This is a genomic window from uncultured Duncaniella sp. (genome assembly GCF_910578445.1).
Classification (GTDB): domain Bacteria; phylum Bacteroidota; class Bacteroidia; order Bacteroidales; family Muribaculaceae; genus Duncaniella.
In genome coordinates this window covers 115,344-173,014 of sequence record NZ_CAJTQC010000003.1, presented here as the reverse complement: position 1 = coordinate 173,014, position 57,671 = coordinate 115,344, and the positions used below count along the sequence as shown (strand labels likewise).

The following is a 57,671-nucleotide window of genomic DNA, read 5'->3' as shown; positions in this document are numbered from 1 at the left end:
CAGCAACTATCACCACTTCTTCGCAGGCATCAACGAGGAAAACTCTGCCTACAACCTCAAAAAAGGTGAAAGCTTCGTGACACCACCGCTTGCCCTGACATATTCCGAAGAGGGATTGTCGGGTGTCAGCCGCAATTTCCACCGCTGGGGACGAAACCACCGTCTACATAACGGCAACAAAGAACGGCGCATCCTCCTCAACTCTTGGGAAGGTGTCTACTTTGACATCGACGAGGCAGGAATGGCAGGTATGATGAAAGACATTGCCGACATGGGCGGCGAACTCTTCGTCATGGACGACGGATGGTTTGGCGACAAATATCCACGCGACAACGACAGCACTTCGCTTGGCGACTGGGTTGTCGACACCGACAAACTTCCAAACGGAATCCAAGGACTCATAGAAACAGCGAAATCCAATGGCATTAAATTCGGCATCTGGATCGAGCCGGAAATGACCAACACGGTCAGCGAACTCTACGAAAAGCATCCGGAATACATCATCAAAGCCGCAAAGCGCCCGGCGACACAAGGACGCGGAGGCACACAGCTCGTGCTCGACCTCGCCAACCCCAAAGTGCAGGACATAGTGTTTACGGTCGTCGACACACTCATGCGCAAATATCCCGAAATCGACTATATCAAATGGGATGCCAACGCTCCGATAATGGACCACGGCTCGCAATATCTCACCGCCGACAATCAGAGCCATCTCTACATCGACTACCATCAGGGATTCGAGACTGTGCTCAACCGCATCCGTAAGGCTCATCCCGATGTGACAATTCAGGCATGTGCCAGCGGTGGCGGACGCGCCAACTGGGGTGTCCTTCCGTGGTTTGACGAATTCTGGACGAGTGACAACAACGATGCTCTCCAGCGCATCTACATGCAATGGGGCACAAGCTATTTCTTCCCCGCAATTGCCATGGGTTCACACATCTCTGCGTCGCCTAACCATCAGACATTCCGCCGCATCCCCGTCAAGTTCCGCGCCGATGTGGCAATGAGCGGACGACTCGGCCTTGAACTCCAGCCTAAAAATATGACCGACGAGGAGAAAGCCATTGTCAAAAACGCCATCGCCGACTACAAGAAAATCCGCCCGATTGTGCAGTTCGGCGACATCTACCGCCTCGTCTCACCCTACGACGGCAAAGGCGTAGCCTCGATGATGTATATCACCCCCGAAAAGGATGATGCAGTGTTCTATTGGTGGAAGACCGAGACATTCATGAACCAGCAGCTTCCGCGCGTGGTCATGGCCGGACTCGACCCCGACAAGACCTACACAGTGACCGAACTCAACCGCATCGACAACGAGCCACTGAGTTTCGAAGGCAAAAGCTTCACCGGCCGCTACCTTATGTCAAACGGACTCGAAATCCCCCTCACCCACAAAGTCGACTACCACAAAAACACCGACTACGCCTCCCGCATCCTCCGCCTGACAGCGAAGTAATCAGTAACTATACCGTATAACGTAGATTAAACCAGATGTCAATTGGAATCTATTTATCCAAATGGCATCTGGTTTAATTTTCTTAACTGCCTATATATCCGTGGCTATTACCTTTCGGATGGTTCTAATCTCAATGCAATCGGGTTCATATAGGTGTTGCCAGTGTGGGATTTACCTTTTAGAGCGCATTCCACATGGCCTTTATCAAGGCTTAAAGTGCCAACCGAAATGGTATTAGTACCCATTTTTTCAGTGTGACCGCCGTAGTCCACCTCAAATGTGCGGCCTGCGATTTCGACCAGCACTGTCCCCCTATCGGATGCCTCAACCGTATTGTAGTCAAGATATATATTATAGGTGGCAGGAGCATTTAGGCGCAGATCCCAGCTTAGCCACTGAGACTCGTCTTTCCAGTTTTTCACGTGATTGCGGTTCGGCTTGCCGTCGCCATATCCCAGCCCTTTGCCATTGAGACGTGCATCAAAAGCAGCCAGTGTCTCAGTCTTTGTGCCGTGTAACAGCCTGACAGGACATGCAGGGATTTTCTTATTGACAACTATAGCAACCACCGAATTCACCTCATCAGGCGCAACCGTAGGCAGGAGCAACTCACAGTCGTTTTCATTTATGCGACGCACCTGAAGCTTGCGAGCCTTATCGGCCAGAATCCCGGCCGACACAATCTCAGAACGCAGACCGCCGACGACAAGCCGGCCATCTTCAGGCCAATCAAACACATGGGCATAGAGCGTGTCGCCTTTCCATGTGGTCACACCCCACGGCTGCGCCGGCAAATCGGTGCGCTGCGTCCCATAGATGCTCTCGCCATTCTTTTCAAGCCAGCGACCAACGCCACGAAACACTTCCACATCCCTGTCATCCCACTTGCCATTACCCATCGGCCCGACGTTCATCAGGATGTTTCCACCTTTCGACGCGGCGCTCGCAAGAAGGCGGATAAAGAACGACGCCGGCTTGCGGACACTGTCGACAAGGCTGTAGCCATACGACTCGTTGGTGGTCGGTATCGACTCCCACGGGCCTTCAGTCGGAAAGAAATATGCCGCGCGGTCGCCTGTGTTGCGATAATCGCCAAGATTGTTGCCGCCGTATCTGACAAGCCGTCCGTTGACCACAATCTTATTTCGGACATCGGCTTCGCGGATTGCCTTGAGAATCCGTATGTTGAGATAGAGCGGCAACTTGGCAGGAGTATCAAACCAAAGTATATCAGGGTCATATTTCCTGATAAGTTCCTGAATCTGAGGAATCGACTTCCGGTCGACATATCTCTCGGCCTGAAGCAGAAAGCCTTTTCGGTCGCCCATCCACCAGTCAGCACCGCCCAGCAGCCTGTCGCCACCGGGATTATCGTATTCCCAGTCATTTCCGGGGGCATCGGGGTGTTCCCAGTCAAAGGCATGGGAATAATAGAAGCCGAATTTTATGCCATATCTGCGGGCGGCGTCACGCAGTTGCGCCATTGGGTCGCCATCAAATTTTGTCATACGAATGTCAAACGGATAGACATCTGACGGATACATCGCAAAGCCGTCGTGGTGCTTGGCCGTAATGACAAAATATCTCATACCGGCCATGCTTGCATTACGCATCCATTCGTCGGCATCGAATTCAGAAGGGTCAAATGGCTCTATGACCTCTTTCCTATATGCACTTACAGGAATCTTTGCTTTGCGCATGAGATGTTCCGTATAGCCACCGATGTGTTTGCCATGCCATAGCCCACCGATTTCTGAATAGACACCCCAGTGGATAAAACAGCCGAACTTCGCATCATTGTACCACGACATTCTTTCGGCATGGTTCGCGGAAGCAGCCGTCCACCATCCGTCGCGAGCATCGACCAGAGCCTCGCTGTCGGCAGGCAACTGCATCCCCGCGGGAATCGAGAAACCCTGTTCGTCACCCGATGTCCTGACATCATTGGCAGGAGAGCCATACATTAACAATCCGGCCACCAACATAGAGAAAAACGACAACGTCCGGCTCACTGAATCATTCATTGATATAGATTTCATTATCATGTTAAATTACATTTGTCAATCATGAGGTCAGATGCGACACCATAATCACACCGTGACTCCACCGGCAAAATTAAACCTCCCCGACATCCGGCACTATAAATATAAGACCAATATCTTTAAATATCATTCATTGCCAAATATTGAATTACGAATTAAAAATTTTCTGAACGTTTTACTTAGAATATTTCACATTTTATAGTAATTTTGCAGTAAAACATACAAAATACGTCACATGATGAACAACGATTTGGACTGGGGTAACCTCTCATTCGGTTACATCCCAACAGATTACAATGTGCGCTGCTACTTCCGCGACGGGAAGTGGGGCGAGATAGAGGTGTCGCAAAGCGAGGAAGTGAACCTGCACATCGCAGCCACCTGCCTTCACTACGGTCAGGAAATCTTCGAAGGTCTGAAGGCTTTCCGAGGCAAGGACGGTAAAATCCGTGTGTTCCGTCTCGAAGAAAACGCACGCCGTCTGCGTGAATCGGCCAAAGGTATCCTCATGGAACCGCTGCCCGAAGATAAATTCAAGGAAATGGTGCTTAAGGTCGTGAAACTAAACGAACGTTTCGTTCCTCCCTACGGCTCAGGCGCATCACTCTACATCCGTCCGCTCGAAATCGGCATCTCGGCACAGGTCGGTGTCAAACCCGCCAACGAATATCTCTTCATGATACTCGTGACACCTGTCGGCCCGTATTTCAAAACCGGGTTCAAGCCCACGAATATCTGCATAATGCGCCAGTATGACCGCGTAGCTCCTAACGGCACAGGCTTGTGGAAGGTCGGAGGCAACTATGCGGCATCGCTTACAGCCGGCGAACACGCCCATGAGCTCGGATACTCCGCAGTGCTCTATCTTGACCCGAAAGAAAAGAAATATCTTGACGAGTGCGGTCCGGCCAACTTCATGGCAATCAAAGACGGAGTCTACATCACACCGGCCTCCAACTCAATCCTCCCCTCGATTACCAACAAAAGCCTCATGCAGCTTGCAGAGGATATGGGCATAAAGGTTGAACGCCGCCACATCACCGTCGACGAACTCGGCGAAATCGACGAAGCAGCCGCAGTCGGAACAGCAGCCGTCGCATCGCCTGTCGGTGAAATCCATGACCTCGACACCGGCGAAAAATATATCATCTCCAAGAACGGAGAGCCCGGCCCCATAACCACCAAGCTCTACGAAACGCTCAATGCAATCCGCCTCGGAGAAACCGAGGACACACACGGATGGAACACAATAGTTGAATAACCACTGCTTCCACGCATGAATTATCAAGAAATTATTGACAAATACTATCCCGCAGGCTCACCCCTGCGGGATATTTATATGCGCCATTGCCGGTCGGTGGCCAATCTCGCTATCGAAATCGCTGACCGCAAGGCTCTGGATATTGACAGAAATGAAATCGAAGCGGCTGCAATGCTCCACGATATAGGGATTTTCATGACCGATGCTCCGGGCATCGAATGTCATGGTTCAGAGCCATATATCCTCCACGGAGTCATCGGCGCACAGCTATTGCGCGAGAACGGAATGCCGGAAATAGATGCGCGTGTGGCCGAACGCCACACAGGTGCAGGCATTGACAGAGACGACATCATCGCCCAAAACCTTCCGCTCCCACTCGACGGAGACTTCATGCCGGCCACTCAGCTGGAACGACTCATCTGCTATGCAGATAAATTCTATTCGAAAAGCGGCGATATGAAACGTAAGCCGATGGAAAAAGTGGTCGCCTCAATGAAACGGATTTCGCAGGGAAGTCTTGAGCGATTCTTAAAGCTTAAGGACGAATTCGAGTAGTGGCCATGCCGACAGATATAGCAGCCCCCCTCAAAACTGCCCCTATCTTGCCTGACGTTTAACAGATTTTCTGAAATCAGAGTAATACTCGCTGTTTTTCATCGGGGAGTCGGGATGATTGAGATATTTTTCTCCAAAAGAAACAATCATGGCTCTTGCAGACGGATTGACGGCCGAACGGCTCATCAACACATCAAACGCGGCCTGACGGTCGGCAGCCATGACCGCGGGGAAAATGGACAGGTAGTCCACAAAATTCTGTTCCATAAACTCTGCGTCCGACACCTTCTCCTCATCACAGAAATCAAGGCCATCCCAGAAATGGATAGCTATGAATCCGGCCTTGTCCTCAGGCTCTGATATAGTCGACGGTATTGAGGGGAGCACCAGAGTCATAATCTCCTCGATGCTGTCCTCAACAATGGATGACTGCACGTTGCCTTTCCCGGAATTACCGCATCCGGCCAATCCCAAAAAGCCCGGAGCTAATGCAAGCAGAAAAATACGATGTCTCATATCACTAATAGTTGATGCGTCTCATACAGTTAAAACGGCTATAACAATCTATTTGTTTATTAAAAAGGTCGTTTAAGATTACATGAATTAAACAATCACGCAATATACTGTCAATAAAATAACTCCGCCGTTGTGACAACACATCCGGCGGAGTTATCTTATTGAAAGAATCTATCTTCTCAGAAAGGATATTTTCCAGAATTAGCGCCCTCAATCAGCGCATCGATGACATAGGCGTTCTTTGCCGCACCATTGTTGCGGTTTATATCACCGCCGGTTTCCCAATAGAACGGAACGCATCCATGATTCTTGGCCGACTCAGTGATATATTTTGTCCATGACGCACGGCTCGCTTTCCATTTGTCGGTATCAAGACTCGGGAAGTCGGTGGTCGAGCGGATTTCAACCGCATATTCACCGACAATCACCGGAATGCCTTTTGACACAAAAGCATCCTGCATTTTCTTGAACTGAGAATCGACATAGGATTCCTCGCCCCATGTGCAATTCCTGTCAGACCCTGCAATATGATTTGCAGAACCCCAGTAAAATTTCACCTTAGAGCCTGCCCCCCATTCTCCGTCCTTACCCATCAGAGTAAAGTCAGAGGGATCATAGAAATGGACTTCGACGAGCGAACGACCTTCAACGACATCTGTCGGAAGCGAATATTCCGAAGACACACCTCTATCTATATTTGTATAGGGAGTCTGATGAATCAGACAACGCTTAGCATTGTTGCCTCCGGTCGCACGGACTGCATCGACAAATGTCTGCTGGTAGGCCTTTATCGCAGCAATCGAAGAAGCGTTAACCGCACCCTGATTCTGCTGTCCCGGTTCGTTCATACCGGCAAACAGCAGGTGTTCGTCATAGATGTTGAGCTTGTTGGCTATCTGAGTCCAATAGTCACGCTGCTTCTTATCGACTGCCTCATCGTAGCCATTGATACATGAAGTTTCCAGCCAGCCGCCGTCCCAATGGATATTAACGATAGCATACATGTCCTCGGCGACGATATAGCCCACGACTTCGCTCACACGGTCGAGCCATGCGGGATCAATCGTATTAGTGGCAGCATCGCTAACATGGCTGTCCCATGCACACGGAATACGGACAGCATTGAATCCAAGAGCCTTCAGACCGCGGATGTATTCCTCGTTGACAACAGGTGTTCCCCATGAGCCTTCGCCGGATGGCGGCTCCATTGTGTTGCCGATATTTATGCCTGCAAACATTTTAGCGGCAAGCTCAACGGCAGAACTGCTCATATCGTTGGAAATTTCAGCCTTTTCCTGCGAAACAGTGACTATCTGAGAAATCGAGGGGTCTGACACAAGCGAAATCACGATATCGCCTGAACGGCCGGCCTCAGTGTTGTTGGCCGAATATCTGAATTCAACCGTATTTTCGCTCAGCGCACGCGAAGTGACTTGTGTCAGCCATTCAGGAGCTTCAATATTCACGTCGCCGGTGGCTGCATAATTGACGGTAAAAACACCGCCGTTAGGAGCAAGCACGCCACCTTCGGAACTAACCGAAACTATTTCAACCGTCTCAGCGCCATATTGAGTAACGGTCACCGTCTTGCTTTCGCTTCCGGCTGTAACTGTCAATGAACCTGTGCGAACATCGTAGGCAGAGTTCTCTTCGCATGATATAACACAAGTGTAGATTGACGGCGAAACAGAGCGTTCAACCTCTCCGACATTAATCCAAACGGCATCTGAGCTGACCGAAGGGCGCACAAGCGACTTGATTGTCAGTGTCTGTGGCTGAGTTCCGGCAAGCGACATAGCCGACTTGCTGACCACAAACTCTCCCGACAAAAATTCAACCTTATTCGGATATCCGTCATCATCGCTGCAAGAGGATGCAAAACCACCCGAAAGGAGCAGCGCAGCCACAAGCACAAGATTTTTTATTCTATTCATTCTAACTTAATTTAGATAATGGAGTTATTTACCACGGATTGGAATACAAACTTCTTACGGTCATAGTCTCTTCGATAGACGATGTGAAGCCGAGCGAGGCCATGATGTCGTTGCCATCGCCTGTAGGAGTTCCAAAGGCACATCCGGCATTAGTCGCACCCCAGCAGTTCCAGAGTTCAAGACGGTAATGCACCTTTTCTCCGTCAGCATCCTGATCAAGCACTTTCGAAGCATCCCAGCCGGTAAGCTCATTGCCGTCAATCTTAATCTTGTCAAGGGTGGCATGAGTTCCGGGGAAGAAGGAATAAAGATTGTCGACCTGAATGAAATTCATTATGACTCCTGCTCCATAGCCTTCGCCTTCATACTTGATTGTACATGTGGCAGGTTCTGACAACTTGTATTGGAAATTATCATATTTCACTTCAAAAGTCTCACCGTTATTGGCATCCCAGACAGAACTAGCCCAACCTCCGGCTACGGTTGCAAGTTTGGGAGTGTAGACGCCTGCACCATTCGCATCAAGCGAGACTATGGTAAATGTCACTTCAAATGTTGAGTTAAACGCGAGGTTTGTCTCCTCGGTCACCTCACCGCCACCCTGACGGAATGGAGAGTCACCAAGGCCATTCCAGCTGTCGTTGTGACCACAGCCCCAGATATTGGCCATTTCGACACGATAAGTGCCCTTTCCTTCAATGTCGCCATAGTAGAATTTCGACGCATCAAATTTCACCTCGTTGCCATCGGCCTTAATCTCATCGACACGGACGAAGGCATTGGGATAGGCAGCTGCAAATCCTTCGATATCCAGAACATAGACCTGACCGAAGGCTCGCGGAGTATTTGTAGTAAGGGTTACGGTATGCTGGCCAATAGCCTTGTCACCACCGGGGATTGTGACGACTCCCGCATCATTCCATGTGGCATCATCCCAGCCGCCATAGCATGAAAGCTTTGCCGTATAGCCATACTTTTCGAGCTGTGGAATCATGTTGACAGAAAGCGTGGCAGGTTCTGAATCACGATAGTAGCCAAGCTGGAGCTTGTTGTCAGCAAGCGAAAGAATCTTGATTGATGTCTTACGGTTTTCAACCACCGGTGACACGAAATTATCGGGAGCGAGGAGATCGACATCAGCAGTAATGGTCTTGTTTACTTCATCAATCGTATAAGAACCAGTCATTTCCTCACCATTCTGATTCTTCACAGTCACTTTTCCATCGGCAGTGAAAGTCATGTAACCTGTGCAATCACCGAATGCCCAAGTGTTTGACGCATCAGCATCCCACAACCATGAATCACCGACTATAGGCTCACTATTTGACACCGTGCGCCATGAATCGTCAGTGCCATAGAACCATACCGGACCGTTGAAAACAGAACTTTTGCCATCGTTATAGTCGATTTCCCATGTCTTGCAAAGAAGCTCCTTGTTGAAAACAGCATTGCGGGCCGTCGAAACCGGACGCACGGAAAGTGCTTCATAGACAGGAGTGGAAGTACGGCCTGAACCGGCTGCATCAAAACGGAATGAGACTGCAAATCGGCTGTCGGACGGATTGATTGAACCTGTGGCATAAACGCCGCTCACGCCATCATTCTCAATAGTGTTGATTGTGCGTGAACCTGCAGCCGGGAGGAAAATTGAATTTCCGTTAGGTCCGGTCAGTTTGTAACCGCCAACACCGTCAACCTCAGCCCATTCCTTGGAGCAACGGGCAAAAAGCTCCTCAAAATCGGCAGCTGTAGGGAGAGTCACAGCTCCGTTCCAAGCACGGTTGGCAATGTCGGAGGCTGTCTTATAAATATCCTCTGAAGCATAATCGGACGGATTGATAGAGTTGCTCACTCCTGAAACATCACCGTAACCGAAACGTCCGCCGAATTCATTTTCGGCAGTAGCGCCGACGTTGAACTTGGCCCATTTCACCGACAGACCCAAATCCACCAAATCATTGTCGATATCGACGGTATAAGAAGTTGTAGTGAACGGCTGAACATCGCCATAAACGACACCGCTGCCGAGATCGGCATATGCAGCATAATAATAGGTGGTAGATGGAACAAGACCGGCATACGTAACCGTAAAATCAGAAGCATTGACATCGGCAGGGATAATGAGACCAGCACGGACGGCTTCAGGTTCAGAACTTGAAGAGATCACCAGACCATAAGTCGCATTGGCAGGAGCGCCGCTGGCACTACCGCCAAACGTAACCTTAGAGTGAGTAAGCGCCGAAGCAGCGACGGTTGTCACTTTTGTGTCGGTAGTGATCATGCTTTTGACCTCACCATAGAACGTCACTTTGCGCTGGAGAGTCACAAAGGCCTGATAATAAACAGTCGTGTTATCGGTAAGACCGGTTATTTCAGCAGTGATGACACCGTCGGCAAGAGAACCGCTCACAGACTCGGTCAGAGCATCGACCGAATAACCGTAGTTGAAGCCGACGGTATAGGCAGAGGCCGACATGTTCTGAAGGCCTTCGACCGTTCCGTGTAGCGTGAGGGTTGTAGCTGTCGGGTCGGCAGAACCAGTGACCACGGAATCCTCTGTGATAACCGGGGTCTCATTGATGAAATATTCATCATCGTCGTTACATGAGGAAAAAGTCAACCCCATGAACAGCGACATCATTAAAAATATCTTAGTCTTCATTACTGTTTTTTATTGTGTTTTTTGAATCGTGAACCGGGCATTCCGCCGGTGTGAGACCTGTGGCTCACACCGACAGTATTTTCAGCCCTTAGAACACAGATTACTCAATGGTAAGAGAAGTGACGTTAACGACAACGTTTGTGATATCGGTCGACGAAGCGAAACCGTCAAGCTGAACTGATACCTGAAGCGAACCGTTGCCATAGAAATTGCAAGTAGAACCGGTTTCGTTGGTAAGTGTCATGACATTTTCACCTGAAGTATTGAAATCACAGCCTTGGAAATTGGTGTAGCAATCAGGCTCCCATGCAAAACCATCGATATTGCAACAGAATGCCGCACGCGGTGAACCAGTCCAGTCAATGCCGCTGACACTGAATTTCAATGTCATCTTCTGATTTTTCTTAAGTTTAAGCAGCGTCGGGTCAATAGGCCATTCGCTGTCGTCCTTACCGGCCCATGAATTATAGAACTGGATACGGAGATATTTGTCAGCCTCCACATAAACGTCGATCTTTGAACTGTCAACCTTTATTTCAAGCGGACCTGTCTGACCTCCGGATATGGGCTTGATGGTCATCCTCGCACAAAGGTATTTATTGACATCACCCTTGGCATCAGTCTCGACCGGCACACCGAAGACAACCTCATTGTCGTCGGCAGAGCATTTCATTACAGTAAACTCTTTACCCTTTATGCTCACGTCGCCAGATGTCAGAAGCGTAATCTCATCATTGAACACAATCTTATTGTCCTGAATTGTGAATGTCGTGGCAGCTCCGCCCTCGGCGTTCTCCAGTTCGACCTTGCCGGACTTGTTGAGAGTAAGAGCGAAATCGCCTGCCGCATCATAGACCGGAGCCCATGACGAACCGTAACCGTCAATCCATTCCCAAGCTCCAACGGCCGGATTCCACCACATGAGATCATACGGTTTCTCTTCGTCGAGAAGGAAAGTGGTCTTTGTGGCAATGTATGAGGCATCGTCGCCGGCAATAGTAAACAGTTCGGAAGCAAGGTCGGTGTATGACGGAGCTTCAACCGGGAAAGTCTCTACAAGCTCAGGACCGTCACTCGGAATCTGCACGAGGCCATCGCGGACATCCTTGGCTACGAAATTCCAGATAATCCACCACGGACCTTCGGAATTTGTACGCATTGTGGCAAACTGAAGCACATAAGGAGTACATTCAATAATCTTGATGTCTCTGAAGTAATTGTCGCAGACACCGTCGCCCCATGCAGCATGGAGCATCTCACAGCCTGTGAATGAAAGTGTCGGCTGATTGCGGTTGGAAACGTTCAGATTGAACGAACCGGTCTTCTCTGTGACACCGTTGCCGTCTACACGCTTGATTTCGGCGATACAACCCTTCTGGGCATCAAGACTGAGTGTCATTTCAGAATCCATGTAAGGATCATCGGCCGGGATAAGCCATGACTGGAAGCCGGGATCCCAGTTGGGTGTCCAGTTAGCAGAACCAATGAGAAGTTCAGTCTTTCCCGAACCGTCGTTCATCACATCGTCAGGGCTCATATAAGCCACAGGCGCGGTACACTGATATGGAGGATAGGCCCTGTCCATAGGAACCCAGACTTTAGGATTTCCCTTACCGTTCTCGTCGACACCGCCAGCGAGATTGGTCCAGATTTCATCGGAAAGCATCTCGAAATTGTTCTGCGTAACTTCGAATGTGTAGGGTTCACCCCATACGAGACCTGCTCCGGTTGTGACACCGAATTTGATGGTATATTCACCGGAGAAAGGAAGTTCGAGCGTCACTTCAGGACTTTGCGAAAGCCCGCTTGGGGTTTCCCAACATGCCTGCACACCCTTCATGAGCGAAGTGAGATGTATGGTATTAGGATCTTTTGCGTCGGGAGTCACCGAAAAGGCGATACCCTCGACAAGCTCGGCCGGTGTGACAGTGACAGCCGGCATATCATGATTTTCAGGCGTACAAGCCGTGAAAAATGCAGTCAGTCCCCCTGCAACCGCAAGTGAAAGAAAGTAGTTAAATTGCTTTTTCATTTGTAAATTTCGATAAAAGAAATTTTCGTTTATTGGTTTATGTATATGGAATGTCCTTTGTGTGTCTGATGTCGCGTCTAAAACGATGACTCAAGGTTAATTAACTATCAGTATCCGTCCGTCTAAAAGAAACGGTACATGATTGTTTAAATTATCAATAAGTTGCTGATTTAACGTTTTATAAGATAACTTCAGTCAAAAAACCATTCCATTGTCTCCGTAATAGAGACAGCAGGGTTTTATTTCCAGCCTGTGTTCTGCTTCAACACACCGTTGGAGAGTGTGATCTGATCTTCAGGAATCTGGCTGAGACCTTTACATTCGATAATCTTGTTTCGGTTATAGGTAACATTGACTTTACGGCCACCGTCGAAAGCTGTTCCGGCTGACGCACAGATAGCATCGGCGGCAACCTCTATGCCCTGACGGAGAAGATCCCAGTAGCGGATACCTTCAAAAGCGAGTTCGCGCGCACGCTCAGCCATAATGTTATCCTTGTTGACCGCAATATCTCCGAGGCCGGCACGGCTGCGGACAAGGTGCATATAGTTGGCAGCGTTTGCCGAACCGAGTTCAGCCGCCATGAGCAGGACGTCGGCATAGCGCATGATTGTCCACTGCTGGATGTTGGCTTCCTGAAAACCGGCCGTACCGTCAGCATTCGTTCCGGGATTGCCGTTGCCATAGGCAAGAGGGGTGTATTTTTTCACCGTATAACCTGTGTATTCACGCCAGTCGTTATACGAACCTTGGAATTCAGGCAGAGAACTGATGCCCTCACCTGCAATATCAATCACAGAAGGAGTCAGACGGCTATCGCCGTTCTCAAAACGCTGAAGGAAGGATGGAACCACCGTGCAGGCCCCCCATCCATAATGATAAGGAGCTTTTGTGAGCGATGACCGCATACCCATCATCACAATCCAGCGGTTTGAATACTGCGGACCGGGATTCTCTGTAGTTCCATATTCATAGACAGGCACAAACTTCTGAGCAAGGATAACTTCCTTGTTTGCATCACCGGCATAGGTCGACGCTTCCGTATCCCAACCGTTCTCACCGGGTTTAGGGACAAGCGAGGCGGCAGGCCATAGATTCTTGAAATCAGAGACAAGCTCAAAATAGCCCGACGAAATCACATCTTCAACCGCAGCGAGAGCCTCAGCCTTTGTCACAGCACCGATAGTTTCCCCTCCTTCGGGAGTGAATCCGGGTTCTTTGCCATAGTAGCCAGTGTAGTAGAGATAGGCACGTGCAAGGATGGCTTCTGCCGCATAGCGGGTAATGCGTCCGTTGTCGCTCTCCGACATGTTTGCGTCGGCCGGAATATTGTCAATTGCAAAACGAAGGTCGTCAAAGATATGGGCATAAACCTCAGCAGGGTCTGTCTGCTCACGGTTTTCGCTCGATGGCTCAAGGAAAAGAGGAATATTGCCCCAGAGGCGCACCATGTCAAAATAGAGAAGAGCGCGGAGGGCGCGGACTTCGCCCATGTAGAGGCGATGCTTATCCTCATTGCGCCATTCAATCTGCCCCTCACGTGTGATCAGTTCGTTACAACGATAGACACCGGCATAATAGATTTTCCAGTCCTGCGAATAGACATTCAGGTCACTCGGCGATTCGTTGAGGTCGAAACGGTCAATCAGCTGATGGTTACGGGCGTCACCGACACCTGTACCGCCATAGGCCTCATCGCCCATGACTGTGGAAGCAATGTAAAAATCGATGCCGGGTTTGGTGGATATGTTACGCCATCCGTCATAGCAGCCGAGAAGCGCACGCCAAGCGTCGTTTTCAGTCTTATAGAAATTATCGGTGTTTGATTCGGTTTTCGACGAGACATCGAGGAAGCTGTCGGCACATGAAGTCATGCCGAGCATAGCCGCCACACCGAAAGTCAAAACGCTATATGTCAATTTATTCATTGTTTTTACTGAACTTTAGAGATTAAGATTTAAAAAGACAGGTTCACACCGAAAAGGAAGGTGCGTGGACGCGGATAGAAACCGAGGTCGACACCTGACACCCAATCAGACGTACCATAACCGATTTCCGGGTCCATACCGTCATATTTGGTAAAGGTGAAAAGATTCTGAGCCTGGAAATAGAGACGGCATTGGCTGCACCACGACTGGTTGATGAGCGGAGCGAAGTTATAGCCGAATGTCACGTTTGAGATACGCAGATAATCACCGTCCTGTAAATAAAGGTCAGAGAACTGCCAGTTGATGTTCTGGTTGGTCACGCGCGGAATCTTGTTTGAAGTGCCCTCACCGGTCCAGCGGTCAAGGATACGTGTGGTATAGTTAGACTGCATTGCATCCCACGAACGATAGCTCTGTACGATGTCAAACCCGGCAGCGCCATTGGCCACGACTCCGAAATCAAAATTCTTATAGTAGAGATTAAGGTTGATACCGAATGTGAATTTAGGCATACCGTTGCCAAGATTAACCTTGTCGTTGGCATCGATGACTCCGTTATGGTCAACATCGACATAAATCACGTCGCCGGGCTGAACGTCGGTCTGAAGAATACCGTTGCCGGCTTTGATCCAGTCTTCAATCTGCTGCCAGTTCTGGAAAATTCCGGCTGTCTTATAGCCCCAGAAATAACCGATAGGCTTACCGTTTTCTGCGCGATAGAATTCAGGTGAGTTGTTGAAGAGCATGCCAGTCTCGCCATGTATGATACCATCCTCATTGGGAATCTCGCCCACTTTATTCTTATTATATGCACCGTTGACACCGATGCTGTAGGAGAAATCCTTGCCGATGACATCGTTCCAAGTCACTGCAAGTTCAACACCCGTGTTCTTAACGCTACCGCCATTGATAAATGGCGCGTCAGTACCGGCGGTCGCAAGCACAGGCGCTTTCACAAGCCAGTCTTTATTGGTTTTGATATAGTAGTCAAAATTCACGGCAAGACGGCTGTTGAACAGACGTGCGTCAAAACCGAGGTCAGTCTGTTCGGATGTCTCCCATGTCAGGTCGAGATTGCCGAGACGCGATGGATATGCACCCCAGTTTTCAGCTACGATTGGCGCATAGTTGGTGAGCTGGCCGTTCGGTCCTATATACTGGCCGAAATAGTAGCCGGTGCTTGAGGTCCTGATCGGTGCGAGATATTGATAATTGTCGACATTCTGGTTACCTACACGACCCCAGCTCGCACGGATTTTAAGGAAATCGAGCCATGTGCGGGTCGACTCCATGAAATTCTCGTTCGAGATGTTCCAACCGGCGGAAACCGAGGGGAAAGTGCCGAAGCGGTGTCCGCTGGCAAAGCGGGAAGAACCGTCGCGACGAACTGTCGCGTTAATCATATATTTCTCCTTCCAGTTCCATCCGATACGGCCGAAGTAGCTGACTGAGCGGGCTTCATCGTGAGGCTTGCCACTGATGCTGACACCATTCTCACCGATTGTCGAACCTGTGCCGTTTGAAATCCATGCATGTTCCCAGTCATCAAATCCTTCCTTGAGTTTGCCCTGTCCGGCCGAAAGTTCATTGCCGCTGTAGCGGTAGCTTTCCATACCGATAAGCAGGTCGAAAGCATGGTCTGCGATATCAAAATTATAGGACGCGGTGTTTGTCCATGTCATGCCGAGTGAATGGTTGGTATTCTGGCTTACGCGAGTCTCGGGAGCACTGCTCTGTGAAGTCCAGTGTACTAACGGAGTAAAGCTGCGCCATTCGCTTGAACCGTAAACCGCGCCGAACACAGTGCGTATGCGGAGATTCTTGATCGGTTCGAGCTGTGCATAGACATTGCCGTTGAATGTCGCGTTGACACTGCGGCGGTGGAGGGTCATCATTGCTCCATAGGGGTTACCGTCGTTCTGATTCCAGTCGCTGCCGGTAGTGTCATTGTATTTACCATCGTTGATTTCAACACCATTATACATTGGAATCCCGTCGCTATAGATAGGAGCAAGGGGGCTTGTCCCGAATGCACCGCGCAGAGTGTTGCTATAGGGATTTCCGACCTCGATTCCATTGCTTTTGCTGTAGATGAACGAAACCTGCTCACCGACAGTCAGCAGATTGCCGAGCAGCTTATGGTCGGAATTGATGCGGAAGTTGTAACGGCTGTAGTTCGACACTTTCGGACCGCCGACAATACCTTCCTGATTTATATAGCCGAGTGAAAGAGCATAGGTCGAAGTAGCCGAACCTCCTGTCACACCTACGGTGTAGCTCTGGGTAGTAGCATTGTCATGGAACATCGAATCAATCCAGTCAGTATCATAAGTCCCGAGCCGCTCGCCATCCGCGTTTGTGCGCCAGATAGATTTGAGCGAATTCCAGTCATAGGGTGCAAGACCGCTGTTGATGTTCTGCTCATCCATGATCATCATATATTCCTGAGCATTGAGCATCTTCATTTTGCGCGGAGCGCTCTGCCATCCATAGTAGCCGTCGAAAGTGATGCGTGCTTTCCCTTCCTTACCCTGCTTGGTGGTGATGAGCACTACACCGTTGGCAGCCTGAGCGCCATAGATTGCAGCCGAGGCCGCATCCTTCAGCACGTCAATGCTCTCAATGTCCGCAGGATTAAGAGTGGAAATGTCACCGCCGACACCATCAATAAGGTAAAGCGGAGAGGCATTGCCGATTGTACCGAGACCGCGGATGGTCACCTTCATTCCCTCGCCGGGCTGGCCTGAAGTTGATGAAATGTTCACACCGGGAAGTTGTCCCTGCATAGCCTGAAGAGGGGACGTAGTGTTGAGCTTGGCAATTTCCTCACCCTTTATCTGGGCGGTAGCTCCGGTCACAAGTTTCTTTTTCTGGACACCGTAGCCGACGACAACAACTTCGTCAAGCACCTCTGCGTTTTCGATAAGGGCAACATCCAGACGGTCTGACGTCACCTTAATCTCGCGGGTGGTATAACCGACATACGAAAAGACAAGCGTCGCACCCTCATCGGCTTTCAGGGTATAATTGCCGTCGATGTCGGTCATAGTGCCCTGCGACGTACCCTTGATAAGAACACTTACGCCTATCAGCGGCTCTCCGTCGGAGGCTTGTGTGACTGTACCCGATACAGTCAGTGGGGCAGCGGAAACAGTCGCCATCCCCGCGAGGAGGAGAAAGGCAAACAACGCCGTGCGGAATAGACGCAGACGTGTGCATCGTTCCATTAGATTCTTTCCCATTGATAGATAGATTTAGTTTTTAGGTTTTAGTATTTGTTTGATAGATTTTCCAATAAGGCTTTGATGTGTGAATGCTTTTTTTCACGGAAGGTAAGAAGGCCGGAATAACGACCGGAGCAGTTCGCAGCTTAGATTTTAATTCCGAATAACCACAATCGAAATAAAAGTGAGCAAATGTAAATATTTGTTTCGAATCAATCTCTAACTTCTCGCATAATATATGTGTCGGAAAAATAGCCGACAAGGGGTGGTTTTGTTTCATTTAGAAGGCTTAATTGTTTTTAGTAAAATCCCTAATTATTAATAACCAGCGATTTATACTGATATTTGATTTGTTAATCACAGGATAAAAAAGACAAATTGTTGCACAATCAAGCAACATTGCTTTACTTTGCACAATACAAACCACCTTAAATGTTAACGCCATGCGCTTCTTATCTTTTATCATGATGGTCGCCATGTCGCTTCTTCTGGCAGCAGAAGGACTTCACCTCAACCATCTGAATACAATCAACCACTTATCAAATAACAAAATAAGCTCCATATTCAGAGATTCCGACGAATTTCTATGGATCGGGACATCTTCAGGACTGTACAGGTATGACGGTTATACATTTAAAAACTACGAGCCACAGTCACCGGAAGACAAAGACTGCTTCGACAACAGTATCGAAGGGATTCAGGAAGATGCCAAAGGCAGGCTATGGATATTCTCAGGTTCAAAGTATTCGGTCTACGACCCTTCGTCTGACCTGCTGACCACTGATATCGCCGAGTTTCTTAACCCAAGCGGAGTAAATGGCACTCCGTCACTCCTGCACATCGACTCGACAAAGTCGATGTGGCTATACATCCAAGGCCAAGGCCTGTATCGCATAAGCCCTGATTTTGCAAATGCCGACGTTGTTAACGACGACAGCTTTAAGACAGCACAGCTCACCGACATTGAAAGCACTCCTGACGGGATAGTGACACTCGACAACAACGGTGTGTTGAAAATCATTGACCCGGTAGAACTTAAGGTTGTTCGTTCAGACTCTTTTATCGCAAACGAACTTGGAAATGAAAACACCTATGTTTTCACATTCGTCTATGACCGCGACAGACTCGGATGGATTTTCTGTAATGAAAAGCTGTGGCTCTACGACATAACCAATGGAAAATGGCTCAACGATATGCTTCCGCCAATGGACCACAGACGTTTTGTCAAGATTCTTGAGCAGGACAGAGCCGGACATCTGTGGATAGGACGCGACCATCAGGGGCTCGAACAGATAATCAAGACCCCTGATGGAATCAGATTCCAAAAAGTCACCTCCGAACCTTCACGTGAAGACATAAACACCGTAACATCAATCTATGAGGATAACAGTGGTATCACATGGATAGGGACTTACAAAAAAGGCCTTTACTACAATCACCAAAGCACACGCAAATTCACGCTATATCCTTTCAACGATGTCAACTGCATCCTGCCATCGACCGACAGCCGGCATGTCTGGGTCGGCACAGACGCAGGAGACCTCATCAGATGGAATCCTGCTACAGACCAGTGCACGACCATCAAAGTCGGCAACGGGCAGTTGCAAGAGGCGGCGGTGACATCTCTCCTTGAACTTCCTGACGGAACTCTTTATATCGGGTCATTCAACCGTGGGCTCAAACGCTACCGAAACGGAAAAATCGAGACTATAACCACTGATTCCGCACTCGACAACTCATATTGCTGGGCACTCGCAAAGGGCGATGGCGACAAAATCATTGTCGGGACACTCGGTTCCGGTGTTTTCGTCTTTGACACATCGACCCTTAAGGCGACTGCTTATACGACTAAGAATTCCGGACTGTGTTCGGACTATGTGGTCTCAATCGAAAAGGACAATAAAGACACCTGTTATATAGGAACATCTCTCGGTGTGACTGTATTCAACACATCGACAGGTAAATTCGCGTCAATCGAACCTCTCGACGGAGTGAACATATGCGACATGACCATTGACTCACGAGGACTCGTATGGATTGCGACCGCACGCGGACTGAAAGTCTATGACCCACAGCGCGATAAACTTGTCACACTGACCCTTGACCGACGAAACTCCAACTCGACTCTGATTCTCGGCCTACATGAAGATAAAAACGGGAATATATGGGTGGCGGAAGGAGGAAACCTGATTAACGTTTCTGTGAAATTCGACGATAAAAACGGTGATTTCAGCTATACGTCACACCGCTATGATGCCAGCGACGGACTTCCGGAAAGCGATTTCAACCAACGCTCGTTTGCCATGCTACCGTCAGGCGAAATGCTCGTAGGAGGCCTGTATGGCATAAATAGCTATTTCCCTGATAAAATACCGCATAACCGCACACTTCCCAATGTAATGTTTTCAGACATATATGCCGGAACCAACGAAGTGAATATCGGAGAGAAAATCAAAGGACACATACTGCTGGAGTCATCGCCCAACCACGGAGGCCGACTGGAACTATGGCCGGAACATTCGTCATTTACAGTCTATTTTGCGACTGACAGCTATGTTCACCCTGAAAAGACAACTTTCTACTATATGCTCGAAGGTCTTGACAAAGAATGGCTTGCGACACCTCCGGGCTCTAACCACGCCGGATTCACCAACCTTGCACCGGGAAACTATCGTCTTCTGGTCAAAGCCGTCAACAGCGACGGTTATGAAAGCGCCAAGACTGCCGAGATGACAATAGTAGTCCATCCGCCGTTTTGGCTGACAGGCTGGGCAAAAGCGATATATATAGTTCTTGGCATATTGGGCATCTACCTCATCTATCGTGTCATCCGTCAGCGTGAACTGCGTCGCTTCAACGAGAAACGCAAACAGGATGCCCTGTTGAAGCAGGAAGAAATCAATCAGTTGAAATTTAAGTTCTACACAAACGTGAGCCATGAACTGCGCACGCCTTTGACCCTGATTGTCTCCCCGCTTGAAAACATGATAAAAGAGACCACAGACGAAACACAACGTCGCAGACTTAACCTCATGCGCAATAATGCCATGCGGCTGCTTCATCTTGTCAACCAGCTTCTCGACTTCCGAAAGAACGAGGTAGCCGGCCTGACACTCCACCTCTCGGAAGGAGAAATGGTCGGTTTTGTCCGGAACGTCTGCCATGCCTTTGCCGGAATGTCAGAACGAAAAAACATAAGACTCAAATTCAATTCCGACCGTCAGGAACTCAACATGATGTTTGACGAGGACAAACTCAACAAAGCCATCATCAATCTCCTCGCCAATGCGTTTAAATTCACACCCGAGGGAGGGACAGTGACAGTGAGCCTGACATCTAAGTCCTCGGCCCTCACCATAAGCGTAGCCGACACAGGCATAGGTATCAGCGACGAAGATAAGGGACATATATTCGAACGCTTCTTCCAGGCAGATAAGGCCCCGGCCGACGGCTCAATGACCGGCAACGGCATCGGACTGAGCATGGTCAGCGAATATGTCAAGCTACATGATGGCTCCATCTCTGTCAGCGACAACCCCGGCGGCGGCAGCATCTTCACTATCGAACTTCCGATACTCAAACCTCAGACAACCACAAAAACGACTCCGGCAATCACAGAGACCCTAAGTTCGCCGGATGAAATATCTGACATTGAGCCAATTGACGAAGAAGCGCCCGCAGAAACCCAGCTACCAGACACAGACAACACTGAAAAACCGACAGTCCTTATTGTCGATGACAGCCACGATATGATTGATTTTCTACGTGACAGCCTGAGTGCTGAATTCCACGTCATCACGTCAAACGACGGCGAATCGGCTCTTAAACTCCTTTCATCAATCAGACCAGCAATCATTCTAACTGACCTGATGATGCCGGGAATCGACGGAATCGAACTTTGCCGCCGTGTCAAGGCCGACCCATCATTGAATTCAATACCCGTAATAATCCTTACGGCCAAACATGACATGGACACCAAGTTCGAAGGCCTCAACATCGGTGCTGACGACTACATAACAAAACCTTTCAACATCGACCTGCTGCTAATCAAAATGAAGAAGCTGGTCGATCTGACACGCAAAAACGGGCAGTCTCTTATAAATCCTGAACCTGACACAATCAAGATTACCCCGCTTGATGAAAAGATGGTTGAAAAAGCGATAAAATACGTTGTCACAAACATCAAGCGCCCAGATCTTTCTGTCGAAGAACTCAGCGCACATCTGGGCATGAGCCGTGTGCACCTCTACAAAAAGTTAAAAGCCACCACCGGGAAAACCCCGATTGAATTCATCAGGCTCATACGCCTCAAACGCGGCGCACAGATGCTGCGTGAAAGTCAGCTGAACGTATCGGAAATCGCATTCCAGCTGGGCTATAACAACCCGAAATATTTCAGCAAATACTTTAAGGAAGAATTCGGCGTTTTGCCATCGGTTTACCAAAATCAGGAAAGCAAAGCAACAAATTATTCCGTATAAATTAACATTACGACCATCCGTAAATCATTTACAACCTGCGGTGTCAACATAATTTCAGCTTTTAAAGACGAGTTATTCATACCTTTGCATCATTCGAAAACACCCTCATCACCTTAAAACATCTACCTACTCCCAGCCTATGAAACTAAGAGTTTTATCCGCCTCGATTCTCGCCGGAATTATGTCCATGGCCTGTAGTCCGGGAAAATATGAGAAATCGGATCACGGAATAACCGTCAACGTAACACCGACCGGTGAAAATTCAGTCAGAAAAGTACGTCTGCAGGTAATGGATGATAAAATCATTCGTGTCTCGGCCACTCCTGACAAAAAATTCGCACCTGACAACAGTCTTGTGACTGTCCCGCAAAAAGGAAATATAGAATACACCATCTCGGAAACAGACTCAACTGTCTCAGTTGTCACTTCGGCCGTCACAGCCACTGTGTCTCTGTCCACCGGCGATGTCAAATTCTACGACCGTAACGGTAAACTTATTGTCTCTGAAGCCGAAGGTGGCCGCACATTCTCTCCGATTGAAGTCGAGGGGACAAAAGGCTACTCGGTCCGTCAGGTGTTTGAATCGCTCAACGAAGAAGAAGGCATCTATGGCCTCGGCCAGCATCAGAGCGATGAATTCAACTACAAAGGATTAAACGAAGAGCTTTTCCAATACAACACGAAAGTATCCGTACCGTTTGTAGTCTCCACCGACAACTATGGCATCCTTTGGGACAGCTACTCTCTCTGCCGCTTTGGCAATCCTGCTCCTTACAAACAGCTTGGACAGGTGTTCAAACTCTATGATAAAGATGGAAAAGAAGGCGCTCTCACCGGAACTTACGTACCTGCAAAGCCCGAGGAGCAGACCATCATACAGCGCGAGGATTCGATTTATTTCGAACACCTCATCCGCAAAGAACTCAAGCATGTGGTGAATCTGCCACAGGATTTCAACTACTATGGATCGCATGTGACCTACGAAGGTGAAATCGAACCGTCGGAAAGCGGCGAATTCAAATTCATCCTCTATTATTCAGGTTACATATCGGTCTTCATTGACGGTAAGGAAGTTGTTCCCGAACGCTGGCGCACGGCATGGAATCCCAATTCCTATAAATTTTCCGTCAATCTTGAAAAAGGTAAGCGTGTACCTCTGAAAATCGAATGGAAACCCAACGGAGCTGTGGCCTATTGCGGTCTGCGTGTCTACTCGCCGGTCGATGACAAGGAACAGCTCGACATGAGCTGGTGGGGCGAAATGCAGGACCAGATTGACTACTACTTCATATATGGCGAAGATATGGACGACGTCATCAGCGGCTACCGCACCCTCACAGGCAAAGCACCCATCATGGCCAAATGGGTCATGGGCTACTGGCAGAGCCGTGAAAAGTATAACACTCAGGAAGAAGTGCTATCCACTCTCGCCGAATTCCGCAAACGCAACATTCCGATTGATAATATCGTCATCGACTGGCTTCACTGGAAGCAGGACTCATGGGGCAGCCACGAGTTTGACCTCGACCGTTTCCCCGACCCCAAAGGCATGGTCGACTCTATCCACGACATGCACGGACGAGTGATGATTTCGGTATGGCCGAAATTCTACGTGACAACCGAGCACTACAAGGAATTCGACAAAAACGGCTGGATGTATAAACTTCCGGTTCAGGACAGCATCAAGGACTGGGTAGGCCCCGGCTATCTCGGTTCATTCTATGATGCCTACGATCCCGGCGCACGTAAACTGTTCTGGAATCAGATGAAAGACCATTATGTGCCCTTAGGCATCGACGCTTGGTGGATGGACGCTTCAGAACCCAACATCCGCGACTGCACCGACCTCCAGTATCGCAAAGACCTCATCACCCCGACGGCTCTCGGCCCGTCAACCAAATATTTCAACGCCTACGGACTCATGAACGCTGAAGCCATCTACAACGGACAGCGTGAGACGAACGAAGACCGCGTATTCCTTCTGACCCGTTCCGGATTCGCCGGACAGCAGCGCTACTCGACCGCGACATGGAGCGGCGACATCGCAACACGATGGGAAGATATGAAAGCGCAGATTTCTGCCGGTCTCAACTTTGCGACATCAGGAATTCCTTGGTGGAGCATGGACATAGGAGGATTCTGTGTCGAGGACCGTTATGTGGCCGCAGCCAAGGAATACCTCAAGACAGGCAAGGAAACTCCCGACATGAAAGAATGGCGTGAGCTCAACACACGCTGGTATCAGTTCGGAGCGTTTGCACCGATGTTCCGCGCACACGGACAGTGGCCTTATCGTGAGATTTTCAACATCGCCCCCGAAAATCATCCTGCCTATAAATCCGTGGTCTACTACACCAACCTGCGCTACGACATGATGCCATATCTCTACTCGCTCGCAGGCATGACCCATTTCAATGACTACACTATCATGCGACCGATGGTGATGGACTTCACTTCCGACAAGGCCACACGTTCTATCGGCGACCAGTACATGTTCGGCCCGGCCTTCCTCGTAGCGCCTGTCTACACCTACGGTGCGACTTCACGCGAAGTCTACTTCCCCGAAGGTTCTGACTGGTATGACTTCTACACCGGCAAGGAAATCAACGGAGGCCAGCGCCTGAATGTCGTAGCGCCCTACGAACGCATACCGCTCTACGTACGCTCCGGCTCAATAATTCCATTCGGCCCGGCCATCCAGTGGAGCGACGAAAAACCGGCCGACATAATCAATCTGTATGTCTATGCCGGAGAAGACGGTGAATTCGTCCTGTATGAAGACGAAAATGTCAACTATAACTATGAAAAGGGTAATTATGCTGTCATTCCTTTCAAGTGGAATGACGAAAAGCAGACACTGACAATCGGAGAACGCGCAGGCCAGTATCCCGGCATGCTCCGCAACCGTCGCTTCAACATCATAAAGGTCTCCAAGGACCATCCCGTCGGCTATGGACGTGAAAACAAAGGTGTGGAAGTCGCCTACAACGGCACTGCAAAAACGGTCAAACTCTGATTTCACATTTTTTCAAACCTATATCTAACCTCATACCATTTTTAGTCACTGACTCACAATAGGTCATGTTATCTAAGGTAAATTTGATTGTAATGGCCTGCCTCGTCTGGATTGGCGGGGCGGCCATTTTTTCCGCTTCCGCCGCCGACTCGCGCGCGCTCAGCTTCAATGACGGATGGCGCTTCATGCTCGCTGACACACCTGAAATGGCGAAACCTGAATTTGACGATTCCTCTTGGCGAAGCCTTTCACTCCCCCACGACTGGGCAATCGAAGGCGACTTCAGCAAAGACAATCCGTCAGGCACAGGCGGTGGCGCTCTCCCCGGCGGAATCGGGTGGTATCGCAAGACTTTCACACTCTCGCCCGAACAACGCGGAAAAAATATCTTTATAGATTTTGACGGCGCATATATGAACTCGACCGTTTTCGTCAACGGCCACGAACTCGGCACACGTCCATACGGCTACGCCTCGTTCAGCTACGACATCACTCCGTGGCTCAATCAGGATGGCGAAAATGTGATTGCCGTCCGTGTCGACAATGCCGAACAGCCAAATTCACGTTGGTATAGCGGCTGCGGCATCTATCGCAACGTGTGGATGCGCACACTCGCCGACATCCATATCCCGCTTTGGGGACAGCATGTCACCACTCCCGTCGTGACCGGCACGGAAGCAAAAATCGACATCTCCACCGAAATTGTAAGCAAGTCAAAAAAATCGACAGAAGTGAGCGTCTACACCTCACTCATCGACGCGACAGGCAAAATGATTGCCAAAAGCCCGGCACAGACAGTCAGACTCGACAAAAAACATCGCGATGCTGAGGTAAAGTCGGCCATCAACATAAACTCGCCTCATCTCTGGAGCACGGAAGACCCCTATCTCTACACACTGACGACATTTGTCAGCGATGCACGGACCGGTGAGCTGCTCGACACCTATCAGACCACCACAGGGCTAAGATATTTCAATTTTGACCCGAAGAAAGGATTCTCACTCAACGGAAAACCGATGAAAATCAACGGTGTCTGCATGCACCACGATCTCGGGGCACTTGGAGCTGCTGTCAATACGCGCGGCATCGAACGCCAACTCGAAATACTTAAGGAAATGGGGGCTAACGCCTATCGCGCGTCGCACAATCCTCCCGCACCCGAGGTGCTTGACCTTTGCGACCGTATGGGCATACTCGTCATGGACGAGACTTTCGACATGTGGCGCAAGAAAAAGACTTCACATGACTATTCACGCTATTTCCCCGAATGGCACGAAAAGGATCTCAGCGACCTTGTGCGCCGCGACCGCAACCATCCATCGGTCATCATGTGGAGCATCGGAAACGAGGTGCTCGAACAATGGAGCGATGCCAAGGCCGACACTCTGTCTCTCGAACAGGCCAATCTGATACTGAATTTCGGCCACGGCAAGGAAATGCTCGCAGCCGAAAACGACAGCATGAGTGTCAATTCACTCCTGACAAAAAAGCTTGCCGACATGGTGCGCGGCCTTGACCCTTCGCGCCCGGTAACAGCCGGATGCAACGAGCCTGACCCCGGAAACCACCTCTTCCGCTCAGGTGCGCTCGACATCATAGGCTATAATTATCACGACGACTGGTTTGACTCCGTCCCCGGATGGTTTCCGAATAAACCGTTCATAATCACCGAAAGCGTTTCAGGGCTGATGACCCGCGGTTACTACCGCATGCCCTCCGACAGCATGTTCATCTGGCCAAAGCGATGGGACATTCCATTTGAAGACCCCTCATTCTCCTGCACCTCCTACGATAATTGTCATGTCCCTTGGGGAAATTCACATGAAGGAACGCTGCGCCATGTCAACGGGAAAGATTTTATTTCAGGCCAATTCATCTGGACCGGTTTCGACTATCTCGGCGAACCGACTCCTTTCGGCTGGCCTGCACGCAGCTCATATTTCGGAATAGTCGACCTCGCCGGAATCCCGAAAGACATATATTATATGTATCAGTCACAGTGGAGGCCCGACAAAAATGTGCTCCACCTGTTCCCCCACTGGAACTGGGAAGATGGTCAGGAAATCGACATGTGGGCATACTACAACAATGCCGATGAAATCGAACTGTTTGTCAACGGGGAGTCACAGGGCGTGCGTACGCCTCAACCGGGCAAGTATCACGCTTCATGGCGTGTGACTTTCACTCCCGGAACTGTGAAAGCCGTAAGCAGAAAGGACGGGCGGATTGTCGCGACCGACGAAATCAAAACCGCCGGTGAACCTTACCGCATACGTCTGACACCTGACCGCAGTTCCATCAAGGCCGACGGCAACGACCTCAGCTATGTGCTCGTCGAAATTCTTGACAAAGATGGACGCCTGTGTCCGTGGGCCGATAATCTTGTCACATTTGAAGTCTCTGGCTCGGGACGCAACGAAGGTGTCGATAACGGCTCGCCAATATCACTCGAACGATTCAAGGACGACAAGCGCAAAGCTTTCTACGGAAAAGCGATGCTGATTGTCCGCAACGATGGCTCTCAAGGGCCGGCTACAGTCCGCGCGACATCTACCGGTCTCCTGCCCTACACCACCGTCATCAACGCCTTTTAAACATACTGATTAACAATCATAGCAACAAACATATTAAAGATATGAAACCTATCCGCTACATTTTCTCAATCCCCCTGATGCTTTCGGGGCTGAGCCTCTTTGCGGCCAAGGAATTGCCCGCATATATGGACGAAAGTCTGCTGATGGAGCAGCGAATTGAAGACGCTCTCGCTCGCATGACCACACAGGAAAAGATTAATATGATACACGCACAGGGAAAGTTCTCCTCTCCCGGTGTCCCGCGTCTCGGCATTCCCGACTTGTGGATGAGCGACGGTCCTCACGGAGTGCGTGCGGAAATCAACTGGAATGACTGGGGATATTCAGGACGGACCAACGACTCGATTACAGCATTCCCTGCTCTCACAGCTCTGGCTGCGACATGGAATCCGACTCTTTCGTTCGAATATGGCAACGCTCTGGGCGAAGAGGCTCTGTATCGCGAGAAAGATGTGATGCTCGGACCGGGTGTCAACATCTACCGTACACCACTCAACGGACGTAATTTCGAATACATGGGCGAAGACCCCTATCTTGCATCCGTCCTCGTCGTGCCATACATCAAGGGTATGCAACAGAACGGTGTCGGTGCGAGTGTGAAGCATTTCGCGCTCAACAATCAGGAAATATGGCGCGGCCATATCAATGTCAACCTTAGCGACCGTGCGCTCCATGAAATCTATCTGCCTGCATTCAAGAGTGCCGTAATAGACGGTGACAGCTGGACCATCATGGGTGCTTATAACAAAATCCGTGGACAGCACGCGTGTCACAATGAAATGCTACTCAACAAAATCCTCAAAGAAGACTGGGGCTACAAAGGTGTTGTGATGACTGACTGGGGTGGCGCGCACGATACAAAGGAAGCCGCGCTCTACGGACTTGACCTCGAAATGGGATCGTACACCAACGGCCTGACATCTGAATCGGAATTTACGACCGATGACTATTACATGGCACGCCCTTATCTCGAAATGCTTGAAAAAGGCGAAGTCCCGATGTCGACACTCGACGACAAGGCGCGCCGCATGCTGCGCCTCAACTTCCTCACGGCCATGAAGCGCAACAAGCCGCTCGGCTCTATAGCTTCACCCGAGCATTATGCCGTGGCTGAGCAGATTGGCAACGAGGCCATAGTCCTTCTCAAGAACTCGCCTGTCGTCAAAGGCGGAAATCCCCTCCTCCCACTCTCCCCTGATGTAAAGTCGATACTCGTTGTCGGAGACAATGCCACACGCGACCTCATGAAAGGCGGTGGCTCGTCGGAACTGAAGGTCAAGGACAACTTCACTCCCCTCGCAGGGCTGCGCGCACTCTATGGCGACAAGGTGAAATATGCTCAGGGCTACCGTGCCGGCAAGCCGATGTACTCCCATGTCGAGCAGATTCCGGCCTCTGTTCAGGATTCACTGCGCGCCGAAGCCGTGGCCATGGCCAAAGATGCCGACGTGGTTATAATGGTCGGCGGACTCAACAAAAACCATCTTCAGGACTGTGAGGCAGGAGACCGCGAGAGCTATGCCCTCCCCTTCGGACAGCCTGAGCTTATCGAGGCGCTCCGCGCTGCCAACCCCAACCTCGTCGTACTGCTCCTGAGCGGCAACGCCGTCGAAATGCCTTGGGCATCGGAAGTCCCGGCCATCGCGCAGGCATGGTATCTCGGTTCAATGGCCGGAAAGTCAATCGCCAATGTTATCAGCGGCAAGGTAAATCCGTCGGGCAAGCTCCCATTCTCCTTCCCCGTCCGACTCGAGGACAACGGTGCTCATAGTTTCGGCGCAATCGCCTATCCCGGCGACTCAATCAATCAGGAATATCTCGAAGACATCCTCGTCGGCTACCGCTGGCACGACACCAAGAAGATTCCGGCGCGCTATCCGTTCGGCCACGGTCTAAGCTACACGTCATTTGACTACGGCAAACCCGTCGCATCAGCCAAGGCCATCAACGAGGGAGAATCGCTCACCATCACAATCCCTGTCAGAAACACCGGTGACCGTGAGGGCAAAGAGACTGTCCAGCTCTATATCGGTGACGACAAAGCCTCTGTCCTCCGACCGTTGAAAGAGTTGAAAGGCTTCGAAAAAATTGACCTCGCACCCGGCGAAGAAAAAACCGTCAATTTCACAATCACCCCCGATGCTCTGAAATTCTACGACGACAAAACCGCATCATGGGTTGCCGAGCCCGGCAAATTCCGCGCCTACATCGGCTCATCATCAACCGATATCCGCGCCACAGTCCCCTTCGAACTGAAATAACAATCTATAGATTCCACTACTGAGAATCCCGATATTGATTTACAATATCCCCCCACAACAAAGCCGGAACGCTAATTTTTGAGCGTTCCGGCTTTTTATTTTTTGAAAATTTGGAGAAATGTATCATATAAACAGTTACTATGGAGCATATATCCGTCTTACGTAAAACTGTCTACGAGCCTCACTGCATCGGTTTGAGGGTGCGGATGCCGGGGCGGTTGTGGAGAGTGGTGGCAGCGAAGAGTCCGGCATCCTCGGCTGTGTAGCTTATGAAATAGCGCTCCGCTCCCATGAAGTCGAAGATGAATGTTGCGGTGTCGACCACCTCGATGTCGCCGGGACGACCGGCGACAGTGCGCTCCCTGACGGTCACGTCAAACCCGCGCACCTCCACAGCAAGGCTCACCGCTCCGCTGCGTGTCATTCCCGCAATGCCGTGGCGACGGAGCACGACCGTACCGTCGTCGCAACAGATAAATTCTATGGCAGGAACATCGGGCGTGTCGGAAAGCGTAAGCATCCCGGGAAGAAGATATTGACGCGCAGGACCGCGCTCCCCTCCCTTTGCAGAAAAAGCGACAATGGCAGCGGCAACAACGGCTGCTATCACATAAAATTCAACGCTGTCAAACACAGCAAGCATAATGAAAAGTGTATCTAACGAATCCATGACCCACAAAATTAACAAGCTTTCGCCAAACGAGCAAACAGCCTCGGTGAATTAAGTGTTAATGAAATATACACCCACGTTCAACCACCCACATAAAGTCGTCAATTATGTTGTTAAGCGCACTAATCCCTTCCAACCGGGTCGCCCAATGGCTGCTTGTCCATATCCACCGTCTGCTTGACGCCGTAGGGCTTGAAAAAGACCAGACTGCCGAGGAAATCATCTATGCGGCCATAATAGTCTGCCTCGCACTATTCATCGGATGGGCCACCAGAAACTTAGTCCTCTACGGAGTAAGAAAATTCATGCTTCTGCGCCACAGCACTGTCGGCAAGGAACTTATCGAACACAAAGTGCTCAGCCGGTGCAGCCACATCATCCCTCCGCTCGTGTTGCTGGCACTTCTGCCATTCGCATTCACGTCCGAGACAGCACTGCGCGTTGTAGTGTTGCGCGGACTTCTGATATATACAGTAGCCGTGGTCTGCCGTGCCATCTGCACGGTGACGAAATTCATCTGGCTGCGCTTTGACGAGACACGCAACAGCAAGAACCTGCCACTCGGAGGCATCCTCGACACGGTCGTAGGCATAATATGGTTTATAGCAATCATAGTCTGCGTATCAATCGTGGTCAATAAATCGCCTGTCAACCTCCTCACCGGACTTGGCGCGTTTGCAGCAGTGCTGATGCTCGTTTTCAAGGACAGCATACTCGGTCTCGTGGCAGGGCTTCAGCTTTCGCAAAACGACATGCTCCGCGTCGGCGACTGGATTGTCGTACCCTCCACAATCGCCAACGGCATTGTGGTCGACGTGAGTCTTACAGCCGTAAAGGTCCAGAACTGGGACAACACTATAGTGACGCTGCCACCCTACACCCTCGTCTCGACATCTTTCCAGAACTGGCGCGGGATGACCGAAAGCGGATGCCGCCAGATAGCCCGCTCCGTAATCATTGACTCCGACACCATTGTCCCCGCAACTCAGGATATGATTTCAGAGATAGTGACGAAATACCCTATCATCAAGGCATATATCAATAAGATTGACTCCCTCGGCCACCCAGACTATAACCCCGGCCTTGCGGTTGTCAACGGCACAAACCAGACAAATCTCGGTCTGTTCAGAGCCTACATGTGCCAATGGCTGCTCAACAATCCGGCAATACGCAGCGACGAGCAGATACTCGTCAGACTTATGCCTCCGACCGGCGAGGGAATCCCGCTGCAAATATGGTGTTTCACGGCAACGACCAATTTCACGGCCTACGAAGCCATCCAGAGTGCGGTGTTCGAGCATGTAGCCGTCACTGCAATTGATTTCGGCCTGCGTCTGTTCAATGACCCGTCAGGTACAGACGTGACAACCGTGACACTCACACAACCGTCATCGCCTCAGACCGAGACTCCATCGTCAACCTCCGGACCGGCCACAGGACAATCCCAAACGCAGAAATAGCCTCAGCGCTAATCAAGTCCAAATGTGGCACGGATTGCCGAACGGATGGTCGAAGCCGGACCACGGTCATCTTTGAGAATCGTAAGAATCGCCCGTATGTATGAATCCTTGTCGTCGCGACGCAAGCCGCAAGCCCGGGCCACATGGCTCTCCGACAGCATTGTCTTACGATTATAGACCCTAAGCACCGAGTCGTAGTCACCCTCGCTGACATAGCGGCGGAAATCACGGCAATACTGCTCGTAGATTCCGCGCGGATTGATCGACTGACACAGGTCGTTGATGTGTTCCTCAAGCTTGTTGATGTTTGCAAACCGTCCGTCGATACGATGTTCGACCGTCTTTTTTACAATATGACGCGTATGCATCAGAGCCTGCTGGCGCAAGTCAGTCTCAAACAGCCGCATTATCGATTTTTTCACCTTAGCGAAAACCTCGTTCTCATCACGGCGGTAGTGACGTGCCACCGCTCTGATGACCGCTTCGATCATAAAGATATTTTCAATCTCAGCGACATTGGGCACAAATATACGCTTCTTGCGCAGATAGCTCACCTCGCCCTCATCCCTGCGGTCGCGGTCGACAATTCCACACGCATCGAGATTATGAAAGGCGCGCAGACTGTTGAACGTGCGCGTCGACTCAATCACACGGTCACATCCTCCAAGCGATTTGACCGTGTATTCACGAAATATCAGCGGATAAAGCTTCGCATCTATCGAGTTGACACCGTCGCCCTCGATAAACAACACCGGCTTGCGCGCACCGACGATGGCAAGATATACCTCATCGTTGATACCGTCGGCCGAGGTCATGAAATCGTAATCCCACTCGCCGCGTCCCGGGTCACAGCTCTTGACCCAGACCGTAGTCCCGTCGCCACGCGTCGATGCAAACGACAGGTCATGAGTGATATAGATAAACGTGCAGTCGGGACGGAGCTGCTCGATGCTGTCCCACAGCGAACGTGTGGACGACGGATGAAGCAGCAAATCGGGCGACTCGACAAAGACAACCCCACCTTCAGGAGCAAACATCGATGCCCCGATATAATAGAGCACCGCACGCTCGCCGGCCGAGAGCTTCGACGACGAATAAGTGTCGTCGGAACGGTCGCTGGCGAATATCATACGGCCGCTTTCAATCAGAATCTTATTGTCAGGAAAAACTTTCTGCCAAAGCCCTATCAAGCGGTCAAGCCTCGTTGACGGAAGGACATCGCGCTTTGCATGGCGCGCCTTTCCACGGCCCGGCCTGTTGTCATCACCCCCATCGGCCACCGGACGATACTTGAACTCAATAAGGTTTTCCATCTCTTCGTGGAGCATCAGGGCGAGCATGCGGTCAAATTCGCCCTTGATATCGGCCCTTATTATACCTGAACCGCCATCAGTGACCGAGCGGTAGAGCATATCTATCGATCCCGGCATCAGCGACTCGTCATCACGCCCGTAGAGAGCCTTTATAGCCGACATTTTAAACGCCTTGTCGCCAAGATCCTGCATCATGCGGTTAGCAAAACGGGTCTTACCCGAACCGTTTGCCCCGATAATGATAATCTGACGGTTTTCAGAAGTGTCCACCTCAAGAGGTGAAGCCCCGATGCGGGGAGGAAGGATTAGTTTCATGACGGCTTTACTGGGGGATATGGTTAGTTTGAGCGCTGGTATTCAGAAGGCGACATCCCGACGAGATGCTTGAAATACTTGCCGAACGACGACTGGTTCGGAAAATTAAGTTCATAGCTCACCTGCTGGATGTTCTTCCCTGAAAACCTCAACATGTTTTTAGCTTCAAGAATCACATAATCGTCAATCACCTCAGCCGCCGAACGTCCGAGCGATTCCTTGATGATTAGTGACAGATATTTTGGTGAGATAAACAGTTTGTCGGCATAAAACGCCACAGACCGCTCACGCAAATGGTGCTCATGGACAAGTTCGACAAAATCGTGGACGTAGGCCGAACGGCGCGAACGCGGACGCTCGGAGCTCTCGGCCGGAATCCGTCGCGATATAATCTGAATCAGCTGATAGGTCAGAGCGGCAATCACACACCGGGCAATCGACTTGGAATAATTCCTGTCGGAATTGCGGGTATTGTGATGCAGGATATTGTAATATTCCTTAAGCAGTTCGGCTTCCTCAATACTTATTTCCTGAACAGGGCTCACGTTGACTCCCGATGTCGGGACAGGAAGCGACCCAAGAATATTCAAGTCAAAATTGATGTCGCGTATGAAGTTCTTTGAAATGAACAGCACATAGCAGTCAAGTCCGCTCCAGTCTATATCCTTGACCTCAAAAAAAGAATCCGGACGAGTCACGGCTATATGGTTGGCCTTAAGGGTGGAAGGCACAAGATTCACCTCAATGTCAAGACGGCCGCCGAAACACAGCAGCCACGACATGCCGTCAAACCTCACAGGACCAACTGAAAAGTTATCGGGTCTTCGGTCTGACTCGGTGATGCGCGTGAACACGTAATCGTCGCCAAGCGTCGAAAATTCGGTAGAAAAATTCTGGAGAAAGGCGAGTTGAGAGAGCTCTACAGTCTTGCCCATTTTATTTAAAAGAAAATGTCTATGTTAACAGTTCATTACTTCACCCCACAAATTTAGCACATTTAGGCCATATCTGCCACTATTATCCAAAATTTTATCCATTTAGAGCACTTATCTGTCCATTATTACCAATTCACACAGCTATTTGGATTATTTGGCGATTATCCGTATTTTTGCACCGTAATATTTTTTCATCAAGCATCCGACACCATGGAACAAGATTTAAAAAAACGCCTCTCTCAGGACCCCGACGGGCTTCTCACATATGAATACATCGCCAACCACATCGGCGAATGTGACGATATCATGAGCGAACTGGTCGACAATATGATTCTTGTCGACCCGACAGGCCAATTCATGGTTTCAGCCGCACGCTATCTCTACGCCATCAATCCTGAGGCCTATGCCGAGCACATCTCCCGACTGATTGCAACTGTAATTGAAAAAGACCGCGAACGCCGCTATCTCCCCGATTTGATTACTGCAATCTGGGGCAGCGATTATGCCGACCACGCCGAGGAACTCGCCGCTACCGACGACAATTTCCGCCGCATCTACAAGCGCATCACACCCTCACAAGGTTTCTGAGCGCGTTGTAACCGTCATACGGGCATCAACATCACCATATATATTAACCCCCTCTTTCCAGCTACGGCCATGAACATCGTCCAGATCTTTCCAGGTAAAATATGGGGAGGTGCAGAGCAATATATCACTGATTTAGGCACTGAACTTACAGCAAGAGGCCATAATGTCAGCTACGTTTCGCTCCAGTCCGAGCCGGTTGTATCTCATTTGTCAGAAACGGGGAAAAAATGTGAGACCATTCCATTTTCATGGTCTCTTGACAGGAGTGCTGTCAAGAAGCTTGCGAAGCTTATCCGTAATGCCGATGTAGTCTGTATCCATAGCACTAAATTTGTACCTCTCACCGTACTCGCCAAAAAGAAAGCGAGTAGCAACGCCCGCATTATATTGACACGCCACGAGGCACACCGCACTCCCGCCAATCCGTTTTTCAGAAGATATTTCAGGCAGCTTGACAAGATAGTATTCGTCTCCGAAATTGCACGGAGCACATGGATGGGGTCAAACAGCTGGTTTCCGATAGAGAAAACTTGTGTGGTTCACAACAGTATTCCACCTTATGAGGCGATTCCCGTGGAATCCTTGAGAGAGAAATATGCTATAGCACCTGATACGCCACTTCTGATTTTTTCCGGCCGCGTCAGAGAATCAAAAGGATGTGGCGATATCGTCAGGGCACTTTCGATGCTCAGCTCCAAAAAATTTGCTATGGTATTCCTCGGGGCGTGTCGTCCGAAAGACTATTCCGTCAAATTGATGGAAAAAGCGACCAAAGAAGGAATTGCAGACCGCATCCACTTTTATGGTTTTACGTCTCAGGCCCGAAATCTCATGGGACAAGCTGACATCGGTCTCTCACCGTCAATCGTTCGTGACTCGTTTCTCCTGTCGAACATTGAGTTTCAACAACAAGGGATTCCGATAGTCACCACCAATAACGGAGGTCAGCCAGAATATGTCACAGACGGAGTGACCGGACTTCTCGTCAATCCCAAAAATCCGGAGCAACTTGCCGACGCAATCGACCGATTGCTTACCGACACAGACCTTCGCAACCGCATAGGCCGCGCAGGTCTCGACTACTTTAACGCCAATCTTTCCTACGACAAATTCACCGACAGAATCATAGAAGTCTATTCAGGGAAATAGGAGCAGCCATTCACTCATAAAAGCATTTACAAATCGTGAGTGGCAGCCGGTTTTTTATCGAGTTTTGGGGTGGGGTTTAGCAAAAAATCGTAACTTTGCCGGAACTATTCTAAGGTTCAATTCGTTTCCGTAATAAACACCGCTCTACGTTTCACTCATGAAATATATTATTTCAACCCTATTGCTGTTTGCCACACTCATAGGCATTAAAGCTCATAACTCAACCCCTGTAATGGAAACTAACACAACAAATCCCGGTGATGAAAAAGTGCTCCTTCACACAACATTGGGCGACATCACCATCCTCCTTTACGGCGACACTCCCCGCCACACCGAAAATTTCGTCAAGCTCGTCAAATCAGGCCACTACGACGGATTGCTATTCCACCGCGTCATCAATGACTTCATGATTCAGGGCGGCGACCCCTCATCGAAGGACGCACCTAAAGGCAAAATGCTTGGCGGAGGCGACATGCCCTACGAAATCGAGGCCGAAATCGATTTTCCGAAACACTACCATCATCGCGGAGCAATCGCGGCTGCACGCCAAGGCGACGCTGTCAACCCCGAACGCAAGTCATCAGGCTCTCAGTTCTACATCGTCACCGGCAAGAAATTCTCACCCGGCCAGCTTGACGCAATGGACCGCAAGGCAGTCATGCAGAGCAAACAGCAAGTGTTTGACCGCCTCTCGACCGAATACCGCGACAGCATCATGGCCATGCGCCGCAACCGCGACCATGCCGGGCTCGACGCACTCCGCGACAAACTCGCCGAAGAGACTGAAAGACTCACTGCCAACGACTCGACATTCTTCACACCCGAACAGCGCGACGTCTACATGCGCGAAGGTGGCACACCGCACCTCGACGGCGGTTACACCGTGTTCGGACGCGTCATTTCAGGAATGGATGTCGTAGACAAGATTCAGAAAGTAGAGACCGACGGCAACGACCGTCCGACCGAAGACGTGCGCATACTTTCGGCCACAGTGCTTCCTTGACATTTTTTTGCGCTAATAAGGGAAAGGTTCTCGTAATTTAACCCTACCTTTGCAAAATCACACGACATCAATTATATCGTACTTTAGCTCAACCGTATAAAACTTCAACGTTATGGCAGAAATCAAATGTGTCGGCATCCTGACCTCGGGCGGTGACGCTCCGGGCATGAACGCCGCTATCCGTGCCGTGACCCGTTCGGCCATCTACGGCGGTCTCCGCGTCAAAGGCATCTACAGAGGCTACAAGGGTCTCATAACAGACGAGATTCAGGAATTCAAGACCCAGAATGTTTCCAATATCATACAGGCAGGCGGAACCATACTCAAAACCGCACGCAGTAAGGAATTCACAACACCCGAAGGACGCCAGCTCGCCTACGACAACCTCAAGCGTCACGAAATAGATGCGCTCGTGGTCATCGGCGGTGACGGTTCGCTCACCGGCGCACGCATCTTCGCCAATGAATTCAACTTCCCTATAATCGGCCTCCCCGGAACTATCGACAACGACCTTTTCGGAACAGACTCGACCATCGGCTACGACACCGCGCTCAACACCATCATGGAGTGTGTCGACAAAATCCGTGATACCGCCACAAGCCACGAACGCCTCTTCTTCATCGAAGTCATGGGACGCGACGCAGGTTTCCTCGCCCTCAACGGCGCGATCGCTTCGGGAGCTGAAGCAGCCATCATCCCTGAAATCTCGACCGAAGTCGACCAGCTGGCCGAACTCATTGAAAACGGTTTCCGCAAGAGCAAGAACTCATCAATCGTCCTCGTGGCCGAAAGCCCTGTCACAGGCGGAGCAATGGAACTCGCACAGCGCGTAAAGACCGAATATCCCGGCTACGATGTGCGTGTCTCTATCCTCGGACACCTCCAGCGAGGCGGATCACCGACTGCCTACGACCGCATACTCGCATCGCGCATGGGCGCAGCCGCCATCGACGCGCTTCTTGAAGAACAGCGCAACGTGATGATCGGCATCCGCAACGACGAGATTGTCTACGTCCCCTTCTCAAAGGCAATCAAAAACGACAAGCCCATTAACCGCGAACTTCTCGAGACACTCCGCCGCCTGTCAATCTGACATGGCACACCTTCAATCCCGCATCCGCTTAACCACCGGCATCACAGCCACCATCAACTCAAAACCATGATAGAAGTCACAGACATACATAAAAGCTTCGACAAACTCCAAGTCATAAAAGGTGTGTCGCTTTCCATCAATGACGGCGAGATGCTGGCCATAGTCGGGCCGAGCGGTGCAGGCAAAACCACGTTGCTACAGATAATCGGCACGCTTGAGCGTGCCGACAGCGGCAGCGTGAAATTTGACGGAGAGGAAATCACAGGACTGAAAGACTCGAAGCTCGCACGATTCCGCAATCGCAACATGGGCTTCGTCTTTCAATTCCATCAGCTCCTGCCCGAATTCTCGCTCGAAGAAAATGTAGCGCTTCCGGCCCTCATCGGCGGCACAAAGCGCAACGAGGCTTTCAGTCATGCACGCAAACTCCTCGACGAGCTCGGACTCGGCAACCGCCTTGACCACCGCCCCTCACAGCTGTCGGGCGGAGAACGACAGCGCGCCGCTGTGGCCCGCGCACTCATCAACGACCCTAAAGTCATACTGGCCGACGAACCGACAGGCAGTCTCGACAGCCACAACCGGGAAGAACTTTACAAACTCTTCTTCGACCTGCGCGACGCAACCGGCAAGACGTTTATCATCGTGACCCACGACGACACATTCGCACTCAAAGCCGACCGCGTAATCCACATGAAGGACGGACTTATCGTCTGACCACAAGCATTCAGACCCGCATTCATCAACAACCCCATCACCCAAACTACAGACCAATCCGATGTCACAAACCGCATACGTCAAACACCTCGTGCCGTCATTCCTACTGGCCATTCTCACATCATTCGTTCTAACATCATGCAACGATGACGACGGAATTGACGGGCCTGTGGAAATAGCACTGTGGGACATCGTGACATATGAAGGCAAGGGCAGCGACGGGAAAGGCTCTGTGTTCACTCTGCGACAGGTCGACGACTCCCCGCTCGTAACGCTGACATCGACATCGGGCCTGCAGGACATTGAAGCGCCGACTCGCCTCATGATACGCTACATCCCTGAAGGCGGTGAAGCATATGTCTCCGACCGCATACAGCTTCTTGGCGCATCAAAAATAAACACGGGAGAAGCCGCGACAGAGTGGAAGGATGACTACGACAACTGGAACCGCGACAAGGTCTTTCTCTACAGCGCATGGCGCACAGGGACCTACATAAACTTCCACCTGCGTCTGACCTATTCGACAGAACCGCGCATCTTCAACCTTGTGCTTGACCCGGACACCCGTCAATCGGAAACCCCTGAATTCTATCTTGTCCACATAATGGCCGAAGAAACCGACTACCACGACCGCGCCTATTTCGCGTCGTTTGATATCGGTGAGATATGGAATGACCCGAAGACAAAGGGCGTAAAAATCCATATTGCAGACACAAACCTCAATAAAGACATTTTTACATTCTATAAGAACAATTAACCATTTCGAGTCGCTTAACGATTTCATTGACGGTATTTTATAGAATTTACACAATTGTCTGATTAATGTGCAAATGGTTAAAGTTTTATTAAATCGGCCTTTAAACAAATATTTATCTTTAAATTTGTGTTGAAAAAGTATGTTTTCAACAACGAGGCATCCACATTCATCCCTCCCCGGCCTCATTTTTCAATTAATCGCAAAACGATATGGCAAAAGTTATAGGAGCAGTTGACATAAACCGGGAGCGTTGCAAAGGTTGTGACCTATGTGTGGTCGCCTGCCCCTGCGATGTCCTTAAACTCCAGCCCAAGGAAGTTAACGACATGGGATACCACTTCGTAACCGACGAGAATCCTGACAAGTGCATCGGCTGTGCCGCATGTGCCACAGTGTGTCCCGACGGCTGCATTACCGTGTATCGTGTCGTGGAAAAATAGCCTGTTCCTTTCCTTCTCCCCCCTACACAACCACACACTAAACAAAACACCTTCAAAAAATAAAAACAAGGCGTAAGACGCCCGACATAATATGGAAGAAGAAATCAGACTGATGAAAGGCAATGAGGCAGTCGCCCATGCAGCCGTGCGCTACGGCGTCGACGGCTATTTCGGCTACCCCATCACCCCTCAGAGCGAAATTCTCGAAACCCTCGAGGAACTTATGCCTTGGGAGACTACGGGCATGGTCGTATTGCAGGCTGAGAGCGAGGTTGCCGCCATCAACATGGTCTATGGCGGTGCTGCCACAGGAAAAGCCTGCATGACATCATCGTCAAGCCCCGGCATAAGCCTCAAACAGGAAGGCATCTCATATATCGCCGCCGGCGAACTTCCGGCCCTCATCATAAACTGCATGCGTGGAGGTCCCGGCCTCGGCACGATCCAGCCATCGCAGGCCGATTATTTTCAGGCGACCAAAGGTGGCGGCCACGGAGACTATCATCTCATAGTCCTCGCGCCGGCATCGGTTCAGGAAATGGCCGATTTTGTCGGATTAGGCTTCGACCTTGCATTCAAATACCGCACTCCGGTCATGATGCTTGCCGACGGAATTGTCGGGCAGATGATGGAAAAAGTAGTCCTTCCTCCCCAACGTCCGAGACGCACCGACGAAGAAATCGCACTCCAGTGTCCTTGGGCCGTCACAGGAAAGCCTGCTTCACGCAAACCGAACATCATGACCACTCTTGAGCTTGACCCGGTGGCCATGGAGCGCAACAACATCCGTCTGCAGGAAACCTACAGTCTCATTCAGGCCAACGAATGCCGCTTTGAAGAACATGGCACGGAAGACTGCGAATATCTGATTGTCGCATTCGGTTCTGTCGCACGAATCTGCCAGAAAGCGATGGAAGAAGCCCGTGGCATGGGCATTAAGGTCGGAATAATCCGCCCGATCACACTCTGGCCCTTCCCCTCGGAAGAAATCAAACGCCTCAGCAAAAAAGTCAAATCAATACTTGTGGTCGAGCTTAACGCAGGCCAGATGATTGAAGATGTCCGTCTGAGCCTTGAAGACAGCATCCCCGTCAGCCACTACGGACGCATGGGAGGCATCGTCATGGATCCCTCCGACGTGCTCGAAGCACTTAAAAACATAATCGAAAAGTAAGAGCGTCATGACACCCGAAGAAATCAAGCAATCAGCCAACATAGTCGAGACAAAACCACGTCTGCTCAACGACAACACGATGCACTATTGTCCGGGATGCTCACACGGAGTAGTCCACAAACTCGTGGCGGAAGTCATCGAGGAAATGGGTGCTGAACATATAGCCATCGGCATCGCCCCGGTCGGGTGTGCGGTCATGGCATATAACTATGTGGACATCGACTGGATCGAGGCAGCCCACGGACGTGCGCCGGCCATTGCTACGGCGGCCAAACGCCTTAACCCTTCGCGCCTCGTATTCACATATCAGGGCGACGGCGACCTCGCTGCCATCGGAACTGCCGAAACAATCCACGCCGCCAACCGTGGCGAAAACATAGCCATAATCTTCATCAACAACGGCATCTACGGAATGACAGGCGGGCAGATGGCTCCGACCACCCTCGAAGGGCAGGTAACATCGACCACCCCCTACGGACGACGTGTCGAACTCAACGGCTATCCCCTGCGCATCACCGAGATTCTTTCAATGCTCGACGGAACTTGCTACGTCACACGCCAGAGCGTCCACACCGCACCTGCCGTCCGCAAAGCTAAGAAAGCCATACGCAAGGCTTTCGAGAACAGCATGGCCGGACTCGGTACTTCCGTAGTCGAAATCGTCTCGACATGCAGCTCCGGATGGAAGATGAGCCCCGAGAAATCCAACAAATGGATGGAAGAACACATGTTTGCCAAATATCCGGTCGGCGACCTCAAAGACACTACTGACGGACAGCCCAGCTGACCCATCGGACAAAAAAGTTGATACCAACGCTTATGAAAGAAGAAATCATCATAGCCGGATTCGGTGGACAGGGTGTCCTCTCGATGGGCAAGATACTCGCATACGCAGGTCTGATGGACGGCCTTGAAGTGACTTGGATGCCTGCATACGGCCCGGAACAGCGTGGCGGCACTGCCAATGTGACCGTAATCCTGTCGGATGCTCCGATCAGCAGTCCGGTGCTCAACTCCTATGACACCGCTGTGATTCTCAATCAGCAGAGCCTCGACAAGTTCGAATCAAAAGTAAAACCCGGCGGCACTCTCATCTATGACCCCTACAGCATCCACCACGCTCCTACACGGACCGACATAAAAGTAATCCCGGTTGAGGCGATGGAGGCTACGTTCGAACTACCGTCAAGCAAGGCATACAACATGGTGCTCCTCGGCGCGCTACTTAAAGTAAGAAACTTAGTCCCGGTAGAAGCCGTCATGAAAGGTCTGAAAAAGACTCTTCCCGAACGCCACCACCGTCTGCTACCTGTCAACAAGGAAGCAATTCTCAAAGGAATGGAACTCCCAAAAACTGTCTGAAACAGACATCAAAAGAATAAAACCAAGACACCTCTGCCACACAATCTGAATTCAGTGTGACAGAGGTGTCTCTGTTTTATCTCACATTCGTTCAGCCGTTGGTCTGCCCCATCATCATGTTTGCGACTGTCTGGCTATATTGCCGTCCGACAGGAAGAGTCACTCCCGAAACAAGCAAAACATTCTGCCGAGTGAAACTCTTTATCTTGTCGACCGCAACTATATATGACCTGTGTATTCTCACAAAACCATCGGATGGAAGCATAGCCCCGAGATTTTTGAGAATCACACGCGAAATCGTACACACACCACCAGTCCGGAATATCTTCGAATAACCCTCCATCGCTTCTATATAGATTATATCCTTGACGGGGATGGATATATTGTTATATTCCTGCTTCACGACTATCGTACTCTCATTTTTCTTGCTCCTGTCGTATCCAATACGCCTCATGGCTTTCGACACTGCTGTCGAGAACCGGTCAAACGAAAAAGGCTTGTGCAGATAATCGATAGCATCGAGGTTAAAACCGTCGAGGGCATAGTCAAGGAAAGCCGTCGTGAAAATGAAACAAGTCTTCGGCGGAAGCTCCGACGCAATTTTCAGGCCGTTAATCCCCTCCATCTCTATATCAAGAAACGCAAGATCGAAATTTCCTCCCCTGATGGCCTCCAGACCGGCCTCAGGATCGGAATAGACCTCAAGCTCAATACCTCCAAGACGTTCACAGAACTTCGAAATGACATTGAGAGCCAGAGGTTCGTCATCGATGGCTATACATCTGATTTTATCATTCATGACAATTGTATTTTCATATAAACATTAAACAGACCTTCGTTCTCATCGGCCGTCAGCACGTAGCGGCCGGGAAAAAGGCTGTCGAGTCGCGCACGGCAATTTTCAATGCCTACCGGCTGATAGCGCGACTCACCACGCCGTTTCATGACGCGGTTCTCTGTCCGGAATTCAAGCAGACCATCCTTCATGGTCAGTTCGATTGAAACGGAGCAATCCTTATTTGCCGATATACCATATTTAAACACGTTTTCAAGGAAAGTTATCATTATCATCGGCGGAATCTGCGCATTTTCATCGTCCACATCACAGCGCCAGTTCACCGAAGTATGGTGATTCAGACGGAGTTTCTGAAGGTCGATATAATTGTTGATATAAGCAATCTCCTCCTTGAGAGCCACCTTATCGTGCCCCACACCGGTGTAAGTATATTTTACAATGTCTATAAACTTTATGAAAGCGTCCTCGGCTTTTTCGGAAGTCCCGATTATCAGGCTATAAATCGAATTCAACGTATTGAAAAGGAAATGAGGGTTAATCTGAGCCTTGTAAACAGCCAGTTGCGCATTGTTTTTCTGGAATTCGACCTCCTTTTTAAGCAGAAGCTGATGATAGAGTTCCTGAATGAACGACATCGAGACCGCATAGCCCATCACGAGCGAACACATCAGCCATACAGTCTGCGAAAGACTTGACGCCTGTATCCTGTGATAGAGTTCGGTCAGAGAGGAAGCGTTGAAAGTGACCTCCGGCAGACGATAGAGGGTCAGGATGTAATCACAGCATATCAGCACTCCTATGATGAGAGCGATAAAAACATATTTCCTTTCGATAAAAAGCTTAGGAATGTTAAAAAGCCTTATTATGAAATACGAGACATAAAGCCATGCTATCAGCAGATAGGTAAACTCAGGCGAATAATCTATCCAATAGCCCATCGAGCCAAGCACAAAAATAATCGGGATGAATACAAGACAGAATATAATGTCTATTATACGTCCGATTCTCTTTTCAAGAAATTTCATATGAGTCAGATTGTAAGAACTATGCAAAGTTAGCTCTTATGAACGACCTCCGCAAGCAATGCCACTGCCGTTCATTAACACTTTCATGCAGTCTATTTACACATGCTTTGACGTGAGGTAAATACCACATACATTTGCTGTCGTTTTTTACATTTGTCGCAGATTACGGAACATATTCCCGTTAATATTTGTTATGAATTAACAAAACACATTTGCATTCACATTTGTACACGACATCTGAAATTCATCAATATGAAATCATCACTGTTATTCTTATCACTGCTGCTTTTAAGCTCCATATTCATTTCCGCGCAATCCACAGCGATGCCTGACGACATTGACATTGAAACCGATGCCGATGTTTCCGTCAGCGGACCGATGTCCGACAATTCGTCACGACGCATCTCCGGCAAGGTTGTCGACGAAAACGGCATGCCGATTATCGGTGCTTCCGTCTCAGTCGTACAGGATTCACTCAACACAACAGTCACCAATATCGACGGTCGCTTCAAACTTCTTATCAATGAAGAAAAACCGACCATCAGGATTTCATATATAGGATATGAGACCGTAGAAATACCTGTGCTTAACGGGACTACGGAGTATGCTATCGCAATGACTCCGAGCCAGTCACTGCTCGACGAAGTGGTGGTCATCGGCTATGGAACTCAGCGTAAGGTAAATCTGACAGGCTCTGTCGCCTCAATAGGCAAAGCATCACTGGCCGACCGCCCGTTGACCAATGCCACCAACGCGCTTGCCGGTCTTGCTTCAGGCCTGACTGTCACCAACAGCGGTGGCAATACACCCGGCTATGAGGCCCAGACCATCAGAGTGCGTGGAATCGGCACACTCAACGATGCCGCTCCACTCGTGGTGGTCGACGGAATGACCGGAATATCCATCAGCGACATAAATCCGCAGGATATCGAAAACATATCTATCCTTAAGGATGCCGCATCGTCGGCCATCTACGGTTCGCGTGCGGCAAACGGCGTGATACTCATCACCACACGCCGCGGAGTCGAAGCCGCTCCACGTCTCACATACAGCGGTAACGTATCGTTTGAGAAAGTGGCAAAGCGTCTCAACCTCGTCACCGACTATGCCGACTTTATGGAAATCCAGAACGCAGGTCTTGTCGCCAACGGACAGGCTCCCCGGTTCTCGCAGGGCAAAATAGACGAATGGCGCAACGATGCCGGACGCAATCCGACCATTTATCCCAACACCGACTGGCAGGACCACATCTACCGTAATCCGTCAGTCGTACAGAACCATAACCTGTCTGTCACAGGAGGTGGACGCAGAGTGCGCTACAATGTGTCGGTGGGCTACGTCGACAACCCCGGCATGATTTACTACACCGACTATAAGCGCTATCAGCTCAACAGCAATCTCGACATCAACATCAAGCCTTGGCTGAGTGTCGGAGCTAACATTTTCGGATATATCGACTCCAACAATCCTTCATCTGAAAACGCTGCGGCCGGAGGCGACGTGATTTTCGGTTCAGGAGCGTTCAATACCGTTCCGGGCATGACTCTCTATGACCCCGAGACAGGTCTCTACGGAGGTATCCAGAATCCCGAAGAGGAAAATGTCAGCAATTTCAACCCCTACCGCCGCCAGTGGTTCTACAAGACCGATTTCCCGACCAAGACCCGCCGCACGGTCGCAAAGCTCCATGCCACCCTGCGCCCGATAAAAGGGCTGACTATCGAAGGATCGTTCACATACAACTACTGGACTCGCCGGGTGGAGCAACATCTCACCGACCGCAATCTCTACCGGTTCACATTCGACGGCCCTGTACTCATCCGTGAAGGCAAGGTCCGCACATACATCCGCCGCTACAACTACGCCAACAATTTCCGTTCGTCGGATCTCACAGCCACCTACAATTTCAAAATCTCGCACCTGAGCGGAACTGTACTCGCAGGCATGAGTCAGGAATATGACAAGAATGAATACGAAAGCTTCCTGCGCTACGACCTGATTGACGACTCTCTCACATCAATCGACGCTGCCACCACTAACGGCCCGATAAGAGGAAATTACACCGAATGGTCCATGAGATCATATTTCGGACGCGTCAACCTCTCGTGGGACGACAAATATCTCCTTGAAGCCAATCTCCGCGCCGACGGCTCATCAAAATTCGCACCCGGCCACCGCTGGGGTTACTTCCCTTCCGTTTCCGGCGCATGGCGAATCTCGGAGGAACACTTCATGAACCCTTCACGCCAGTGGCTCGACCAACTTAAGATACGCGCTTCATACGGTTCGCTCGGCAACAACGCCACCACAAGCTACTACATGTACCAGTCGCTTTTCGCAACCACCGGCTACATCCTCAACGGCAACATCGCAGGCGGTTTCGCCCAGACTGTCCTCTCGAACCCGGCTCTTACATGGGAAAAGACCTACATGACAAACTTCGGTCTTGACTTCGCAATGTTCAACAGCCGACTGAACGGTTCTATTGACATCTACAACAAAGACACTAAAGGCATCCTCATCTCCCTCCCCGCTCCGCTCGAACACGGCACGAGTGTTGTCCCCAACCAGAATGCAGGCGAAGTGCGCAACCGTGGCTTCGAATTAGACATCCACTGGAACGACCGCATAGGAAACGTAGCCTACACCGTGGGATTCAACATGGGTTTTGTCAAGAACAAAGTCCTGAAATTCCAAGGCGACATCGCCTCGATCGACGGAGTCTACAAAACGCAGGAAGGGAAACCGATACGCCAGCTCTACGTGATGAAGGTCGACCGCATTGTCCGCGACGAAGCCGATATGGCCTACGTACAGTCACTCGTCGACAACAACCCGAACTATTTCGCCACCTACCAGCGTCCTGAACTCGGTGACTTCCTCTATGCCGACACCAACGGCGACGGCAGTCTTGACAGCAACGACCGCATCGAGATGGGCGACGGTCCGCTCCCGACATTCACCTACGGCGGCAATATCGGACTCAGCTGGAAGAATTTCGACTTCAGCATGCTGTTTCAGGGTGTAGGCGACTATAAGGTCTACTACAACAATCAGGCGTTCCGCTTCGTGACCGTCATGGGCCAGTCGCTTAACAAAGACATCACCGACAACGCATGGACTCCCGAAAATCCATATAACTCGATCTATCCGATTCTCCGCAACAACTCCAACGGCAAAAACAACATCGCAAGCAACGCATTCGTCCACAACGCAGCCTATTTCCGCTGCAAGAACATACAGCTCGGCTACACCATCCCGTCGGAAATAACAAAGAAATTCTCCGTGCAGAATCTCAAGGTCTACACCAGTATCGACAATCTGTTCACCATCACAAATTTCCCCGGACTCGACCCGGAGGTCGGAGCTACGGTGGGCTACCCGACAGTGCGCCAGTATTCGGTCGGCCTCAACGTGACATTCTGATGCCATCCGTATCTCAAGCCTACTGCAATCCAAACCTATCACCATCAACCACTCTATTCTGATTCAAAATATGAAATTCAACATATCACTCACAGGTTCGCTTATCGCACTCGCCATAGCCATGAGTGCGTGTGAGACACTCGACTTCACTCCAGCCGACCAGATGTCGGGACAGACATTCTGGAAAACCGAAAAGCATGCCCGTCAGGCCGCTGTCGGAATGTATGCAGCCATGAAAGCTCCTTGGTGCTTCGGCATGGAATTCACCTTCGACATGTGTAGCGACATCGCCGACGGCACATCGCCTTGGGCTGACATCTCACGCGGCTCGTCGTTCGCATCAAACAGCTCCGGCGTACAGAACCACTGGCAATATCTCTACGAGCTCGTCCACAGGACTAACACCGTCATCCGCAACGTAGCCACAATGCCGATAAGTCAGGAAACCATCGACCGTGTGACAGGCGAAGCAAAATTCCTCCGCGCAATGGCCTATTTCCGCATGCTCAACTGCTGGGGCGGAGTGCCGTATTACGACGAAAGCTGTGACATCAACAAGGAATTCGCGACTCTCAACTCACCTCGCAGCAGTGCCGATGAAATCCGCGGCCACATACTCGACGACCTTACAGAAGCTATCGAGAAACTGCCAGTGAAATGGGATGACGCCAACCTCGGACGCGCGACGAAAGGCGCTGCCTATGCCCTCCGCGGAAAAGTCTACCTCTACAACCGCCAGTGGGATGAAGCCGCAAGCGATTTCGAAGAAATTGTCTATAACCGCACTAACAACTACGGCTACGCGCTCCACGACAGCTACGACAATCTGTTCCGCCTCTACAACGGAGCACACAGCGATGAGATGATTTTCTCCATACAGTCAATCGACGGCAACACCGCAGGCCATGCTCTCGACATCGTGTCGTATTTCGGCAACAAGTCGACCATGCGTCTCATTGCCGGAAACGCGATAGTCCCCTCCACCACCCTCGCCGATATGTATGAGAACACCGACGGCTCACCTTTTGACTGGGACGACGTTTTCCCCGGCTTCAATTCGGGCGACGAGACTTTCCGCCGCAAATGTCTGAGCGTGGCAATCGACCAGAGCAGCACCGTGGTGACAAGCACACTTGACTGCGACACGACCAAGGTCATGGACGCATACCGTCTGCGCGACCCTCGCCTCTGTCTCAACATCATCACCCCCTACTCGCACTATCTCGGCACTGATGCCGCATCCAATCCGATGGACAAGCAGTTCGTGCTTGCCGATCCGACCAAGGGTGGCGCTCCGATGGAGGCGATGGCATTCATCAGAAATTCCGAAGGCTGGAACTCTTATTTCTGGCGAAAATGGATTCCGACCGGCAACCTCGACGGATACTGGGGCGAATATAACCGCACTCCCTACGAATTTCCGCTCATACGTCTCGGCGACGTGATACTGATGCTCGCCGAGGCCTACAACGAAAAGGGCGAACTCGACAAGGCGGTGACCGAGGTCAACAAAATCCGCACACGCGTCGGGATGCCAGGACTCAATTCCGGAGCGACATGGCTCGCGGTCGGCTCGAAAGAGGAGATGGCCGGGCGCATCATGCGCGAACGCGCCTTCGAACTGGCCGGGGAAGGTCAGCGCTACTGGGATCTACGGCGATGGGGCAAGCTTGAGGAGTCGGTCAAAAACGCGACCGACATATACGGCAACCTGATGTACACCCGCAGCTATCAGGAGCGTCACGAACTTTGGCCGATTCCACTCGTGGAGCTTGACCGAAACAAAAATCTGACACAAAATACCGGATGGTGATTACTCCGGCGATACTATGCAATCACACTAACTCCGAGCAGGGATGGCCGACGATGGTCATCCCTGTTTTTTAGTTTCAATCCACATTTACTTTATGCCATGAGATGGCCTGACCGTTCTCCGGAAGGGGGGCGGTTTTTCTTTAAATACATTTATAATCAGTGTTTTTAACAATTTTCGATAAAACCTGACAATAGGTTCTTCCGTTATTCTAATACAAACCGAAGGTGTTACAATTCGGTTACAATTTAATTAAAGAAGGATGTATTATGGAACCGACGATTTACTCACGCTTCAAGGAACTCGTCAACAATGATCCGGACCACCCTGCCGTCATTGACGAGCGCACATGTGTCACTTATTCCGGCCTCGACAGGCTGGTCGACACTCTGATTTCACGCTTTCCCTCTTTCATTCCCGCACGTGTCGGGATTGTGATGGACCACAGCGTGGAGATGGTGGCTTCACTTATGGCCGTCATCAAGTCCGGGGCTGCATTTGTGGCAGTCGAGCCTGACTTTCCGCCGGGACGCCTCGTGACATTCCTTGTTGAAAACGGTATTGACTTTGTCATCACGCAGGAGAAATATGCCTGCATTCTCAACGATTTCAACCGGCTCATCATCGGGAGCGACATTTATGTCGACCCGGCACTCCACCCTCTGCCTGACCGCTCGCGCGCGGACCGCCCTGCATATATCATCTATTCGACCACACCCGACGGCTATCCGCTCGGCGTGGCGGTAGGAAATTCGCAGGTGACACACTTTGCCGAGGCGTTCAGAAAGACCTACAATATCACCGGCGACGATATCATGCTCCAGTTTTCGGCATGCGTCATGAACATCTTTATCCAAGAGGTGTTCGGCGCGCTGCTCAACGGGGCTGTGATTGCGATTCCGTCGCCACAGACGCGCAACGACCCTGAGAAACTGGTGAAGTTCATCGACGACCAGTATGTGACGGTCATCAGCGGCTTCCCTTATCTGATGCAGGAGCTCAACGCCGTGGCTGCTCTGCCCATGACTGTCAGGCTGCTCATCAGCAGCGGCGACGTGCTCCACGCGGCGGCTATCGGCCATCTGCTCGAACAAGTGCCTGTCTATACCACCTACGGGCCTCCCGAGGCGACGGTGAGCGTGACATCCTACTGCTGCAACACCGGGATTGTGCTCGCCGACGGGACTTTCCCTATAGGCAAGCCGATGAACGGCACGGAGATTATGATTCTCGATGATAATCTGCGCGAAGTCCCTCAGGGACAGGAGGGGGAGATATGTCTCTACGGCGACGGACTCGCCGACTACTATACCGGCGATCACCGCGCCGACCTGAAGCCGTTTGTGACGACTGCCGACGGACGACGCGTGTTCCGCACAGGCGACATGGGACGCCAGCTCTCCGACGGCAACTATGTCTATCTCCACCGCAAGGACAGCGAGGTCAACATTCTCGGAAAGAAGGTGGTGACAGGCGAGGTTGAGCGCGCTCTGCGCAAGAGCGACGAGGTTGATGGCTGCACGGTGGTCCACTATCCCGACGAGCAGGGTTCGGCCTATCTGGTGGCCTATGTAGTCCCGAAGACGAAGTCGTTCCGTCTGTCGTGGGTCAAGAACACGATGGCGCAATATCTGCCGGCCTATATGATTCCGGAGTTCTTCGTGCTGCTGAAGGCTCTGCCGACCGATGCGGCCGGAGTGGTCAATCCGCTGGCTCTGCCTGTGGTGCTTAAGGACAGTAAGACGGCTATCTGAACCGGCCGTCGCGGATACCGATTCATTTTCAATAGAGCTATAGTCGGGCATGAAGCCTGACAGACGGCGAAAAGCCTGCCGGTCTCGGCTTGCTTTTCGCTTTGTTATGTGACGATTTGTCGGCGACGGCGCAATTTATTCCGATAATCATGCCTCGGTTTGAGGATTTTATGTAATTTTGCCTGCTGTAAAAAAGATTGTTTATTATTATGATTCTTCAATGTGCCGTGCTCTTCGCTTTTCTGGCGATGGGCGAGTTTATTGTGTATGCGACAGGGATTCCCGTGCCGTCGAGCATCATCGGGATGCTTTTGCTTGCGGCCGGGCTGAAACTGCGCGTCGTGAGGCTTATGTGGGTCGACAAGGTGGCCGATTTCCTTGTCAAGAACCTTGGTTTTTTCTTTGTCCCTGCCGGTGTGGGGCTGATGAGGTGTCTGGGGCTTATTTCCGAGCAGTGGCTTCCGATTGTGGGGGCTTCGGTAATCAGCACGTTCCTGATTATCGCGTCGACCGGATGGGTTCACCAGATTGTGCGACGGACTATCGCTCCTCACCATCATCACCACAGTGAGACCGGGAAGGCTGACGAGGCTTAGCGGCTGTGTGTGTAAGTTTTTAACGGATTTGATTTTACCAAGGTAGTAAAAGTACATTATGGATTTTCTTGAGAACAAATTTTTTCTGATTGCGCTGACTTTTGTGGTTTTTCTCGGCTCGAAGCTTCTGCAACGGCGCACGGGGGTGGCTTTGCTCAACCCGATTCTGGTTTCAATCATTGTGCTTATCGTGATTCTGCTGAGCTGCGGGGTGGACTATGAGACCTATGCCTCGGGTGGTGAGTATATCGAGTTCTGGCTGAAGCCTGCGGTGGTGGCTCTGGGTGTGCCTCTCTACAGGCAGCTTGAGAATATACGCAAACAGATGCTTCCACTGTTGCTGGCGGAGCTTGCCGGGTGTGTCGTGGGAATTGTGTCGGTAGTGCTGATTGCCGAGCTGCTCGGGGCGACGAAGGAAGTGATTATTTCGCTTGCGCCTAAGGCTGTGACTACGCCTATCGCGATGGAGATTTCGACGGCTATGGGCGGAATTCCGTCGCTGACGGCTGCGGTGGTGGTGTGTACCGGTATTTTTGGCGGCATGGCGGGGTTCAGGATGGTGAAACTGAGCCATATCAAGAGTCCGATTGCGTCGGGACTGTCGATCGGGACGGCTTCGCATGCGGTGGGGACGGCTTCGGCTATGGAGCGCGGTGAGCGCTATGGGGCGTTTTCGTCGCTCGGGCTGACGCTCAACGGTCTGCTGACGGCGCTGCTGTCGCCCTTCATTCTTGATTTGCTCGGATATACGGTTTGAGGATATTAATTTTACAGCGACGATGTTTGATATCGTCTGAATGGTAAAGCGATGTCCGGCCGGACATCTTTTTGCTTTTACATTTCTTCCCCCCGCACATCTGCGATGTACGGGGCTATGAGTAATTGAATGTCCTACCGGACATTTTTTGCCTGATTCTCCGTGTTTCCTGAGGCTTCTTGCTTCCCTAAATACACTCCAATGGAAACCACAGGACATCGCATGGTTGTTGCTATTGCCGGATGACAGTAGTTCGATATATACACGATGACAATAGTTCTCTCTATATATGTAAGGCGGCCCGCTGCATCCACGCAGAAGGCCGCCTTGATTAAAACATATGGGGATATTGGTTAGTATAAAAAAATAACTCTTAGCGATTAAAATACTAAAGGTTTATGATGACTGACTAAATAAAATGAAAGAGGATAAACTGAAAATGAAGGATTAGCGGGTGAGGGTGGCAATGGCCTGATCGACCGGGGGATCTTTCAGGATAACTTTGCCGGTTGAGTCAAGGATGTAGAGTGTTGGTGATGCGGCGAGGACGTAGAGTCCGCTGTCGAGGACGGGGGTTGTGGCGAAGCCTACCTGCCACCGGGCAGGGAGTGAGTCTTTGGTGCGCTGCCACGCGGTATGGTCGTCCTCGACATCGACGGCTATGATTCCTATTTCCTGCGGGAGATCGAGGGCGGAGAGGCGGCCGATGATTTCCTTGCACTGGGAGCAGTCGGGGTCGTAGAAGATGAGGAGGTTGAGGGGGTGGTCGGCGAGCCGGCGGTGGAGTGTGGCCGACGAGCCGTTGCGGTCGACGAATCCGAAGTCGGCAGCCTGTGTGCCGGGGCGGTTTTTGAGTGCGTCGGCGAGACGGTGGCGCGGACGGATGCGCTCTACGTCGCTGAGGAAGGGGGCTTCGGAGATGTGGCGCAGGAAGAGGATGTAGGTTTCTTCGTCGCGCATGGGTGAGTTGGGGTCGTCGAGATATTTTTCGGCGGTGGAGGCGATGAGGCCGAAGGCTTCAGGGTCGACTCCGGCGCGATTGACGAGGGTGGCGACGGCGCGGTCGGCGTCATCGGGGGGCGACATGGGGAGGATGGCTGCGAAGTTGGCGAAATTTTGCTCGATGAAGGCTGTGTCGAGGCTGAGGGTGCGGTCGGTGAAGTCCATAGCGTCCCAGTAGTGGGCGACGACGTAGGCCGCCCGCTCCTCAATCGATTGCAGCGAGTCAGGGACATCGGGCATGGGGAGCTCAGCAGTGTTTACACTTTTCTGTTCCCCATTACCGGAGCGATTATTATCCGAAACTTTATCTCCCTGTCTGCAACCAAGCAGACACAGGGAGATAAGAATTGAATATAATGTCGTATGCTTTGAAATCATCAGCGATTATTCATTGTTCACTATTTGCTCATATGTTTTTCCTGCCTCAGCAGCTGTAAGATCCCGGACACAACGAACCAATGTAATCGACTCTATCGGCTGAGCCGTAGCGATACCCTTTCGTACAGTAACAATACGATGTTGATTTTCAGTCGTTCCTGTAGAATAGGCAGGTCCGCGATTATTATTATGACTCCAATGCTCTTGTGTACAGCCCATAAATTGAGCACTCTCATTCTCAATATTCTTAAAAGCATCAGCTCTTCTCATAATAACCAATTCTTTTTGATTAGGAATGCGCCAACCTCCTCTTCCTGAAGTAGCATTCAATGATGCACAAGGTGTCGCATTTTCAACTGCGGACTTATAATCATTAAATTGGTAGTACCTAACAGTGGCTTCTGTAGTAAAGGCTCCATTAAATACATTTCCACTGGGAGCATATTCAAATCCGTATCTGCCAAGTTTATTTTCATTCATACTTGTTTTATGTAATGGAATTGGTGATGTCACCGGCTCACGAACTGCAGTACCGTAGTAATGCGTTACCTTAACTACACCTCCACGAGTAGTTGTACTCTTATCTTTATCATCATATGCAGGGGTTACTTTTTCGCCCGGTGTAACAGTGGTTAAGTCCGCTCCGAGATTCCTAATACATCGTAATTGCCACGGAGCATAACTATATTGATCCCTCGAACCATGAAAGCTACTACTTGACATACCTTCATCTACCCAGACGATTACATTATCACTCGATATAAAGTGGTATAATGTATTTCCACCTGTAGTACATGCAATAGGTAGAGTAGGCTGTGCATAGTCCATCAATGGAGAAGACAAAGTGCTTCGACCTAAAATCACTCTGACATACTTGCCTGATGCAGGAAGATACCATTTTAATTCCTCCGGGTCTATAATTCCATTTCCGTTTTCATCACGATTTCTATTGAGACATCCTTGCAGAGCCTCCAAATACTGAGTATTGGTATTATTGCTCGTCTGAGGATCATAAGAACCGGCTCTTGAGTTATAATACCCATTTGTATCACCATTAAGATCTTCCTGTCGTATTAGCGCAGGCATCGGAAGTGGCATATATTTTTCTGAGGTATCAAAAAGAGTTATACCACCATAATTTGGCTGCGAGGTATTATTAATCGGCCTAACGTATAGAGAAGATTTGAAGTTAACGAAAGACTTCCATTCTTTACCTGCTCCACCTATACCTAAATTCCAAACATTCCAACGTCCATTATCAGGATCAGCATTAGCCGGGTCAATAGTCCAACGGAGGTTCATTCCAAAGACTTCATTTTCATGTTCAACACCTAATGCTGTCTCACAATCAGACGCGTCTATGTTGTAATAAGTCTGAATTGATTTTTGTGTCAAAGCATATTTCGACTTGAAATATACGCTGTGACCATCGGGAGATATTTTCTGTGCGACATTGAACCATGCCTGACGGCTTGGCTGATTGACATATTCCTTCCACAGCTCGCCGGTTTCATTTCCGTAGCCGGTCTCACCATAACGCTTTTCATAGGTATATTCGTTGACGTAGACCGTAAACCACTGGCCTTGCAGACCGGATGTAGGCAATTCATGAGGATAATATACCCCTGTACGACCATTCACTATATTCGGGTAAGAAGCAAACACCCTCTCATTAGCAGCAGTCTTATTATTGTCAGAACGACCGAGATCCAGACCTGTCGGGACAAATTCAATCCAGTTATAATATTTGAAATCAGGATTATTTGCCGCCGGGATATCACTGTCAGTAGCGCTGTTATAGTAGAAGCTTTTGGGTTGTCCCTTTACATATGTCCGCATAGAGAATGTAAACGAACGGACCTGCTCAGTGGTAAGGAAGATATTGAACACACCTGTATGCGCGTCAAGATTTTCAATCTTGTCGGTCACGTCGGTCACAGTGCCTTCAGCGCCCGGCTGCTTTTCATCACCATTGAACGCTTCGACAAGAATCTTATTGACCGATTGGGCTTTTATATTATAAGTATATTTCGAATTGCGATAGCAGTTGAAATCTGTCGGATTGTCTCCGATATAACCAAGATGAACAATATAGGTAACCTCAGCCGTGCGCGACGCAGCCGATTCCGGAAGCTCTCCTGCATTATCGCCGGTCGTTACGCCGTCCGGATTCACCATCGATTGTGGATTTTTATACGTAATCGTAGCGTTGATTTTTACATATGTCGCGTTGTTGTTGACATCACCCTGCGGAGTAGCACACAAGCTCGTAAATATGCCGGTATTTTTCTCATTTCCATCCTTAACTTCACGCTCACGATCCTCATAGGTCGTTGCAGTGCCGGTGCGCTTGTTTTCAAACTGCCAGAACTTGAATGTATAGACACCGTTGCTCACCTGAATTTCAGACGGCGGAGTAAAACGCATTGACGACAGATAAGCAGAATTGTCAAGCGGACTCGAATCAACCATATCGCCGGCATTGACAACCGCAATATTATCGGCTATTATACCTGCATCGGCAAGCTGACGGTCCTGAATCCAGCTGTATTTAGGCACATTGAACACCTCGATGTTCTGAAGTTCCATGTTAATAATATCACCTTCCGCACTGATTTTCAATGTATTCTCAGTCCAAAGACGACGCAGGTGTATCGCACCTTTGAGTGTCGATGAACCGGCCTGAATGGCAACAGGCTTGATATTTGAAGGAAGAGCCGCGGTGTGGTCGGCCTCGTCATACGTACCTGACATTATAAGCTCACCGCTCGGTTCTGCAACAGAGAGGTCATTATCGCCAGACGACATGTTTTGCTGAATAGCGATAGCGCAATAGCTATCCCATGTGTCCGCTGCTGCAAGCATTTCACTGAGAGGCTTTTCAGCCTTAGTATTCATATCATAGCCGATAAATTCATCATAGTTGGCCACGGCTACGATATAGCTCTCACCCGACTTGCAATCGAGCGAGAGGGTCTGAGGAATGTGGCTGCCTGCATCCTTATTTTCCTCAAACGTCTGATTGAACGTACATGCTTTACTTTTCGCATTGTAGATGCCAATCCAAAGACTCTTTACATAAGAGTCTGAAGTGGCGCGCGAAAGATGTGTCGCCTCAGTGACACTTACTTTCAGTGTCAGCTTTGCATCTTCGCCGTCAGGGACAACACTTCCGCGATA

37 protein-coding genes (2 of these 37 cut by a window edge) are annotated in these 57,671 nt (G+C 50.3%); 23 read left to right on the top strand and 14 right to left on the bottom strand.

Features of this window, described 5'->3' with window-relative positions; translation table 11 throughout:
• Positions 1–1,462: the 3' portion of an alpha-galactosidase gene (locus QZ311_RS03080; protein WP_297063744.1), read on the top strand. It extends 746 nt beyond the left edge of the window; 1,462 of the gene's 2,208 nt are visible here — the last part of the coding sequence; the start codon falls outside the window, past its left edge; the stop codon is at positions 1,460–1,462.
• Between the two features lie 107 nt (positions 1,463–1,569).
• Here QZ311_RS03080 and QZ311_RS03075 read toward each other — a convergent pair whose 3' ends face one another.
• The gene (locus tag QZ311_RS03075) at positions 1,570–3,501 is read right to left on the bottom strand and encodes an alpha-L-fucosidase (protein ID WP_297063742.1); all 1,932 of its coding nucleotides are present in this window, start codon (positions 3,499–3,501) and stop codon (positions 1,570–1,572) included.
• A 238-nt stretch (positions 3,502–3,739) separates the two neighbouring features.
• Here QZ311_RS03075 and QZ311_RS03070 point away from each other — a divergent pair, with 238 nt between their 5' ends.
• Both QZ311_RS03070 and QZ311_RS03065 read left to right on the top strand, forming a co-directional pair.
• Positions 3,740–4,765 carry a branched-chain amino acid aminotransferase gene (locus QZ311_RS03070; RefSeq protein WP_297063740.1) on the top strand — a complete coding sequence of 342 codons (1,026 nt, stop codon included), beginning with the start codon at positions 3,740–3,742 and terminating at the stop codon, positions 4,763–4,765.
• Positions 4,766–4,780: 15 nt separating this feature from the next.
• The gene (locus QZ311_RS03065) at positions 4,781–5,320 is read left to right on the top strand and encodes an HDIG domain-containing metalloprotein (RefSeq protein WP_297063738.1); all 540 of its coding nucleotides are present in this window, start codon (positions 4,781–4,783) and stop codon (positions 5,318–5,320) included.
• A 42-nt stretch (positions 5,321–5,362) separates the two neighbouring features.
• On the opposite strand, the gene QZ311_RS03060 is transcribed toward QZ311_RS03065, so the two are convergent.
• The 6 genes from QZ311_RS03060 to QZ311_RS03035 all read right to left on the bottom strand — a co-directional run bounded on the left by QZ311_RS03060 (position 5,363) and on the right by QZ311_RS03035 (position 17,634).
• Positions 5,363–5,836 carry a DUF5106 domain-containing protein gene (locus QZ311_RS03060; protein ID WP_297063735.1) on the bottom strand — a complete coding sequence of 158 codons (474 nt, stop codon included), beginning with the start codon at positions 5,834–5,836 and terminating at the stop codon, positions 5,363–5,365.
• Between the two features lie 179 nt (positions 5,837–6,015).
• Positions 6,016–7,770, bottom strand: coding sequence for a cellulase family glycosylhydrolase (locus tag QZ311_RS03055; protein ID WP_297063733.1), 1,755 nt, complete (start codon positions 7,768–7,770; stop codon positions 6,016–6,018).
• A gap of 28 nt (positions 7,771–7,798) precedes the next feature.
• On the bottom strand, positions 7,799–10,432 hold the full coding sequence (locus tag QZ311_RS03050; protein WP_297063730.1) for a hypothetical protein: 2,634 nt from the start codon (positions 10,430–10,432) through the stop codon (positions 7,799–7,801).
• A gap of 100 nt (positions 10,433–10,532) precedes the next feature.
• Positions 10,533–12,464 (bottom strand): hypothetical protein, encoded by a 1,932-nt coding sequence (locus tag QZ311_RS03045; protein ID WP_297063728.1) that lies wholly within the window; start codon positions 12,462–12,464, stop codon positions 10,533–10,535.
• Positions 12,465–12,703: 239 nt separating this feature from the next.
• Positions 12,704–14,392 (bottom strand): RagB/SusD family nutrient uptake outer membrane protein, encoded by a 1,689-nt coding sequence (locus QZ311_RS03040; protein WP_297063726.1) that lies wholly within the window; start codon positions 14,390–14,392, stop codon positions 12,704–12,706.
• Between the two features lie 29 nt (positions 14,393–14,421).
• Positions 14,422–17,634: a TonB-dependent receptor gene (locus QZ311_RS03035; protein WP_297063724.1), complete on the bottom strand. Its 3,213-nt coding sequence runs from the start codon at positions 17,632–17,634 to the stop codon at positions 14,422–14,424.
• A 425-nt stretch (positions 17,635–18,059) separates the two neighbouring features.
• Here QZ311_RS03035 and QZ311_RS03030 point away from each other — a divergent pair, with 425 nt between their 5' ends.
• The 4 genes from QZ311_RS03030 to QZ311_RS03015 all read left to right on the top strand — a co-directional run bounded on the left by QZ311_RS03030 (position 18,060) and on the right by QZ311_RS03015 (position 29,968).
• On the top strand, positions 18,060–22,097 hold the full coding sequence (locus QZ311_RS03030; RefSeq protein WP_297063722.1) for a hybrid sensor histidine kinase/response regulator transcription factor: 4,038 nt from the start codon (positions 18,060–18,062) through the stop codon (positions 22,095–22,097).
• A gap of 139 nt (positions 22,098–22,236) precedes the next feature.
• Positions 22,237–25,113, top strand: a complete 2,877-nt coding sequence (locus tag QZ311_RS03025; protein ID WP_297063720.1) for a TIM-barrel domain-containing protein — start codon at positions 22,237–22,239, stop codon at positions 25,111–25,113.
• A 65-nt stretch (positions 25,114–25,178) separates the two neighbouring features.
• Positions 25,179–27,707, top strand: a complete 2,529-nt coding sequence (locus QZ311_RS03020; protein WP_297063717.1) for a glycoside hydrolase family 2 TIM barrel-domain containing protein — start codon at positions 25,179–25,181, stop codon at positions 27,705–27,707.
• A 77-nt stretch (positions 27,708–27,784) separates the two neighbouring features.
• Positions 27,785–29,968 (top strand): glycoside hydrolase family 3 C-terminal domain-containing protein, encoded by a 2,184-nt coding sequence (locus QZ311_RS03015; RefSeq protein ID WP_297063813.1) that lies wholly within the window; start codon positions 27,785–27,787, stop codon positions 29,966–29,968.
• A gap of 181 nt (positions 29,969–30,149) precedes the next feature.
• Here the strand turns inward: QZ311_RS03015 and QZ311_RS03010 are convergent, their stop codons facing one another.
• Positions 30,150–30,638 (bottom strand): hypothetical protein, encoded by a 489-nt coding sequence (locus QZ311_RS03010; protein WP_297063715.1) that lies wholly within the window; start codon positions 30,636–30,638, stop codon positions 30,150–30,152.
• Positions 30,639–30,745: 107 nt separating this feature from the next.
• Here QZ311_RS03010 and QZ311_RS03005 point away from each other — a divergent pair, with 107 nt between their 5' ends.
• Positions 30,746–32,098: a mechanosensitive ion channel domain-containing protein gene (locus tag QZ311_RS03005; protein ID WP_297063713.1), complete on the top strand. Its 1,353-nt coding sequence runs from the start codon at positions 30,746–30,748 to the stop codon at positions 32,096–32,098.
• An 8-nt stretch (positions 32,099–32,106) separates the two neighbouring features.
• Here QZ311_RS03005 and QZ311_RS03000 read toward each other — a convergent pair whose 3' ends face one another.
• The gene (locus QZ311_RS03000) at positions 32,107–33,726 is read right to left on the bottom strand and encodes a DUF4435 domain-containing protein (protein WP_297063711.1); all 1,620 of its coding nucleotides are present in this window, start codon (positions 33,724–33,726) and stop codon (positions 32,107–32,109) included.
• Positions 33,727–33,749: 23 nt separating this feature from the next.
• Positions 33,750–34,661: an AraC family transcriptional regulator gene (locus QZ311_RS02995; protein WP_297063709.1), complete on the bottom strand. Its 912-nt coding sequence runs from the start codon at positions 34,659–34,661 to the stop codon at positions 33,750–33,752.
• A 210-nt stretch (positions 34,662–34,871) separates the two neighbouring features.
• Between QZ311_RS02995 and QZ311_RS02990 the strand changes: the two genes are divergently transcribed.
• The 10 genes from QZ311_RS02990 to QZ311_RS02945 all read left to right on the top strand — a co-directional run bounded on the left by QZ311_RS02990 (position 34,872) and on the right by QZ311_RS02945 (position 42,944).
• Positions 34,872–35,249, top strand: coding sequence for a hypothetical protein (locus QZ311_RS02990; protein ID WP_297063707.1), 378 nt, complete (start codon positions 34,872–34,874; stop codon positions 35,247–35,249).
• A 69-nt stretch (positions 35,250–35,318) separates the two neighbouring features.
• Positions 35,319–36,398, top strand: a complete 1,080-nt coding sequence (locus QZ311_RS02985) for a glycosyltransferase family 4 protein (protein WP_297063705.1) — start codon at positions 35,319–35,321, stop codon at positions 36,396–36,398.
• A 232-nt stretch (positions 36,399–36,630) separates the two neighbouring features.
• Positions 36,631–37,401, top strand: a complete 771-nt coding sequence (locus QZ311_RS02980; protein ID WP_297063703.1) for a peptidylprolyl isomerase — start codon at positions 36,631–36,633, stop codon at positions 37,399–37,401.
• 112 nt (positions 37,402–37,513) lie between these two features.
• Positions 37,514–38,494, top strand: a complete 981-nt coding sequence (pfkA, locus tag QZ311_RS02975) for a 6-phosphofructokinase (protein ID WP_297063701.1) — start codon at positions 37,514–37,516, stop codon at positions 38,492–38,494.
• A gap of 66 nt (positions 38,495–38,560) precedes the next feature.
• On the top strand, positions 38,561–39,211 hold the full coding sequence (locus QZ311_RS02970; RefSeq protein WP_297063698.1) for an ABC transporter ATP-binding protein: 651 nt from the start codon (positions 38,561–38,563) through the stop codon (positions 39,209–39,211).
• A gap of 61 nt (positions 39,212–39,272) precedes the next feature.
• Positions 39,273–39,968 carry a NigD-like C-terminal domain-containing protein gene (locus QZ311_RS02965; RefSeq protein ID WP_297063696.1) on the top strand — a complete coding sequence of 232 codons (696 nt, stop codon included), beginning with the start codon at positions 39,273–39,275 and terminating at the stop codon, positions 39,966–39,968.
• A 209-nt stretch (positions 39,969–40,177) separates the two neighbouring features.
• Positions 40,178–40,408, top strand: a complete 231-nt coding sequence (locus tag QZ311_RS02960; RefSeq protein WP_297063694.1) for a 4Fe-4S binding protein — start codon at positions 40,178–40,180, stop codon at positions 40,406–40,408.
• 91 nt (positions 40,409–40,499) lie between these two features.
• Positions 40,500–41,582 (top strand): 3-methyl-2-oxobutanoate dehydrogenase subunit VorB, encoded by a 1,083-nt coding sequence (locus QZ311_RS02955; RefSeq protein WP_297063692.1) that lies wholly within the window; start codon positions 40,500–40,502, stop codon positions 41,580–41,582.
• 7 nt (positions 41,583–41,589) lie between these two features.
• Positions 41,590–42,369, top strand: a complete 780-nt coding sequence (locus QZ311_RS02950) for a thiamine pyrophosphate-dependent enzyme (protein WP_297063691.1) — start codon at positions 41,590–41,592, stop codon at positions 42,367–42,369.
• A gap of 32 nt (positions 42,370–42,401) precedes the next feature.
• Complete coding sequence (locus QZ311_RS02945; protein ID WP_297063690.1) at positions 42,402–42,944, top strand: 2-oxoacid:acceptor oxidoreductase family protein; 543 nt, start codon at positions 42,402–42,404, stop codon at positions 42,942–42,944.
• Positions 42,945–43,035: 91 nt separating this feature from the next.
• Here the strand turns inward: QZ311_RS02945 and QZ311_RS02940 are convergent, their stop codons facing one another.
• Positions 43,036–43,743: a LytTR family DNA-binding domain-containing protein gene (locus tag QZ311_RS02940; protein WP_297063689.1), complete on the bottom strand. Its 708-nt coding sequence runs from the start codon at positions 43,741–43,743 to the stop codon at positions 43,036–43,038.
• A complete protein-coding gene (locus QZ311_RS02935; RefSeq protein ID WP_297063688.1) occupies positions 43,740–44,765 on the bottom strand; it encodes a sensor histidine kinase in 1,026 nt (341 codons plus the stop codon). Before QZ311_RS02935 ends, QZ311_RS02940 begins: the two co-directional genes overlap by 4 nt.
• A 252-nt stretch (positions 44,766–45,017) precedes the next feature.
• Here QZ311_RS02935 and QZ311_RS02930 point away from each other — a divergent pair, with 252 nt between their 5' ends.
• The 5 genes from QZ311_RS02930 (at position 45,018) to QZ311_RS02910 (ending at position 53,111) form a co-directional block, all read left to right on the top strand.
• Complete coding sequence (locus QZ311_RS02930) at positions 45,018–48,191, top strand: TonB-dependent receptor (RefSeq protein WP_297063687.1); 3,174 nt, start codon at positions 45,018–45,020, stop codon at positions 48,189–48,191.
• Between the two features lie 70 nt (positions 48,192–48,261).
• Positions 48,262–50,004 (top strand): RagB/SusD family nutrient uptake outer membrane protein, encoded by a 1,743-nt coding sequence (locus QZ311_RS02925; protein WP_297063686.1) that lies wholly within the window; start codon positions 48,262–48,264, stop codon positions 50,002–50,004.
• A gap of 269 nt (positions 50,005–50,273) precedes the next feature.
• Positions 50,274–51,758, top strand: a complete 1,485-nt coding sequence (locus QZ311_RS02920; protein WP_297063685.1) for an AMP-binding protein — start codon at positions 50,274–50,276, stop codon at positions 51,756–51,758.
• Positions 51,759–51,967: 209 nt separating this feature from the next.
• Positions 51,968–52,354: a CidA/LrgA family protein gene (locus tag QZ311_RS02915; RefSeq protein WP_297063684.1), complete on the top strand. Its 387-nt coding sequence runs from the start codon at positions 51,968–51,970 to the stop codon at positions 52,352–52,354.
• 58 nt (positions 52,355–52,412) lie between these two features.
• Positions 52,413–53,111 carry an LrgB family protein gene (locus QZ311_RS02910; RefSeq protein ID WP_297063683.1) on the top strand — a complete coding sequence of 233 codons (699 nt, stop codon included), beginning with the start codon at positions 52,413–52,415 and terminating at the stop codon, positions 53,109–53,111.
• A 447-nt stretch (positions 53,112–53,558) separates the two neighbouring features.
• Here QZ311_RS02910 and QZ311_RS02905 read toward each other — a convergent pair whose 3' ends face one another.
• Positions 53,559–54,491 (bottom strand): DUF5106 domain-containing protein, encoded by a 933-nt coding sequence (locus tag QZ311_RS02905; protein ID WP_297063682.1) that lies wholly within the window; start codon positions 54,489–54,491, stop codon positions 53,559–53,561.
• A 6-nt stretch (positions 54,492–54,497) separates the two neighbouring features.
• A protein-coding gene (locus tag QZ311_RS02900) for a fimbrial protein (RefSeq protein ID WP_297063681.1) crosses the window boundary here: on the bottom strand, positions 54,498–57,671 show its 3' portion. 87 nt of this gene lie beyond the right edge of the window; only the last 3,174 of its 3,261 coding nucleotides appear in the window; its start codon lies off the right edge, out of view — the gene reads right to left on this strand; it ends in the stop codon at positions 54,498–54,500.

Bases quoted from the DNA above. Each gene is read 5' to 3' on its own strand.
- QZ311_RS03075 (WP_297063742.1), bottom strand. From the start codon at position 3,501: ATGAAATCTATATCAATGAATGATTCAGTGAGCCGGACGTTGTCGTTT.
- QZ311_RS03070 (WP_297063740.1), top strand. From the start codon at position 3,740: ATGATGAACAACGATTTGGACTGGGGTAACCTCTCATTCGGTTACATC.
- QZ311_RS03065 (WP_297063738.1), top strand. From the start codon at position 4,781: ATGAATTATCAAGAAATTATTGACAAATACTATCCCGCAGGCTCACCC.
- QZ311_RS03060 (WP_297063735.1), bottom strand. From the start codon at position 5,836: ATGAGACATCGTATTTTTCTGCTTGCATTAGCTCCGGGCTTTTTGGGA.
- QZ311_RS03055 (WP_297063733.1), bottom strand. From the start codon at position 7,770: ATGAATAGAATAAAAAATCTTGTGCTTGTGGCTGCGCTGCTCCTTTCG.
- QZ311_RS03050 (WP_297063730.1), bottom strand. From the start codon at position 10,432: ATGAAGACTAAGATATTTTTAATGATGTCGCTGTTCATGGGGTTGACT.
- QZ311_RS03045 (WP_297063728.1), bottom strand. From the start codon at position 12,464: ATGAAAAAGCAATTTAACTACTTTCTTTCACTTGCGGTTGCAGGGGGA.
- QZ311_RS03040 (WP_297063726.1), bottom strand. From the start codon at position 14,392: ATGAATAAATTGACATATAGCGTTTTGACTTTCGGTGTGGCGGCTATG.
- QZ311_RS03035 (WP_297063724.1), bottom strand. From the start codon at position 17,634: ATGGGAAAGAATCTAATGGAACGATGCACACGTCTGCGTCTATTCCGC.
- QZ311_RS03030 (WP_297063722.1), top strand. From the start codon at position 18,060: ATGCGCTTCTTATCTTTTATCATGATGGTCGCCATGTCGCTTCTTCTG.
- QZ311_RS03025 (WP_297063720.1), top strand. From the start codon at position 22,237: ATGAAACTAAGAGTTTTATCCGCCTCGATTCTCGCCGGAATTATGTCC.
- QZ311_RS03020 (WP_297063717.1), top strand. From the start codon at position 25,179: ATGTTATCTAAGGTAAATTTGATTGTAATGGCCTGCCTCGTCTGGATT.
- QZ311_RS03015 (WP_297063813.1), top strand. From the start codon at position 27,785: ATGCTTTCGGGGCTGAGCCTCTTTGCGGCCAAGGAATTGCCCGCATAT.
- QZ311_RS03010 (WP_297063715.1), bottom strand. From the start codon at position 30,638: ATGGATTCGTTAGATACACTTTTCATTATGCTTGCTGTGTTTGACAGC.
- QZ311_RS03005 (WP_297063713.1), top strand. From the start codon at position 30,746: ATGTTGTTAAGCGCACTAATCCCTTCCAACCGGGTCGCCCAATGGCTG.
- QZ311_RS03000 (WP_297063711.1), bottom strand. From the start codon at position 33,726: ATGAAACTAATCCTTCCTCCCCGCATCGGGGCTTCACCTCTTGAGGTG.
- QZ311_RS02995 (WP_297063709.1), bottom strand. From the start codon at position 34,661: ATGGGCAAGACTGTAGAGCTCTCTCAACTCGCCTTTCTCCAGAATTTT.
- QZ311_RS02990 (WP_297063707.1), top strand. From the start codon at position 34,872: ATGGAACAAGATTTAAAAAAACGCCTCTCTCAGGACCCCGACGGGCTT.
- QZ311_RS02985 (WP_297063705.1), top strand. From the start codon at position 35,319: ATGAACATCGTCCAGATCTTTCCAGGTAAAATATGGGGAGGTGCAGAG.
- QZ311_RS02980 (WP_297063703.1), top strand. From the start codon at position 36,631: ATGGAAACTAACACAACAAATCCCGGTGATGAAAAAGTGCTCCTTCAC.
- pfkA (WP_297063701.1), top strand. From the start codon at position 37,514: ATGGCAGAAATCAAATGTGTCGGCATCCTGACCTCGGGCGGTGACGCT.
- QZ311_RS02970 (WP_297063698.1), top strand. From the start codon at position 38,561: ATGATAGAAGTCACAGACATACATAAAAGCTTCGACAAACTCCAAGTC.
- QZ311_RS02965 (WP_297063696.1), top strand. From the start codon at position 39,273: ATGTCACAAACCGCATACGTCAAACACCTCGTGCCGTCATTCCTACTG.
- QZ311_RS02960 (WP_297063694.1), top strand. From the start codon at position 40,178: ATGGCAAAAGTTATAGGAGCAGTTGACATAAACCGGGAGCGTTGCAAA.
- QZ311_RS02955 (WP_297063692.1), top strand. From the start codon at position 40,500: ATGGAAGAAGAAATCAGACTGATGAAAGGCAATGAGGCAGTCGCCCAT.
- QZ311_RS02950 (WP_297063691.1), top strand. From the start codon at position 41,590: ATGACACCCGAAGAAATCAAGCAATCAGCCAACATAGTCGAGACAAAA.
- QZ311_RS02945 (WP_297063690.1), top strand. From the start codon at position 42,402: ATGAAAGAAGAAATCATCATAGCCGGATTCGGTGGACAGGGTGTCCTC.
- QZ311_RS02940 (WP_297063689.1), bottom strand. From the start codon at position 43,743: ATGAATGATAAAATCAGATGTATAGCCATCGATGACGAACCTCTGGCT.
- QZ311_RS02935 (WP_297063688.1), bottom strand. From the start codon at position 44,765: ATGAAATTTCTTGAAAAGAGAATCGGACGTATAATAGACATTATATTC.
- QZ311_RS02930 (WP_297063687.1), top strand. From the start codon at position 45,018: ATGAAATCATCACTGTTATTCTTATCACTGCTGCTTTTAAGCTCCATA.
- QZ311_RS02925 (WP_297063686.1), top strand. From the start codon at position 48,262: ATGAAATTCAACATATCACTCACAGGTTCGCTTATCGCACTCGCCATA.
- QZ311_RS02920 (WP_297063685.1), top strand. From the start codon at position 50,274: ATGGAACCGACGATTTACTCACGCTTCAAGGAACTCGTCAACAATGAT.
- QZ311_RS02915 (WP_297063684.1), top strand. From the start codon at position 51,968: ATGATTCTTCAATGTGCCGTGCTCTTCGCTTTTCTGGCGATGGGCGAG.
- QZ311_RS02910 (WP_297063683.1), top strand. From the start codon at position 52,413: ATGGATTTTCTTGAGAACAAATTTTTTCTGATTGCGCTGACTTTTGTG.
- QZ311_RS02905 (WP_297063682.1), bottom strand. From the start codon at position 54,491: ATGATTTCAAAGCATACGACATTATATTCAATTCTTATCTCCCTGTGT.